52 protein-coding genes and 1 pseudogene (1 of these 53 running past the window's edge) are annotated in these 57,671 nt (G+C 42.0%); 27 read left to right on the forward strand and 26 right to left on the reverse strand.

Annotation, left to right across the window (positions count from 1 at the left end; translation table 11 throughout):
• Window positions 1–99: 99 nt before the first annotated feature.
• Both H6G86_RS18040 and H6G86_RS18045 read right to left on the reverse strand, forming a co-directional pair.
• Window positions 100–756, reverse strand: a pseudogene (locus H6G86_RS18040) (penicillin-binding transpeptidase domain-containing protein); the annotation flags it as partial.
• A 99-nt stretch (window positions 757–855) separates the two neighbouring features.
• Window positions 856–2,088: a glycosyltransferase family 4 protein gene (locus H6G86_RS18045; protein WP_190935474.1), complete on the reverse strand. Its 1,233-nt coding sequence runs from the start codon at window positions 2,086–2,088 to the stop codon at window positions 856–858.
• 885 nt (window positions 2,089–2,973) lie between these two features.
• On the opposite strand from H6G86_RS18045, the gene H6G86_RS18050 reads away from it, so the two are divergent.
• Complete coding sequence (locus tag H6G86_RS18050) at window positions 2,974–3,957, forward strand: DUF1517 domain-containing protein (RefSeq protein WP_190935475.1); 984 nt, start codon at window positions 2,974–2,976, stop codon at window positions 3,955–3,957.
• Between the two features lie 337 nt (window positions 3,958–4,294).
• Window positions 4,295–4,675: a calcium-binding protein gene (locus H6G86_RS18055; protein WP_190935476.1), complete on the forward strand. Its 381-nt coding sequence runs from the start codon at window positions 4,295–4,297 to the stop codon at window positions 4,673–4,675.
• Window positions 4,676–4,678: 3 nt separating this feature from the next.
• Here the strand turns inward: H6G86_RS18055 and H6G86_RS18060 are convergent, their stop codons facing one another.
• The 3 genes from H6G86_RS18060 to folB form a co-directional block, all read right to left on the reverse strand.
• Window positions 4,679–5,239 carry a sugar O-acetyltransferase gene (locus H6G86_RS18060; RefSeq protein WP_185587251.1) on the reverse strand — a complete coding sequence of 187 codons (561 nt, stop codon included), beginning with the start codon at window positions 5,237–5,239 and terminating at the stop codon, window positions 4,679–4,681.
• 300 nt (window positions 5,240–5,539) lie between these two features.
• The gene (locus H6G86_RS18065) at window positions 5,540–6,823 is read right to left on the reverse strand and encodes a GGDEF domain-containing response regulator (protein ID WP_190935477.1); all 1,284 of its coding nucleotides are present in this window, start codon (window positions 6,821–6,823) and stop codon (window positions 5,540–5,542) included.
• A 912-nt stretch (window positions 6,824–7,735) separates the two neighbouring features.
• Window positions 7,736–8,104, reverse strand: coding sequence for a dihydroneopterin aldolase (folB, locus tag H6G86_RS18070; protein WP_163936207.1), 369 nt, complete (start codon window positions 8,102–8,104; stop codon window positions 7,736–7,738).
• 160 nt (window positions 8,105–8,264) lie between these two features.
• Here folB and menD point away from each other — a divergent pair, with 160 nt between their 5' ends.
• Window positions 8,265–10,019, forward strand: a complete 1,755-nt coding sequence (menD, locus tag H6G86_RS18075) for a 2-succinyl-5-enolpyruvyl-6-hydroxy-3-cyclohexene-1-carboxylic-acid synthase (RefSeq protein WP_190935478.1) — start codon at window positions 8,265–8,267, stop codon at window positions 10,017–10,019.
• A gap of 58 nt (window positions 10,020–10,077) precedes the next feature.
• A complete protein-coding gene (locus H6G86_RS18080; protein WP_190935479.1) occupies window positions 10,078–10,260 on the forward strand; it encodes a hypothetical protein in 183 nt (60 codons plus the stop codon).
• Window positions 10,261–10,763: 503 nt separating this feature from the next.
• On the opposite strand, the gene H6G86_RS18085 is transcribed toward H6G86_RS18080, so the two are convergent.
• Window positions 10,764–11,588 carry a DUF2887 domain-containing protein gene (locus H6G86_RS18085; RefSeq protein WP_190935480.1) on the reverse strand — a complete coding sequence of 275 codons (825 nt, stop codon included), beginning with the start codon at window positions 11,586–11,588 and terminating at the stop codon, window positions 10,764–10,766.
• Window positions 11,589–11,728: 140 nt separating this feature from the next.
• On the opposite strand from H6G86_RS18085, the gene menB reads away from it, so the two are divergent.
• Window positions 11,729–12,562: a 1,4-dihydroxy-2-naphthoyl-CoA synthase gene (gene menB / locus H6G86_RS18090; RefSeq protein ID WP_185581727.1), complete on the forward strand. Its 834-nt coding sequence runs from the start codon at window positions 11,729–11,731 to the stop codon at window positions 12,560–12,562.
• 127 nt (window positions 12,563–12,689) lie between these two features.
• On the opposite strand, the gene H6G86_RS18095 is transcribed toward menB, so the two are convergent.
• Both H6G86_RS18095 and H6G86_RS18100 read right to left on the reverse strand, forming a co-directional pair.
• Window positions 12,690–13,007: a hypothetical protein gene (locus H6G86_RS18095; RefSeq protein ID WP_163936222.1), complete on the reverse strand. Its 318-nt coding sequence runs from the start codon at window positions 13,005–13,007 to the stop codon at window positions 12,690–12,692.
• Between the two features lie 472 nt (window positions 13,008–13,479).
• Window positions 13,480–14,019 (reverse strand): DciA family protein, encoded by a 540-nt coding sequence (locus H6G86_RS18100; protein WP_190935558.1) that lies wholly within the window; start codon window positions 14,017–14,019, stop codon window positions 13,480–13,482.
• A gap of 189 nt (window positions 14,020–14,208) precedes the next feature.
• Here H6G86_RS18100 and H6G86_RS18105 point away from each other — a divergent pair, with 189 nt between their 5' ends.
• From H6G86_RS18105 to H6G86_RS18135, 7 genes are all read left to right on the forward strand, one after another.
• Window positions 14,209–15,564 (forward strand): hypothetical protein, encoded by a 1,356-nt coding sequence (locus tag H6G86_RS18105; RefSeq protein ID WP_190935481.1) that lies wholly within the window; start codon window positions 14,209–14,211, stop codon window positions 15,562–15,564.
• Between the two features lie 242 nt (window positions 15,565–15,806).
• Window positions 15,807–16,562 (forward strand): PspA/IM30 family protein, encoded by a 756-nt coding sequence (locus H6G86_RS18110; protein WP_190935482.1) that lies wholly within the window; start codon window positions 15,807–15,809, stop codon window positions 16,560–16,562.
• A gap of 162 nt (window positions 16,563–16,724) precedes the next feature.
• On the forward strand, window positions 16,725–17,501 hold the full coding sequence (locus H6G86_RS18115) for a PspA/IM30 family protein (protein WP_114081937.1): 777 nt from the start codon (window positions 16,725–16,727) through the stop codon (window positions 17,499–17,501).
• A gap of 174 nt (window positions 17,502–17,675) precedes the next feature.
• On the forward strand, window positions 17,676–18,011 hold the full coding sequence (locus tag H6G86_RS18120; protein WP_012410311.1) for a thioredoxin family protein: 336 nt from the start codon (window positions 17,676–17,678) through the stop codon (window positions 18,009–18,011).
• Window positions 18,012–18,072: 61 nt separating this feature from the next.
• Entirely contained in the window at window positions 18,073–19,275 is a 1,203-nt protein-coding gene (locus tag H6G86_RS18125) for an LL-diaminopimelate aminotransferase (RefSeq protein WP_190935559.1), read from the forward strand.
• A gap of 486 nt (window positions 19,276–19,761) precedes the next feature.
• A complete protein-coding gene (locus H6G86_RS18130) occupies window positions 19,762–20,661 on the forward strand; it encodes an NF038130 family PEP-CTERM protein (protein ID WP_190935483.1) in 900 nt (299 codons plus the stop codon).
• 801 nt (window positions 20,662–21,462) lie between these two features.
• Entirely contained in the window at window positions 21,463–21,885 is a 423-nt protein-coding gene (locus tag H6G86_RS18135) for a response regulator (protein WP_190935484.1), read from the forward strand.
• 21 nt (window positions 21,886–21,906) lie between these two features.
• Here the strand turns inward: H6G86_RS18135 and H6G86_RS18140 are convergent, their stop codons facing one another.
• Window positions 21,907–22,086, reverse strand: a complete 180-nt coding sequence (locus tag H6G86_RS18140; RefSeq protein WP_190935485.1) for a hypothetical protein — start codon at window positions 22,084–22,086, stop codon at window positions 21,907–21,909.
• Between the two features lie 320 nt (window positions 22,087–22,406).
• Window positions 22,407–22,568, reverse strand: a complete 162-nt coding sequence (locus H6G86_RS18145; protein ID WP_190935486.1) for a hypothetical protein — start codon at window positions 22,566–22,568, stop codon at window positions 22,407–22,409.
• 139 nt (window positions 22,569–22,707) lie between these two features.
• Between H6G86_RS18145 and uvrC the strand changes: the two genes are divergently transcribed.
• Together uvrC and H6G86_RS18155 are read left to right on the forward strand one after the other, a co-directional pair.
• On the forward strand, window positions 22,708–24,585 hold the full coding sequence (uvrC, locus tag H6G86_RS18150) for an excinuclease ABC subunit UvrC (RefSeq protein WP_190935487.1): 1,878 nt from the start codon (window positions 22,708–22,710) through the stop codon (window positions 24,583–24,585).
• Window positions 24,586–25,288: 703 nt separating this feature from the next.
• A complete protein-coding gene (locus H6G86_RS18155; RefSeq protein WP_012410305.1) occupies window positions 25,289–25,468 on the forward strand; it encodes a hypothetical protein in 180 nt (59 codons plus the stop codon).
• A gap of 77 nt (window positions 25,469–25,545) precedes the next feature.
• Here the strand turns inward: H6G86_RS18155 and H6G86_RS18160 are convergent, their stop codons facing one another.
• From H6G86_RS18160 to lgt, 5 genes are all read right to left on the reverse strand, one after another.
• Window positions 25,546–26,019: a hypothetical protein gene (locus tag H6G86_RS18160; protein WP_190935488.1), complete on the reverse strand. Its 474-nt coding sequence runs from the start codon at window positions 26,017–26,019 to the stop codon at window positions 25,546–25,548.
• Between the two features lie 570 nt (window positions 26,020–26,589).
• The gene (gene rlmN, locus H6G86_RS18165; protein WP_190935489.1) at window positions 26,590–27,684 is read right to left on the reverse strand and encodes a dual-specificity RNA methyltransferase RlmN; all 1,095 of its coding nucleotides are present in this window, start codon (window positions 27,682–27,684) and stop codon (window positions 26,590–26,592) included.
• Between the two features lie 79 nt (window positions 27,685–27,763).
• Window positions 27,764–28,117 carry a phenylpyruvate tautomerase MIF-related protein gene (locus H6G86_RS18170; RefSeq protein ID WP_190935490.1) on the reverse strand — a complete coding sequence of 118 codons (354 nt, stop codon included), beginning with the start codon at window positions 28,115–28,117 and terminating at the stop codon, window positions 27,764–27,766.
• A gap of 143 nt (window positions 28,118–28,260) precedes the next feature.
• Entirely contained in the window at window positions 28,261–29,052 is a 792-nt protein-coding gene (gene cobM, locus H6G86_RS18175; RefSeq protein WP_190935560.1) for a precorrin-4 C(11)-methyltransferase, read from the reverse strand.
• A gap of 250 nt (window positions 29,053–29,302) precedes the next feature.
• Window positions 29,303–30,178, reverse strand: coding sequence for a prolipoprotein diacylglyceryl transferase (lgt, locus tag H6G86_RS18180; RefSeq protein WP_012410300.1), 876 nt, complete (start codon window positions 30,176–30,178; stop codon window positions 29,303–29,305).
• Window positions 30,179–30,441: 263 nt separating this feature from the next.
• On the opposite strand from lgt, the gene coaD reads away from it, so the two are divergent.
• The 3 genes from coaD to H6G86_RS18195 all read left to right on the forward strand — a co-directional run bounded on the left by coaD (window position 30,442) and on the right by H6G86_RS18195 (window position 32,045).
• Window positions 30,442–30,993, forward strand: a complete 552-nt coding sequence (gene coaD / locus H6G86_RS18185) for a pantetheine-phosphate adenylyltransferase (RefSeq protein WP_114081944.1) — start codon at window positions 30,442–30,444, stop codon at window positions 30,991–30,993.
• Window positions 30,903–31,571, forward strand: coding sequence for a F0F1 ATP synthase subunit B family protein (locus H6G86_RS18190; RefSeq protein ID WP_190935491.1), 669 nt, complete (start codon window positions 30,903–30,905; stop codon window positions 31,569–31,571). Before coaD ends, H6G86_RS18190 begins: the two co-directional genes overlap by 91 nt.
• 147 nt (window positions 31,572–31,718) lie before the next feature.
• On the forward strand, window positions 31,719–32,045 hold the full coding sequence (locus tag H6G86_RS18195; RefSeq protein WP_190935492.1) for a Ycf66 family protein: 327 nt from the start codon (window positions 31,719–31,721) through the stop codon (window positions 32,043–32,045).
• A gap of 132 nt (window positions 32,046–32,177) precedes the next feature.
• On the opposite strand, the gene H6G86_RS18200 is transcribed toward H6G86_RS18195, so the two are convergent.
• The 3 genes from H6G86_RS18200 to cysS form a co-directional block, all read right to left on the reverse strand.
• On the reverse strand, window positions 32,178–33,524 hold the full coding sequence (locus H6G86_RS18200; protein WP_190935493.1) for a TldD/PmbA family protein: 1,347 nt from the start codon (window positions 33,522–33,524) through the stop codon (window positions 32,178–32,180).
• A gap of 242 nt (window positions 33,525–33,766) precedes the next feature.
• Window positions 33,767–35,206, reverse strand: a complete 1,440-nt coding sequence (locus tag H6G86_RS18205; RefSeq protein WP_190935494.1) for a TldD/PmbA family protein — start codon at window positions 35,204–35,206, stop codon at window positions 33,767–33,769.
• A gap of 103 nt (window positions 35,207–35,309) precedes the next feature.
• Entirely contained in the window at window positions 35,310–36,815 is a 1,506-nt protein-coding gene (gene cysS / locus H6G86_RS18210) for a cysteine--tRNA ligase (RefSeq protein ID WP_190935495.1), read from the reverse strand.
• 137 nt (window positions 36,816–36,952) lie between these two features.
• Here cysS and H6G86_RS18215 point away from each other — a divergent pair, with 137 nt between their 5' ends.
• On the forward strand, window positions 36,953–38,068 hold the full coding sequence (locus tag H6G86_RS18215) for a CobW family GTP-binding protein (RefSeq protein WP_190935496.1): 1,116 nt from the start codon (window positions 36,953–36,955) through the stop codon (window positions 38,066–38,068).
• A 105-nt stretch (window positions 38,069–38,173) separates the two neighbouring features.
• On the opposite strand, the gene H6G86_RS40180 is transcribed toward H6G86_RS18215, so the two are convergent.
• Together H6G86_RS40180 and H6G86_RS18225 are read right to left on the reverse strand one after the other, a co-directional pair.
• Window positions 38,174–38,383 (reverse strand): hypothetical protein, encoded by a 210-nt coding sequence (locus H6G86_RS40180; RefSeq protein WP_524538510.1) that lies wholly within the window; start codon window positions 38,381–38,383, stop codon window positions 38,174–38,176.
• A gap of 64 nt (window positions 38,384–38,447) precedes the next feature.
• Window positions 38,448–40,100, reverse strand: a complete 1,653-nt coding sequence (locus tag H6G86_RS18225) for a mechanosensitive ion channel (protein WP_190935497.1) — start codon at window positions 40,098–40,100, stop codon at window positions 38,448–38,450.
• 195 nt (window positions 40,101–40,295) lie between these two features.
• On the opposite strand from H6G86_RS18225, the gene H6G86_RS18230 reads away from it, so the two are divergent.
• Complete coding sequence (locus tag H6G86_RS18230) at window positions 40,296–40,736, forward strand: SRPBCC family protein (protein WP_190935498.1); 441 nt, start codon at window positions 40,296–40,298, stop codon at window positions 40,734–40,736.
• A 130-nt stretch (window positions 40,737–40,866) separates the two neighbouring features.
• Here the strand turns inward: H6G86_RS18230 and H6G86_RS18235 are convergent, their stop codons facing one another.
• Complete coding sequence (locus H6G86_RS18235; RefSeq protein ID WP_190935499.1) at window positions 40,867–41,688, reverse strand: SirB1 family protein; 822 nt, start codon at window positions 41,686–41,688, stop codon at window positions 40,867–40,869.
• Window positions 41,689–42,161: 473 nt separating this feature from the next.
• Here H6G86_RS18235 and atpD point away from each other — a divergent pair, with 473 nt between their 5' ends.
• From atpD to H6G86_RS18255, 4 genes are all read left to right on the forward strand, one after another.
• Window positions 42,162–43,610, forward strand: a complete 1,449-nt coding sequence (gene atpD / locus H6G86_RS18240) for a F0F1 ATP synthase subunit beta (RefSeq protein WP_114081954.1) — start codon at window positions 42,162–42,164, stop codon at window positions 43,608–43,610.
• A 124-nt stretch (window positions 43,611–43,734) separates the two neighbouring features.
• The gene (atpC, locus tag H6G86_RS18245) at window positions 43,735–44,148 is read left to right on the forward strand and encodes an ATP synthase F1 subunit epsilon (RefSeq protein ID WP_094327672.1); all 414 of its coding nucleotides are present in this window, start codon (window positions 43,735–43,737) and stop codon (window positions 44,146–44,148) included.
• A 277-nt stretch (window positions 44,149–44,425) separates the two neighbouring features.
• Window positions 44,426–46,531, forward strand: a complete 2,106-nt coding sequence (locus tag H6G86_RS18250; RefSeq protein WP_190935500.1) for an SPFH domain-containing protein — start codon at window positions 44,426–44,428, stop codon at window positions 46,529–46,531.
• A 143-nt stretch (window positions 46,532–46,674) separates the two neighbouring features.
• The gene (locus H6G86_RS18255) at window positions 46,675–48,579 is read left to right on the forward strand and encodes a WD40 repeat domain-containing serine/threonine-protein kinase (protein ID WP_242064856.1); all 1,905 of its coding nucleotides are present in this window, start codon (window positions 46,675–46,677) and stop codon (window positions 48,577–48,579) included.
• 10 nt (window positions 48,580–48,589) lie between these two features.
• On the opposite strand, the gene H6G86_RS18260 is transcribed toward H6G86_RS18255, so the two are convergent.
• The gene (locus tag H6G86_RS18260; RefSeq protein WP_094333099.1) at window positions 48,590–48,889 is read right to left on the reverse strand and encodes a 30S ribosomal protein PSRP-3; all 300 of its coding nucleotides are present in this window, start codon (window positions 48,887–48,889) and stop codon (window positions 48,590–48,592) included.
• Between the two features lie 137 nt (window positions 48,890–49,026).
• Between H6G86_RS18260 and H6G86_RS18265 the strand changes: the two genes are divergently transcribed.
• From H6G86_RS18265 to H6G86_RS18275, 3 genes are all read left to right on the forward strand, one after another.
• The gene (locus H6G86_RS18265) at window positions 49,027–49,497 is read left to right on the forward strand and encodes a DUF29 domain-containing protein (RefSeq protein WP_190935502.1); all 471 of its coding nucleotides are present in this window, start codon (window positions 49,027–49,029) and stop codon (window positions 49,495–49,497) included.
• A gap of 44 nt (window positions 49,498–49,541) precedes the next feature.
• Window positions 49,542–50,345 carry a TIGR01548 family HAD-type hydrolase gene (locus H6G86_RS18270; protein ID WP_190935503.1) on the forward strand — a complete coding sequence of 268 codons (804 nt, stop codon included), beginning with the start codon at window positions 49,542–49,544 and terminating at the stop codon, window positions 50,343–50,345.
• Window positions 50,346–50,431: 86 nt separating this feature from the next.
• Entirely contained in the window at window positions 50,432–51,820 is a 1,389-nt protein-coding gene (locus tag H6G86_RS18275; protein WP_190935504.1) for a cytochrome P450, read from the forward strand.
• A gap of 50 nt (window positions 51,821–51,870) precedes the next feature.
• Here H6G86_RS18275 and H6G86_RS18280 read toward each other — a convergent pair whose 3' ends face one another.
• From H6G86_RS18280 to ruvB, 4 genes are all read right to left on the reverse strand, one after another.
• On the reverse strand, window positions 51,871–53,163 hold the full coding sequence (locus H6G86_RS18280) for a glycosyltransferase (protein ID WP_190935505.1): 1,293 nt from the start codon (window positions 53,161–53,163) through the stop codon (window positions 51,871–51,873).
• A gap of 176 nt (window positions 53,164–53,339) precedes the next feature.
• Window positions 53,340–54,614 (reverse strand): glycosyltransferase, encoded by a 1,275-nt coding sequence (locus H6G86_RS18285; RefSeq protein ID WP_190935506.1) that lies wholly within the window; start codon window positions 54,612–54,614, stop codon window positions 53,340–53,342.
• A gap of 11 nt (window positions 54,615–54,625) precedes the next feature.
• Window positions 54,626–55,429, reverse strand: a complete 804-nt coding sequence (locus H6G86_RS18290) for a tetratricopeptide repeat protein (protein WP_190935507.1) — start codon at window positions 55,427–55,429, stop codon at window positions 54,626–54,628.
• Between the two features lie 226 nt (window positions 55,430–55,655).
• Window positions 55,656–56,756: a Holliday junction branch migration DNA helicase RuvB gene (ruvB, locus tag H6G86_RS18295; protein ID WP_190935508.1), complete on the reverse strand. Its 1,101-nt coding sequence runs from the start codon at window positions 56,754–56,756 to the stop codon at window positions 55,656–55,658.
• Between the two features lie 199 nt (window positions 56,757–56,955).
• On the opposite strand from ruvB, the gene hisF reads away from it, so the two are divergent.
• Window positions 56,956–57,671: the 5' portion of an imidazole glycerol phosphate synthase subunit HisF gene (hisF, locus tag H6G86_RS18300; protein ID WP_114081963.1), read on the forward strand. It continues 58 nt past the right edge of the window; 716 of the gene's 774 nt are visible here — the first part of the coding sequence; its start codon is at window positions 56,956–56,958; its stop codon lies beyond the right edge, outside the window.

The raw sequence follows: 57,671 nt of genomic DNA on the forward strand, positions 1-57,671 counted from the left end.
CAGAGAAGGGAAAATATAGTACACAGCGTATAAGATTTAACTCCAATTCTTCTGCTTAATTTTTTGTTACATACTTATAAATTTTTCCCACGGCTTACTTATTGTCCGTTGGGAGAAAGGTAAATCACCTTGATACAACCGTTGTAAAAACTTAATTTGCTCTTGGGGTGTAATTTGCAATGGCTGTTGTAGCCAAAAACGATCAATGTCTGCGGGGGTTCCAATCTGACGATTTCCGTAACCTACTTTGTTAATAAATTGCTGCATCCGTTCATATCCAGCCCTACGTGCCAGTACTTGATAGAACCAAACAGTTGAATCTTTAAAGGCTTGACGCAAATTCGTATCATGATTCCAAGCATCGATATCTCGATGAATTCCATCCCAAGTGAGAACCGCCACATCATCAGGAACTACACCTGTTTCTAATGCCACCAGCGCGTTAAAAATTTTGAATGTCGAAGCTGGAGGAATCGCAGTTGCATTACGTTTAGGATTGTGTTCATAGGTGCGGTTATTTTTTGAGTCGTAAATCAAGATTGAGCCTTCACGCCCAAATTCTTGAAAGTGTCGCCCAAAATTTGGCGCTTTAATAGCAGGACGTTCAGATGAGGTTGAAGCTGGTTGAGCCAGAATAGGCATTGTTCGGAAGCTAATTACACTCAATACCGCAATACATCCAAGAATTGTAAATATAATAGCTTGCCTTCGGTAATGCCGAAGAGATTGCCACATACCAAACAAGATATTTTTCATTGCATATTTAATAAAATCACAAAGGAGATTTTACAATGCAATCTTGCTCATTTGCGGGGAGATGAACATCTGTGCATCCCTACTCCATCTGCATTTATCTCACAAAATAGCGTTTTTCCCCTCTGATTTGTAAAGCGAGCGATGAAGAGTTCTACGCTTGGCTAATTCTTTACCTTTGCGGCCAAGTTGCTCACGTAGCTGTTGATCTTTGCACAACCGATTGAAAGCTTGAAAAACTTCATAACCAGAATTGGGATTGACCAGTATCCCATTTTCTTCATGCTGAACTGTGTCTAGAACACCACCTAAGCGAGGGGCAATGATAGGCTTACCGAAGTAACTTGCTTCTAAATAAACCATACCAAAACCTTCCATATTATTAGGCTTAGTATCTAATAAAGTCAGCATGGCAAATATGTCGCAAGCTGCATAATAACCTGCTAATTCACGCTCTGGCACATATCCCGCAAAGTGGACGCGCTTATCTACCCGCAAACGATGCACCAGAGATTTCAGTTCCGATTCACTTGGCCCTTCACCGCAGATTATATAGTGGACATCGACCCCAAAAGTTAGCAATAGTGGGATGTTATCAATCACTCGGTCGAAAGCTTTATGTTTTACTAGCCTTCCTATGGAGAGAATAACTATTGCTGAATCGGGAATGTTGTATGCCTGACGCACGCGAACACGCAAATCATCAAGGCTACTGGGACTCCCGACATTGTTACCAAATTTTTCTGGTCTGATTATTGGGTTAATAACGTAAGTAGGAGTATCTAATCGTAAAGCAGTTCTGAGGTAGTCTTGTGTATAAGAACTGTTACAAACAATACCTTCGGCTCTATGAAGTGTTAATTTAAATAGCGATCGCAGTACGGGATTGTGTAATGTACAAAGAAAATCATTACCGTGCAGATAGATAAAAAAGCGAATAGGTAACAAATAGCTCAATAGCAACAGTGAAGGAAAATCATAGCCGTGGCCCCACTCTATATAACGGTAGTGATAGCGAAAATAGAGTTTGATTGCTAGCACAAATGAGCAGACAATATTGACAAAAGGCTTTAGGATATTTCCCACAAAACCACTACGCCAGTATCTAGGATAAAACCAGCGATATACTGGAAATTGTTGACCTTCATCAAATACTTTATCTCCTGAGCAACTAGCTGCCAGCACAATAACTCGTTCTGGATCTTGGAGACAACGATTGTACATATATTCTCCAATTACAGCTTCTTTCGGCAAAAATATCCGGGATATGACTAGGATATCTGGGTATACAGCTTTGTCTCTGATTTCGGCTGTTAGTTGAGAAATATGTTCCATAATCAAGTTGATAAATTTACTTCAAATAATTTTGAATTTATTTACAATTAGGATTACTTTCCAAACCATAATTATTATTTTATTTCTTTTAAAACGAATCTGGTAGACAAAATTGAAGGCTATTTTAGAAGATTAGCCAGCAAGATTGTTTTTTATTGTGTTGATTTTATTTTGGCGGCAAAACTCTCAACATTTGAGAATTTTTGTGCATGATGGACAATAAAATAAAATCTAGCACTTGTAGTCCAATGTAGTCAAATTTCTCACTGAAGAACTGTTGCAAAAATTACGAAATTTACCTACGTTCACTAGACTATCTTGAATAGTCTAGACTGGTGTGCCAAAATGCCAAAATTTTAGATAAGTATTTCATAACTATCTGTGTCTGCTTAGTGCTGTTGATAAGCATCACGTCCATTTTTAACACTACTATGCATACGTAAGAATCAGGTCTATATCCGTCCTTTATATTACTTGAAATAGAGAGATATCCTTTTGGATTCTGACAGAACAAGTAGGGTGAAGTATTAAAAAATTAGTCAAAATAATCATGAGAAAGGAGAAACATCTGTATAATCCAAGACTGTAGCCTGGAAGTGCCCAGTCTAAGACGTAGCCAAAATTGCCCGTAGGCGTAGCCCGTCGTAGACATCACAAATTTCTGTGATGATGAACATATCTTAAGGTACGGTTCCCCAGTCGAGAAATCCCCCCTGCGATCGCTGCCTATGCCAGATAAGACGCGGTAGATTGAATATGTAGCGTTTAAAAGTGAATTGCTACAAAGCTTGCTTGTTACGGACTGGCGTTAGTGACATAACCGCAAAACTCCTACCAGCATGGAGATAAATCATAAAAATTCTGTTTTCCAAGCGATTGTGTATTATGCGTAAAAAACTACAACAAATCAGCAAACCACTGTTAAAAACCTTCTTAGCGCTAGGACTGGTGTTAACTTTGGTTCTTAGCCACGCCGATGGAGCATTAGCGGCCCGCAGTGGGGGTCGAATCGGTGGTGGCTCCTTTAGAGCGCCTTCCAGCCGCACCTATACACCGCGCACTTATGCACCTCCCGGCGGGGGCAGATACTATCCTGGCGGTGGTTTTGGTGGTGGTTTTGGCTTTCCCTTCCTACTTCCTTTCTGGGGTATTGGGGGAGGATTTGGTGGTCTATTTAGCATCTTAATTTTCTTTGCGATCGCTAATTTCTTATTGCAAACTTTCCGCCGTGTCTCTGGCGGTGAAACACCAGAAGCAGATTACAGTAGTAACTCTCCTGTTTCTGTAACTCGTTTGCAAGTTGGTTTGTTAGCTCAAGCGCGTGAATTGCAAAATGAACTCAACCATATTGCTGAAACTGCTGATACTAACACCCCAGAGGGAAGAGCAGAAATTCTGCAAGAAGCCAGCCTAGCTTTACTCCGCCATCCCGAATACTTTGTATATGCAGGTGGTGGCACTCAACAAGCCAGTTTAAATTCAGCTGAAAGTCAGTTTAATCGGCTGTCACTGGCAGAACGCAGCAAGTTTAGCGAAGAAACTCTTTCTAACGTCAACAACCAGCTAAAAGCAGCCCTTGCCAAAGAAGCTTTACCCCAGGCTGGTGAACTAGACAACCCCACCCGCCTATTTACTGAAGGCCCTGGAGAATACATTATCGTCACCTTGCTGGCGGCAACACTAGGCAAGTTTGATATCCCCACAGCAATTAACAGTGCTGATGATTTGCGTCAAGCTTTGCGCCAAATTGGTAGTATCCCTAGCGAAAAACTTCTGGCAATTGAAGTACTTTGGACTCCACAAGCTGAAAATGATACGCTCACATCTGATGATGTACTGGCAAATTATCCTGATTTGAGACTTGTTTAATCTCTAAAAATTTCGCGCTTTACTGCCACTAAAGAACTTGGCATCTTGGCGAAACAAATAAGTTCCACTTTAAGTGCAATAACTAGAAAACCGTTTGTCAATAACAAGCGGTTTTTTGTATAACCTCGATATACTAATAATTACGCACTGAGAACTAAAATCTCGATCCACCCTAACTCCTCTGAAAATGGGAGAAACTCTCAAAGCGCTGTTTAAAAAGGGGTTAGGGGATCTATTATGCGTAAGCCCTATATACTTAACTATCTTTTAGAAAAATTATTCTTAGCCAAGACTTTGGTAATATTATCAAAATGTTATACACGTAAAGCGGTATCTTATGCCTAATGTTGAAGCCGACGAAAACCGAGAGCATCGCATTAAAACAGAGATCATTGTAGATGCTGAAGACAAAGAAGACCGAGCTATGGGTTGGTACTACTACCTCGAAGAGACTCTGAATTTTCCCTTTATGGCTAAATGGACTAAGAAGGGACGCAAATCAGGCTCTACCGAGGAGAAACCAGTGGAAGTGCTGGGAATGGCCCCAGATGATGAGTGCTTAAAAGATATGCTTGTAGAAGTAGCTTACATTGGTGGTAAGGATGATGATGTATATTCTGCAAAGTTATCTGAAATAGCAGCCATTGATGCTGACAGCGAAACTCAAGAAGCGATCGCAGACTGGCTCTATTGGATTGCCAGAGGATACAAGTTTTAAACTCTAGGATAAATATCGAATGACGCGGCAGGGATTACCAGCAGCGACAACATTCTCAGGTATATCTTTGACAACTACACTGCCAGCACCAATGGTTGTGTTATCACCAATAGTGACACCTGGACAAATAATTGCACTGCCACCAATCCAGACATTATTACCAATGTTTATTGGGGCAGCTAATTCTCTACCAGAAAGGCGAATTTCTGGCTCTGTAGGATGATAAGCTGTATAAATTTGTACATAAGGAGCGCATAGGACATTTTCACCAATGTGAACTGGATTACAGTCTAAAATTACACAGCCATAGTTCATATAAAATTTGTCGCCGACAAAAATATTACTACCATAATCACAGTGAAAGGGCGGCACAATTGATACTTTGTCACCTATCTTTCCAAATAACTCTTGCAAAATTTGCTGCCGTTGATCTTGCTGTTCTTCAGTTGTAGAATTGTACCTTCGCAACAGACGACTAGCTCGTTTATTTTCAGCAGCCAATTCTGGATCTTCCGCCAGATATAACTCGCCTGCGAGCATTTTCTGTTTTTCGGTTTTTTCCATGACATTCAGAATAGTTGTGAAAAAAATCAAAGGATTTTGATTTTAATGGCAGCATAAAGGACTAAGTAAGCTAGCACAATACAATCAAAATCAAAGTATGTAAATAAAAAGGAACTAGGCTAAAACCCTTATACCTATTGCCTTATCCCAACGAAAACTATTTAAGCCCACTTAAGTAAGTTGGCGTGAAAAAAACTAAATATATTGAGAAACGTAAATAGGCTTAAACCCTTACTAATGACCATGACAAAGGACAGCCTTAGCCAGTTAGTTTTAATTTCGCAGACCTACTTACTTAGATTAACTAAATATGGCATAAGTCGCTTTTCCCTGCCGTTTAGCTCGGTACATCGCAATATCAGCATCCCGTAGCAGAGTTGCAGGTTCCTCATAACTACTAAAATTCCAAGCAATACCAATACTAGCTGTAGTAGATAATTCATATCCATTCAGATGCAGTGGCGATCGCAACGATTCTTGAATCCGTTTGGCAACATTGGTAGCATCGGTAATGTCTTTAATATCCTCTAAAAGAACTGTAAACTCATCACCACCAAATCGGGCTACAGTATCACCACCACGTAAGCACGACTCTAAACGTCTAGCGATCGCTACTAAAAAATCATCCCCTATTCCATGTCCAAAGCGATCGTTAATCTCTTTGAAGCCATCTAAATCCAAAAATAAAACTGCAAAATAATAATCGCTTCTGCGTTTGCTGCGCTCAATTGTTTGTCTGAGCCTGTCTAGAAATAAAACACGATTTGGTAATGCTGTCAGCCCATCATAAAACGCATTACGGATCAATTGTGCCTCTGTCTGCTTGCGTTTGGTGATATCTTGAAACACTAAAACTGCACCAGTGATATTACCATTGCGATCACGGATGGGTGCAACTTTATCCCCAATCGCTATCTCTCTACCATCTTTGGTAATCAGTATACAGTTTTCTGGAAAATCCAAAATTTCACCTGTTTTGATTACATCTGCGGCTAAATTTTCAATTTTTTCTCCTACATCTTTGTCAACTAAGTTAACTACTTCTACTAAATCTTTACCGAACGCTTCACTTTCCTTCCAGCCCGTGATTATTTCTGCTATGGGATTCATCATTTGAATACAACCATCAGCATAAGTCACAATCACTGCACTGCTCATACTATTAATAATTGCTGCCAGCCTTTGTTTTTCTTCGTATAATATTTTTTTGCTTTGATGTTTGTATAGAGCCATTTCAATCGCAAAATGTAAATCACTTTCAATAAATGGTTTGACTATGTAACTAAAAGGCTCACTTAGCTGGTTTTCATATAATGTTTTATATTCTGAATACTCTGTTAAATATACTACAGGCACATGAAAGTGATTTTGGATGATGTCTGCTACGTTCACACCGTCAATTTCACCAGCTAGGCAGATATCAATTAATACTAAATGTGGATGAGTTTCGGCTACCTTTTTTATTGCTTCTTCACCAGACTTAGTAGTTTCTGATACGGAATAACCTAATTTTTGTAAACTGTTTCTAATATTTGAGGCTATGATTTTTTCATCCTCAACAACTAGGATTTTGCGGGCGAACATGGTAAAACAACCTGTTTGCTAGGGTTCAAATTTTTGTTGTCAGTGTCAACTCAATTGAAAAGTCATTATTTTATCATAAACAATCTTTTACGACTCTGTAGTATTGCTTGATATAAATACTTAACTAATGAGCAAATAGCTCGTATTATTAACCTCCAATAATTTCTGTGTTTGTCAAAGCTAATTGTGATTAATGTATGCGGCTAATATCATGTCAGTAGCATAAGAATGTAAATTACCATATAATTAGCAGTAATCAAAAATTTATTTTCAACAATATACAAGCAATCATCGTCTTAAATAAAACAAATATTAAGTATAGTATTTATGTCAAAATTAATCAAGAATAAAAGTTCATAAAATCACAGTCTACCACTTTCAAATAATTTGAAAAAATTAATATAGTATCTTGTATGTAATATGATAATATCCATTGATTATAATACTACTAAAAATTAATCGTTATCTGGAATTAAAGAGTTTAATAAAACTTTGTCTACAAATAGTGTTTGTCTCAGTCGGGATGCAAATTATCGTCTGAAACTGTCTGATTACCAATTCTCTAAAGTTGTTCCAAAACAAGGAGATTTTGCGCCTAGTTTTACCAAGTAATCTAGCTTCTGTGCAGTTTCACAAAGAATTGGTATGAAATTTTGAATTGTGAATTCAAGAGTATAAATTAAAATTATTTATTGGTTTTAGTTAATACTAAATCACAAATTGTTTTAACTGAAAATATGCATGTTAAATGCTCATCAGCAAATAACATGATTTTTTAGTGTTTTTTGATAACGAGCAAGTGCTGGGGGCAATGGCAGGAAAGATTCTCTTTGTGAGATACTTCCGCGCTCCATAAAAACCCCCTGTTTTTGCTAGTTTATAGATATTGACAAAAAAAACACGTTTTGTGCTTTAGAGATTGGACTTACTTTTAGTAAGTTCAATGCTAATTTTGCCACCAAAATCTGGAATAGGTGCAGCAGGTTTGCTCAGAATTACTTGGACTTGTGTTACACGATCGCACTCTTGGAGAATAGAATCTGCGATCGTTGCTACCAATTTCTCCACCAAAGCAAACTTAGACGTTTTGACCAGATGTTGTATCAAGCTAATGACGCTGCGATAATCTAAAGTGTCTTCGATCGCGTCAGTCTTGGCCGCTGTGGAGATATCCAACCATAACCTCACATCCACCTCAAACCATTGTCCTAGCACTTGTTCTTCTGGTAAATACCCAGTGTAGCCATAGCAGCGAATTCCCGTTAAATGAATGCAGTCCATAAAAGTTTGAGAGCAAATTGGGCATTTTGTAGAAAGTGGAACAAGAAAGTGTCGAGGATCGGCTTCCCTCCCTTAGACTTCTTTTCACCAAACTTTCCCAGATGGATTTTAAATTAAATTTCCCTAAACAAAATCTAAAATTTCAGATTGTTTTATAGCTATGTTTGATTTAATGCCGATCGCCTTTAGGAATGTTAATCAACTTTGGGCTTACATTTTAACAGAGACCCTAAAGCGGTTGGGATTGACTTGTGCCATCATTTGTCCTGGCTCACGCTCCACACCCTTAGCAATAGCCTTTGCTCAACAAGCACCTGAGATTGAAGCGATTTCCATTCTCGATGAACGTTCAGCCGCCTTTTTCGCCTTGGGACAAGCTCAAGCAACCGATCGCCCTGTAGTACTAGTTTGTACCTCTGGTACAGCAGGAGCAAATTTTTATTCAGCAGTCATTGAAGCTTCATATAGTCGCGTACCACTATTGATACTAACTACCGATAGACCGCCAGAATTGCGAGATTGTCACTCTGGGCAAACCGTAGACCAGTTGAGATTATATGGAAACTACCCAAATTGGCAAACAGAGTTAGCCTTACCCTCCGCCGATCTGGGAATGCTAGCTTATCTGCGACAAACAGTAATTCATAGCTGGGAAAGAGCGCAAACTCCTACAAAGGGGCCAGTACATTTGAATATTCCCTTTCGCGATCCTTTAGCGCCTGTTCCTGATGGAACCGACTTGAGTTATTTGCAATCACTGTTTGAATCAGAAGACTTCTTTGTAGGAATAGCAAACTCATCTCCCATTCCCCATTCCTCATTCCCCATTCCCCAACTATGGAAAGAATGCGATCGCGGTATCATTATTGCAGGTGTTGCCCAACCGTCACAACCAGAAGAGTATTGTAGAGCGATCGCACAACTTTCCCAAACTCTCAAATGGCCTGTGTTAGCTGAGGGACTTTCCCCAGTCAGAAATTATGCCGAACTCAACCCTTATTTGATTTCCACTTATGACTTGATTTTGCGAAATCAGCAACTAGCAAAGCAGCTAGCGCCCGAAATGGTGATTCAGGTGGGTGAAATGCCTACGAGTAAAGAACTGCGTGCTTGGATAGATGCAACGCAACCCCGACGCTGGGTAATTGACAACAGTGACCAAAACCTCGATCCTTTGCATGGAAGGACGACGCATTTACGGATATCTGTAGAAGAAATCAAGGTAGAAGAGAGAAATTTATCTTTCTCCTCAGACTATTTGCAGCAATGGTGTGATGCGGAAACTAAGGTTAGGTTAGCTGTTGATGAGACGATGGGGAAGATAGATGAAATAATTGAGAGTAAAGCAGCTTGGTTAATTTCTCAGATTTTACCGCCTGGAACGCCTCTATTCATTGGCAACAGTATGCCTGTACGGGATGTAGAATATTTCTGGAAACCGAATAATTTAGGAGTGCGATCGCACTTTAACCGGGGTGCAAATGGCATCGATGGCACATTATCCACAGCTTTAGGAATTGCCCATCGCCAGCAAAGTAGTGTCATGTTAACGGGAGATTTAGCTTTGTTGCATGACACCAATGGTTTTTTAATACGCAATAAGTTTGTCGGACATTTGACGATTATATTAATCAATAACAATGGCGGTGGCATTTTTGAAATGTTACCTATTGCCAAGTTTGATCCACCATTTGAAGAATTTTTTGGCACTCCCCAGGATATTGATTTTGCTCAGTTGTGCGCTACTTATAATGTGCAGCATGAATTGATTACTTCTTGGCAGAAGTTGCAGCAAAAATTAAACCCGCTCCCAACTACAGGAATTAGAGTTTTGGAGTTGCAGACAAATCGTAAAGCAGATGCCAAGTGGCGACAGGATAATTTACGTAAGTTTGCCGCGAATATTAGAATTTAACTATATTGGAAGTTAAGATAATAACTCAAAGTTTGTACATGACAATAATAAAAAAATCATGATAAATGAAATAATTCTGATTGGAAAGACAGTTGAAGAAGCTACTGAATATGTAAAAATTAACGGTTATGAATTGTTTATAGTGCAAGACAACTGGATGGTGCAAAATCCACTTACTAGAGGAGTGTATGTAGTTGTAGTGGATAATAAAATAGCTAAGCTTAAAGATGTTCGTCATTAAGGTTGAGGCAAAATAGCTAGTACAGCACGGCAGAAATCCAGCCACCATCTCAATTAACCAGACAAGGGGCTTAAGCCTCTTGTTAAAGGTAGGGAAACTTCCGCCACAGTGTACTAAACATTTTGAAGTTACATCTGATCTCCCCAATCGAACCCTAACTGAGCAATCAGTGTAGACAATCACACGTTCAAGATATTAAAAAAGCGAGAAAGTTAACTCAGCAATCTATTGATTGACTTTGTAACCACCCTTCCAAGTCAGCGATCGCAATCTCAATTCCAACAGCAAAAAAGCTAAGGCTTCCAACGTTCCTCAGCGATTTCACCAAATAGTCGTTTTAACAGTCAGAGAATGAGCGATCGCACTTTTGCTTCCACTGCTTCTGATATACCCGCGTGTCTGCAAATGCTTCTTCACTTCGGGAAACTTTATTTGTAGCCATAATTATTTTACGGAGTGCGATCGCCCTTCTTATTTGTGTGAAACTTACCTGCTTATGAAACTTACCTGCTTAGTTGACGTTGTAACCATCCTTCCAAATCAGCAAGAGTAGAGAAATCCAACAAAGCATCACTTAAAGCTTCCAACTGTTCCACCGATAACCCTTGAATCTGAGACAGAAGCGTATCAGGAATTGTACCCACAAGTCGGTTTAACTGTCGTAAAACGACCTTTCTTTCTCCTTCTTCCTTTGCTTCCCTAATAGCCCGTGGTTCTTCCAAATTCAGTCCCAACATCGCTGCAATCTCCTCTCGACTAAGATTAGAAAATTTATAGACAATAATCGTCGTCACTAAATCAATTATCGCTTGCTCCGATTGTTGCCGTGCTTGTTGTAGCAAAAACCGCGCCCCTTCCACTGCTTCGGTTTCAGAAGTAACATTTGTCAGCAACATCAAACCCAATCCCAAAGGTTGTTGTCGTAAATCTCCCAACTCATCCAGATAAACCCGCCTGACTTGACCACTTTCCAACAAAGCACGGTGAATCGAAGAGGAAGAAGGTTCCAGGCTACGAGAACCAAAAATTATGACTCCAAACCAGTCATCGTAACGGATAGAGTGGCGGTAGAGAAACAAAAACAACTCACTAAAGAAGCGGTGATATAAGTCTTCGTCCTTCTGAAACTGGACTTCTGCAAAAAAGACGGTTTTGGAAACTGCATTCGCGGGAGGTAAAAATACTCCATCAATTCGAAACGCGGTTTCTTTCACCTCAACTGATTCAAACTGGTAGTTCTCCGCTTCTGGGGGTGGTTCATCTACTAATTCAAACAGCAAACCAGGAAATTGCTTAAATAATTTATAGAAGATGGTGTCACGTCGCATTTTTATTCCTCAACACCCAGACAATTACAAGATTGTAAAAGCTTGAGACAACAATTTAGCCTAGGCGTAGCCCACCGCAGGTATCGCATGTCCCTACGTCCGCGATAAAATTCTCAAGCACAACAGCGCACTTCATACCAATGCAAATTAACTGGCAAACTGCCAAAACCTACGAAGATATCCTATATCAAAAAACTGATGGTATTGCAAAAATCACTATCAACCGTCCCCATAAACGCAATGCTTTCCGTCCTGAAACAGTCTTTGAACTGTACGACGCTTTCTGTAATGCTCGTGAAGATACTACCATTGGTGTTGTCCTATTTACTGGCTATGGCCCACATACTGATGGCAAATATGCCTTCTGTTCTGGTGGCGATCAAAGCGTGCGTGGACATGCGGGTTATGTAGACGATACTGGTATCCCTCGCTTAAATGTGCTGGACTTACAACGCCTGATTCGTTCCATGCCGAAAGTAGTGATTGCTTTAGTCGCTGGATATGCGATCGGTGGCGGACACGTTCTACACTTAATTTGTGACCTTACCATTGCTGCCGATAACGCCATTTTCGGGCAGACAGGCCCAAAAGTTGGCAGTTTCGACGGTGGTTTTGGAGCCAGCTATCTCGCCCGCATTGTGGGACAAAAAAAAGCTAGAGAAATTTGGTTTCTTTGCCGCCAGTATAATGCACAACAAGCTCTAGAAATGGGTTTAATTAATTGCGTCGTCCCAGTCGAACAACTAGAAGCGGAAGGTATTCAATGGGCGCAGGAGATTTTAGAAAAAAGTCCGATCGCAATTCGGTGTCTCAAAGCTGCCTTCAATGCTGATTGTGACGGACAAGCTGGTTTACAAGAACTCGCTGGCAACGCTACTCTACTCTATTACATGACAGAAGAAGGGTCTGAAGGCAAACAAGCTTTTCTCGAAAAGCGTCCACCAGATTTTCGCTCTTTTCCTTGGCTACCTTAAAATTGCAAAAATCGCACCCTTTATTGAGGTGCGATTTTTGCAAATGTCAACGTTTATGGCACTAAATATCTTAAAAACAAATCTTATCTTAAGCAAACTACAAAATTGGTTCAGTAATAATGGATAACTAAATAAACACTGCTTCAGTCTTGGCCTCTTCAGAATATATAGAGGCAGTTATTTCTTCTACAGGAGCAGGAGCAGCATGATCTAAATCTGAAGCCGGGGAATGAGAACAAGCTAAAACTGGCCTTGCATCTGGCAAAGTCCAAGCATCTTCCAAGGTTTCCCAAGAAGGTGCAAAAGGTGGGAGCGCCAAGGAGCAAGCCTTCCAAGTTGCTTGGACTGGCGCTCCCAACTGCTGGCACGTTCCACCACGGCGACCTTCTGGCTGGTAATGACGGCAATATTTACAGGCAGATGCTAAAAATTTAATAGGTTTCATTCGGATTCATCTTTAGTGCCGTTTTCGGCTGAATTTCATCTTTATATTTTGCTTCTATATATAAAGACGGATAAAAGCCAAAAAACCATTATTTTCTATAGCTTTCAGCGATCCCGACGAAAAAATAAACTTTAGGATATTTTTATAATCTTGTTATATTTTTAAATAATCTGGAGAGTGATTACCTATTGATTTTGGCTAAAACTTATTAGGGATCAAGAGTAAAACTAAAGCTTTTGATTTATTTAGCCTTTTAACTTCCTCCTTAAGGATGCCTTAAGACATATAATTTCAGATAAATAGTCTGGTTTTAGTACCACGTTTGGTATATTTTAGCTGTAAAACATCTTTTTTCTCAAGAATTAGAACGAACTTATCTAGATGGCAGCAGCAAATTACTTTGAGATAAATTCTGCCCAAGGAATAATCGCTAAAATATTTTGCGTTCAATTTAGGCCAAGACTGACTTACTTTAAAACTTTTTAGCAGCACAGACAGAACAGACTGCCCAGCGCTGGAGTTCGCCGGGTGGGGTGGGAGATTCACATTGAGGACAAAGGGGTAAGCCATGCGATCGCGATCGCATAATCTTCGTCCAATGCCCAAAAGCAGCATTTACATCCTTGGTGGGTGTAACATCAGGGCGGCTAATCTCATCACCAATGTAACTGGGATGCTCGTGGGGCAAAACCGTTTGTTGCTGTTTTCTCTCCACAGATGGATTCTGCCAGCTAGCAGTAGAGAAGCGAATATCAACCAAAGGCGTTGGCAGTGTTTTATTCAACTTTAAAAGCAGAGACGTGCGACCAAAAGTCAGGTTTTGCGCCCAAGCAGCACTAGAAGTTGCTACCGACAAAACATCGCGTTGAATCAACAATGGTCGAGTATTGGCGGCAACCACTGGCCCAACAACAGTTGCCCAACACTTGAGCAACTGTTGAAATGGTTGCTCCTGCCATTTAGACTGCTTTTCCAGAACGCCTAAAATATCATTAATTGATTTCAACGACATCATTCAAAGTGGGGAGTGAAGAAGGGAATAGGATAGGGTACAGGTTACAGGTTACATGCAGATTATTCACTATCACCTGTCACCTGTCACCTCTTCCCCAATCCCCAATCTATTTAAATAATTTTCGCTAATATTGTCAGAAATATATCTATAGTTATTCCAGAAATCTACGTTTGAGGCACACAGGCAATGACTCAAAACCCCCTAAACGATTCCGGTACTCAATCGTCTAAAACGCCTGGGTTGAAACCAGCGCTAACAGCAGCACTAGCAAGTTTAGAAGTACCGCTAGATCAAGAGTTAGCTCGATACCGACGCACGCGAAATGGTTTAGTGTCATCGAACCAGCGCCGTGTTGCAAGTTACATGAGCAGTCAAACCCAGTCTTTGACTGCCATTCCTACAACATTGGGAACAACTCAGTCATCAGTAACGGAAATTAAAACTAATGTGCCGCCTGCTGTACCTGTGAATCATCAGGGAACCCCAGCGCCAGCTACGGAAATTGACGTACCACCAGCATCTTCTGTAGTTATGAATCATGAGGTGAAACGAGCGCCAGTTACGGCAAATACCGAAGAAGCAAATAATCTCAATGTGCCCTCTACCCCAGATTCTGCTAAAACACAAACTCAACTTCCACCGCCACCGCCCAATTTTAGTAGCAGCATCGTGCCAGTAATTGTTAAAGATATTAAGAGCGAAAATCTTTTGCAGACAGATAACAGCCCTAAACATCCAGATGACTACTTAGAATCTAGTGAAGCACTACTGCGAAGTCTGACAGAAGAACAACCAGAAAGCCAAAAACCAAGCAATTCTAGTGACAGTCTACTATCACCTTTAGGTATCGGCTCGATGTTGCTGCTATTGTTAGCAAGTCTTACCTTGGGTTATGTAGTATTCAATCCCAAAGGCTTGCCTCAATGGAATTTAGGTAAGTTGTTTAACGGAAACTCGTCTCCCGCACCAGGAAATACTGAAGAAGTTGGGAGTAATGTCCAACCTCAAATCCAGCCACCAAGCACATCATCTATGTATCCCAATCTTGCGGCCCAAGAGTTTCCTGATGTGAGAGATCCTAACGATCTCGTTGGTTTACAACCTAAAGTCCAACCAACCGCCGCAGTAGTGCCTAATCCAGGCGTTCCTCAAAACCGTGTAAATCCTCAAGCACCATTGTCTAGCCCCAATACAGCCCTAAAACCGACAAATCCGATCGCTTTAGCGCCAGTACCAACTGTACAATCCTTACCTCCCCTAAATTTACCTCCCATTTCAACGGCAAAAACCTCGCCCCAGCCAATCGCAGCCTCACCAAAGCCTAATGCAGAAATCAAACCAGGAACAGATGGGTTCTACCATGTCGTGATAGATAATAAAGGTGCAGCTTATGCTTCAGCACGGCAAGTAATTCCTGATGCTTATTTATCACCCAACAAAGAATTGATTTATCTCGGTGCTTTTAAGACTAAAGAGCAAGTACAAAAACAGATGCAATTATTACAGACAAAGGGAATTCAGGCACGAGTTCAGCAACCATAAGTTGCAAAAATCTACGATACCATGAGATAACAGTCCTGACTTATGAGTGCTGTTAGCGGATAGCTAAGTTTAGCCCGTGCTGAGTAGTAGAGACAAAATCTGACTTGTTTACAACACTACGACAAAAAATTTTATACTCAATACTTTTACTGAGTATTCAGCACTCCATAACTACTCTACTACAAAATTTTTATACTCAGCACTCATTACTCAGCATTGAGTTTCGTGAATGGAGAGCCGACATGGAATTAATCAAGCGTATTCTGCGGGTGATTCGCGCTAATCTCAATAGTTTGATCGGTGGTGCAGAAGATCCAGAAAAGATTTTAGAGCAAACTGTCCTAGAGATGCAGGAAAATCTGGTGCAGTTGCGTTCGGGTGTAGCACAAGCGATCGCTACCCAAAAACGCACCCAACGACAGGCGGCGGCTGCCAACTCTCAAACAGAAGAATGGTATCGCCGCGCCCAATTGGCATTACAACAAGGCAATGAACCTCTAGCACGTGAAGCTTTGACTAAGCGCCAAGCTTATAAAGAAACCAGTACAGCCCTCTTTTCTCAGATAGAGCAGCAAAACGATATAGTCGCTAGGCTAAAAAAGGATATGCGATCGCTAGAGTTAAAAATTTCCGAGGCGAAAACAAAAAAAGATATGTATATTGCTCGCGCTCGTTCTGCTGAAGCCTCTTCTCGCCTCCAGGAAATGCTTGGGGGAGTTTCTACTACTAGTAGTCTGAGCGCCTTTGAGCGTATGGAAGAAAAAGTTTTACAAATAGAAGCTCATTCAGAAGCGATCGCTCAACTCGGTAGCGACGACTTGGAAACACAATTTACTTCCTTGGAATCTACTAATAATGTGGATACTGAATTAGCCGCGATGAAGGTGCAGGTTTTAAATCAGGCAGAAAACACACAGCACAACAATCTGCTTACCGAGGAGAAGCAGAACACGGTACAGCCTCCTCAACAGCAGTTACCTAAAACTCAAGACTCTTGAAGTTCGGCTAATTACCCCAGTTTGGAGATATCTTAAGAATTAAGAGTTGTTATAACGTACTGATTCCAACCGGAAAGATTACATTGAAATAGGTAGCTATTAAAAAGTAAAAAAGCTAACTGTCCAGCAAAAAGCGTAAACCAAACAAGGAAAAACAAAGTTATGGGATTATTCGATCGCATTAAGCGAGTAGTTAGTTCTAACCTCAACGACCTGGTTAACAAAGCCGAAGACCCCGAAAAAATGCTAGAACAAGCCATCCTGGAAATGCAGGAAGACTTGGTGCAGCTGCGTCAGGGAGTAGCCCAAGCGATCGCCGCCCAAAAACGCAGTGAGAAACAGTACAATGATGCCCAAAATGAAATCAATAAGTGGCAACGCAATGCCCAACTAGCACTGCAAAAAGGTGATGAGAATTTAGCACGACAAGCTCTAGAGCGCAAAAAAACTTATACTGACACCAGCGCCGCCCTCAAAGCTAGTTTAGATACCCAAAGCACTCAAGTTGAAACCCTCAAGCGCAACTTAATCCAGCTGGAAAGCAAAATTTCTGAAGCTAAAACCAAGAAAGAAATGCTCAAAGCTCGGATAACCACTGCCAAAGCCCAAGAGCAGCTCCAAGGCATGGTGCGTGGGATGAATACCAGCAGTGCAATGTCTGCCTTTGAGCGGATGGAAGAAAAAGTCTTGATGCAAGAAGCCCGGGCCCAGGCACAAGGAGAGTTAGCAGGTGCAGATTTAGAAACCCAATTTGCCCGGTTGGAAGGTAGTAGCGATGTTGATGATGAATTGGCAGCTTTGAAAGCGCAAATGCTACCACCCGCTACTCCAGTAACTCAAGCACAACTTCCACCCCAACAAGAAACCACTCCTGCTAAGTCTAATGAAGTGGTTGATGCCGAGTTGGATTCCCTACGCAAGCAATTGGATCAACTATAAAATTGCCAGAAAACTTATTTGAGCTAGTCCCACGCCTGTTGGTTGTGGGATTTTATATCATTAGTCAATAGTTAACAGTCAAAATAACTATGAATTATTGATTATGGACTATTGACTACTTTGGGATAAAGTATTGTGTGTGCCAACTTTGATCGCCACCGGATGGAGACTGCAATGAGTAAGGCTGTAATCACCATAACTGATGCTGAGTTTGAAACAGAAGTGTTAAAAGCTGAACAGCCTGTATTAGTTTACTTTTGGGCTTCCTGGTGTGGGCCTTGTCAATTGATGTCGCCCATGATTAACTCAGCTGCTAGCAAATATAGTGATCGCCTCAAAGTCGTGAAAATGGAAATTGACCCCAACCCACTCACTGTTAAGCAGTACCAAGTGGAGGGTGTTCCGGCTCTGAGACTATTTCAGGGACAGGAAGTTTTAATTTCGACTGAGGGAGTCATCGGTAAAGATAAGTTACTCGAACTCTTAGATACGCACTTAAATAGTAATTAGTCAATAGTTCATAGTCCATAACTAATGACTAATGACCAATGACAAATGACTAATGACTAATATGCAATTTGCAAAGCGTTTACAACCCCTGCAATCTAATGTATTTGCTGATATGGACAGAGCCAAGGCAATCGCTTTGGCGACTGGACAAGAAGTAATTGATTTGTCGTTGGGGTCTTCTGATTTACCAGTCGAGGCGCACGTCATTGAGGCGATCGCCCAATCTCTCCACGATCGCAGTACCCACGGCTATTTGTTGTTTAACGGTACTCTTGGGTTTCGTGAAGCCGCAGCCAACTGGTATGAACAAAAATTTGGCATCAAAGTAGATCCCCAAACTGAAGTATTACCTCTGATTGGTTCTCAAGAGGGTACAGCCCATTTACCTCTAGCATTGCTCAATCCAGGAGATTTTGCCCTGTTGCTCGATCCAGGTTATCCCTCTCATGCCGGGGGAGTCCACCTAGCCAGTGGTCAAATCTACCCGATGCCATTACGGGCAGAAAACGCTTTTTTACCAGTGTTTGCGGATATTCCCGCCCCAGTTTTGGCCCAGTCTCGGATGATGGTATTAAGTTATCCTCACAATCCCACCTCAGCGATCGCTCCTTTATCTTTCTTCCAAGAAGCTGTCGCCTTCTGTCAACAACACAATCTTGCCTTGGTTCACGATTTCCCCTACGTAGATTTAGTATTTCAGGAAACTGGGGAATGGGCAGATTCTTCTCCCAATCCAAAATCCTTAGTCCCTTCAATTCTGCAAGCCGATCCAGAGAAAAGCGTCTCGATTGAATTTTTCACCCTTTCCAAGTCCTACAATATGGGCGGCTTCCGCATTGGCTACGCCATTGGTAATGCCGAGTTAATTAACGCCTTACGTCAAGTAAAAGCTGCCGTTGATTTTAATCAGTATCGGGGAATTTTAAATGGTGCGATCGCAGCCCTAACTGGCCCTCAAGCTGGGGTAAAATCTGCTGTCGCTATCTTCCAGCAACGCCGTGATGCCTTCATCACTGCTTTACACTCCATTGGCTGGAATGTTCCTACTCCCAAAGCCACAATGTACATCTGGGCAAAATTACCCTCAGCTTGGAGTCAAAACTCCATAGAATTTTGTACCCAGTTAGTTAAACAAACTGGTGTAGCTGCTTCGCCTGGTGCTGGCTTTGGCAAATCTGGGGAAGGGTATGTCCGTTTTGCCTTAGTACATGAGCCACCTTTATTAGAAACTGCTGTGGAAAGAATTGCCCAGTTCCTTTATTAAATTTGTTCTCAAGCTGAACGCCAAAGATTTTTTGCGGCAAAGTCTATGAATACAAGATGCAGCAAAGGCGCACAGCCGTGCGCCTCTATAAATCACGGTTCAGTTAAGAAATTTATCCGTTGAGGCAGGGGCAGAGAAAAAGCTTATCTGAACCCTATTGCCCTATGAATAACCGTATGCTACTGAATTTCAAATATTTTGTCTGTAATTTTTAATATTAGCAATATTTAGAAACCTAAGTAATTAAACGTATAAAAATCTAGAAATATTCTTCATATTTTTATTGATAATCCGAAGTAACTTTACCCAATCAGGTCTTCCCGTCTCTTAAAGTGGGTTTGTACGTTCAGCTACCAAAGATGGCTAACAATGCAGGTGGCGTTTTCAAGCTGCCGTATTGCCAAAAGCCTGTAGTCAAGACAGCCCAAGCCTATAAACGGCAATAGTTTAAAACTTAATTTCCAAACTGACAGAGACTTGAAAACAATGAAAATGACTTTTCAGAAACTTGTAATTGGCGCTTCAATGGCTATTGGTGTGAGCGCGATCGCTACCGTACCAGCACAAGCTGGAACCCTCACCGGCGCTACTATTGCAGGCACAGCAGCAAGTGATTACTTAGTATATGATGTGTCAGGTAACAGCACGGTACTGGTGTCAAATACCCCGATAAACGTCCAAAAAGTCCTAGATGGCAATGCTGCAAACCCCACTGGAAACGTAGAGTTACGAGCTAGTAGTGAGGCGGCAGGTTTTGATTTCAACAAAAACACTACCTTAACGGGGCAAATTGGTGGCCAAAGTATTACCTTAAGCAGCCTGACAGCAACAGATTGGTTTAGTACTGGGTCAGGATTGAGTACAAGCTATGGGGCAAATAACTTTGCAAATACTTGGTTCAACCAATTTTATGATGCAGCTGGTCTAGGAGCAAGTTTTATCCCTCGTAGTCAAGCTTTTACTGCATTTTTAGGCATCAATGGTTTCCAACGCTCTAGCGATCCTAATATCTCTTACGTTAATCAAAATGACACCACTGGCGATATTAAAATTGGGTTAGCAGGTCACTACAATTTAAAAGATTACTATGCGCCTCTGTTAGGAAGCTTGGGTAATCTTCTCAAAAATGGATTTCAAGCTAGTGAAGTTGTTAAAGTTACCTACAACGGCAAGACTAATTTACTTTACAGCTTTTCTGCTACAGAAAGCGGACTAAGCAACAATTCGGGGCCGGGTGCTGATGGCAAGTCTCACAGTGGTAATTATGAAGTCACCATCCAAGGTGTACCTCCCGCAGCAGTCCCAGAACCATCAGTCATGCTGGGTCTGTTGGGTGTAGCTGGTGTCTTTGCTACACAACGCAAATTGAAAAAAGCATCTATTTAAGAAGATTGCAAGTTCAAAATTACAAATAAAAAAGGGAGCTAACAGCTCCTTTTTTTATGAATACTTTTTTCCAGCGATAAGATAATTTGATTTTCTAAGTTATATATCAATACGCTTGGGTTAAGAAAAATTGTAGGTTGGGTGAAGCAAAGCGCAACCCAACAAAGCTATGAAAATGTTGGGTTTCGTTCCTCAAACACCACTTGCTACCCTGCGGGAACGCTAAGAGCTTAGCTTGCTTCTCCGTAGGGGTACAAGTCGGGAAACCGCAAGGGTGCAGTGGCTCCCCAACCTACACAAATTAAGGTTTTTGGCACTAACTGAACTATATTGAGTTATATATTTTTAATAAAATTTACAAAAAATAAATCGTTTATAAGAGCCTATATATTTATGCCCTTACCAACGTATTTATAACAGCAATTTCGTACAGTTGTATTATTTTACCCTCAAATCCACATAAAAACTTTTCTATGAATGGCAAGTAGCCTATTATTGATCCTAGTATTACTTAAGTAATTTTACTCATAAGAATTAGTAACTTGACTTTTTAAAATCAGTCTTTTATTTAATACTATAAATTGTAAAAAGCTCGTAAAGAAAAGCTTAATAATTGATTAATATTGTATTGAATCGTACTATTATTAAGTATTGGAGTACAGTTAAATTTGATTTATTAATATCTTTGACTACATTACATAAGTCAATTTTCTATTAATTTTACAGTTTAAATGTACTACCGTTTTAGTTTATGGTAATAATTGTTGGTTTTTACTTAAGATAATCAGATAATAGGTAGCAATGACAGCACAATTCTTCAATATAGATCAGCCATTGCGCTCACGCAAAGTTAGACGAATTTTGCTAGTTGAAGACCATTATCTTAATAGGTTGTTACTGAGTGACTATCTAAGTTACTGTGGGTACGATGTCCAAAGCTTATCTGAAGGCTCTACTTTTTTCTCTACTATAGATAAATTTAAACCAGATTTAATGTTATTAGATTTAAAGCTACCAGATATTGACGGTTATTCGCTCTTAAAACAAGTCCAGCAAAAACCTGATTTGTCAAAAATACCTATCATTGTGGTTTCCGCTTTTGCTTTTAAAGCAGATCAAGAATTAGCTATGAGTTTAGGCGCACGACGATATTTTGTCAAACCTCTAAAACTCAAGGATCTTATACTTACAATTGAAAAAGAGTTGACTTGTTGCCATAGATAGAGTTTTTTAATTGGCATACCTTTATTCGGCTTTTTGCTCTTCAATGAACTCTTCAACTTGCTGACTAATATGTTGTACAGAAGTGCCAATTGTGAAAATTTTATTTTGTACTTGTGCTAACAGCAAAACTGCGGTTTGCAGCTCATTGAGCGTTTCAGCCATAGCTTCACGGTACTGAGCTTCAAAGTCTTGTAGGTTCATAATTTAACTTTTACCTTAATTATTATCATAGCTATATTTATAATCATATTCGTAAATATAACTTCCTAAATCCGTTAAATCGCTTAATGTTATAAGTTGAATTAATAATCAAAATTGCTGTTTATTGTTAATTAATCTCGCTGCATTTATATAAGCAGATATTTGAATTTTCATTAATTTTAACTAAGAATATATAAAGTTAATAACTCAACAAAATAAAGTTTTGAATAATAAAATTTTATCTCTATTCAAATATTAATTATAGATTCAAAAAGCCAAGTTTTGATTCTGGCAGTAACAGATGGCAACTAAGGTAATAGCTACATAAACTCTTGTCTGCTCCAAAATTGTGATATGTGCAGCAAGGCATCTAGTAAACTGTGATGGAAATTACTTACCTTGATTTCCAAGGGGATTTTACCCCAGGTCTTGTTGGTGGCAGGATTTACACTAGCTCGTAAACCAACCTGGGGGTACTCCATTGGATAACTCGTAGGTAGCCGCAGAAGTATCTATAGACTAAAAATATCTTTACTTTATATTTAATTGATAATTACTCTATGAAATCGGCACGAAAAAAGAATTTTTCTTAAAATAGAGAAAGATTACCTAATTTTGGTTGTGACAATATCTACTCAAATACTACCACTGGTTAAAGAGCCGGAACGACTGGAAAATCGTCTAGCCGAAATTCCACCGGAACCGGGGGTTTATTTCATGCGGGACAACAGCGATCGCATTATATATATAGGTAAGTCACGTAAATTGCGATCGCGTGTTCGTTCCTATTTCCGCGATGGCTACAACAAGACTGAACGCATCGCCACGATGGTTAAGTTGGTGACAGAAATTGAATTCATCGTCACTGATACTGAAGCCGAAGCTTTAGCGCTAGAAGCCAACTTGATTAAGCAGCACCAGCCATACTTTAACGTGCTGCTCAAAGATGATAAAAAATATCCTTATCTCTGCATTACTTGGTCAGAAGATTATCCGCGAATTTTTATTACCCGTAAACGTCAATTCGGCAAAGAAAAAGATAAATTTTACGGGCCTTATACTGATGCTGGTTTATTACGAGAGATTGTCCGTATCTGCAAGCGCATCTTTCCACAGCGACAACGACCTCAACCACTTTTCAAAGACCGTCCGTGCTTAAATTATGATTTAGGGCGTTGTCCGGGTGTGTGCCAAAAGCTGACTTCACCAGAAGAATATCGCAAAATTGTGCAAAAGATCGCGATGGTCTTCCAAGGGCGAACTCAGGAATTGATTGATATTTTGACTCAACAGATGAATACAGCAGCTGAAGACTTGAACTTTGAGTCAGCAGCACGGATTCGCGATCAAATTTCTGGGTTAAAGTCGCTGACTGCTGACCAAAAGGTATCCTTACCAGATGATACAGTTTCACGGGATGCGATCGCACTGGCAGCTAACGAAGAACACGCTTGCATTCAACTATTCCAGATTCGCGCTGGTCAATTGGTAGGGCGTTTGGCTTTTGTGGCTGATGCTCATGCAGAACCAGGAGCTATTTTACAACGAGCTTTAGAGGAACATTACCAAACTGCTGACTCGGTGGAAATACCCTTAGAAATTCTGGTACAGCATGATTTACCAGATAGCGACATATTGGCGGATGTCTTAACTCAACGCAAAGGAAAAAAAGTCACGATTTTGACTCCTTTGCGACAAACTAAGGCAGAATTAATTGAGATGGTAGAGCGAAATGCTCAGTATGAATTGCAAAGAATGCAGAAATTTGGCGATCGCAATCACCAAGCAATGCAAGATTTAGCTACCATTCTCGATTTACCAGATGTACCCCATCGCATCGAAGGTTATGACATTTCCCACATTCAAGGGTCAAATGCTGTAGCTTCCCAAGTTGTGTTTATCGACGGTTTACCCGCTAAACAGCATTATCGCCACTACAAAATTAAAAATCCCACTGTGACGGCGGGACATTCAGATGATTTTGCTAGTCTTGCTGAAGTTATTGGGCGACGCTTCCGTAAGTATGCGGAAGATCCACAGTTGTCACGTTTGGGTAATCCAGATTGGCCTGATTTAATCATGATTGATGGTGGTAAAGGTCAGTTATCTTCAGTTATTGCCGTTTTGCAAGAGATGAATTTATTAGAAGACTTGCGAGTTGTGAGTTTAGCAAAGCAGCGAGAAGAGATTTTTTTACCGGGAGAATCTAAACCTTTGGTAACTGATGCAGAACAACCGGGGGTGCAATTGTTGCGACGGTTACGAGATGAAGCGCATCGGTTTGCAGTGAGTTTCCATCGTCAGCAACGCAGTGATAAATTGAAGCGATCGCGTTTAGATGAAATTCCTGGCTTAGGACATCATCGACAAAAGCAGCTACTAGGGCATTTTCGCTCAGTTGATTATATTCGCCAAGCAACAACCCCACAACTCGCCGAGGTTCCAGGAATTGGGCCGCGTTTAGCTCAAGAAATTTACGATTATTTTCATCCTGCTTGAGGAGACTAATAGCCTGTCAAATTTCAATTTATAGGTAAAAAATTTTGTAGTAAATAATTGAGTGCTTAGACAATAAAATCGCAAAGACGCGATAAATCGCCGTCTCTACAAAGGACTGATTATTGTAAAGACGGCGATTTATCGCTTCTCTTCCCTTAACCGAACTGTATTGGTTCCACTCTCACAGAGGATTCAATTAAGGTTGTCTGCAATAATTCAAGATGTGTAAATACCGTAAATTTACGGTATCTGATAAGTATGCTAATTTTGATTAAATTATTTCACTAGAATTTAACCTCATAAATATTGCTATCAAATATTAACTAAATCTTAAGATAGAATTTTTGTGACTAAAGATACAGTAAATTATTGGTTTTAATTTTTGAATACAAGAACGGCTTTTTTTGTATAAGTCTGAAATCACTATAAATAGGGATCTCTCAAGGTATTCGTCATAGGGATCAGTAAATCACTAAGTGGGATTTAATTAAAAAATAATTTATGTATCTAAAGTAGGAGGGTAAGATCACTTAAATTCTAGGATAATATACAAAGATATCGAGAATTTTTCAAACCTGAAATTTTGTTTAAAATAATCAGCCAATATTAAGGTCGTTTGTTAACTTGGGTCAAACCAAAATTATTGCTACTTTAACTGGCAGTCTTCTCAAATAAAAAATAAATTACAACCAGGGGTTTTAAAATGCAGACAGTACAAAAGATTTACTGCCCAAATTGTGGCTGCCAAGCAGAACGTTATTATATTTCTGATAGTCAATTAACTCGAACACAATGCTCTAGTTGTGACTACTTGATGATTAGTTGTACTCGTACTGGCAAAGTCATTGAGGCTTATGCACCAGGAATTTATGCACAACGCTAGATAATAAAAATTAAAAATTGGAGAATGTTTTCTCTAATTTTTAATAATAAAGTCACTTATGATAAATTCTGAAGACTTTACAAGTTCTTATTCTGTTGTCTAAGTTGTTGCTGTCGGATCTGTTCTTGTAATCTAAATTCTTGCTGTTGTCTAATTTGTTGATCTTGTCTGAGTTGTTGATCTTGTATTCTCAGTTGTTGCTGTCGAGAAAATTCTTGCTGTTGTATTCTCAGTTGGTCTTGTTGTAGTCTAAACTGTTGCTGGCGGAGCATTTCTTGCCGTTGTCGTGTAAATTCTTGCTGTTGTATTGTCTGTTGCTGTTGTAGTAGTTGTGGTTGTTGAAGGTTTAGCCATAGCCATGTTTCCTTCATTCGTTCTTGTGTTTGCTGATTTTGCTCTTCTTGTTGTTGTCTGATTCTTTCTTGCAATGAATCTTGCATCTGGGGATTCGTCTGAATTATTTGGGCATTAGCAGGAAAACTAATCGATAAAGCTTTTGCAAGCACAATCAATAGTAGCCATGCTTTAAATAGCGACAAGTGATTTAACATATAGTTATTTCCTCATTGTTATAGGTTGGATTTAGCGATCGCTAAATCCTTAAAATTTCAACACAATTACCCTATACAAGATAAATACAGGGGCTTGGAATAGTTCACTAAAGCTAATGTTTTATTTACCGTTATGGGTTTGTGCGATACTTACATCTGACTACGCCAACGTACTCAATATTCTTCAGTCCATAACGTTTTCTAAATATCAATGCATTGAGAATAACTTGCTAAATCAAGGTTATATCTAGTGCATTATGTTGATTTTGCATAAAACTCTCGCTTTTCAGATATTCATCACTAATTAAATTATACATTCAAATTTTTTACATGGGTTGTCGGATTTCCGTAATCTATCTACCTGGTACAGTTATAGTTACGAAGCTTTTCAAGTAATTGAACTACACAATTTCCTGTTCTCTATCGCCCGTCGTAGTCTAAATATTTGAAAACTTCTCTAAAAAAAGATTTCAAGCGATTTTACACCATAGATAAACAGAGATAACATCTTAGATATATCTGTGTTTATCTGCGGTTTCATATTCATCCATAGAATTGACTGCAACAAGTTTAATTTTTACTTGCTCTCAATTGTCCGCAAGCAGCATCGGCTTCTAAACCACGAGAATAACGCACACTAACAGCAGTATTTTGTTGCTTAAGGACGTTGACAAATGCTTCAATGCGATCGCGGTTGGGGCGTTTATAGTCTACTTCTTGGATAGGGTTGTAAGGAATCAAATTCACATGACATTGAAATCCTCGCATACATTTTGAAAGTTCTAATGCGTGTTCTGGTAAATCGTTGACACCAGCAAGAAGAACATATTCAAAGGTAACGCGCCGTCCAGTGATTTCTACATATTCTCGACATTCAGCCAGCAAATCTTCTAGAGGATAGGCGCGGGCGCTGGGGATGAGTTTTTCTCGCAGGGATTGGTTGGGTGCGTGTAGACTAACCGCGAGAGTGATTTGCAAATTATTTTGCGCGAACTCACGGATGCGACCGCGAATCCCAACTGTCGATACTGTAAGCGATCGCTGTCCGATACCAATATCTTGATTTAGAGATTTCAAAGCAGCTAGCACATTCTCAGTATTCAACAAGGGTTCACCCAATCCCATGAACACGACATTGCTAACCCGTTGCTGAAAATCTTCTTGCACAGTTAACACCTGATCGATAATTTCATGCCGTGCTAGATTGCGCTTGTAGCCTCCCTTACCAGTAGCGCAGAAATCACACGCCATTGGGCAACCCACCTGAGTAGAGACGCAAACAGTCAGACGGGCTTTTGGGCCTTCTCCCCTTTCTGCAAAGGTGGGGATACCAACAGTTTCAATAATTTGGCCGTCTGTTAATCGTAAAAGATATTTGACTGTGCCATCAGGAGCCACAGAGCGGTAGTGTAAAGTTGAGCGCCCAATGGGGACTTCGGCTACTTCGGCACGCCATTGCTTAGAGAAGACAGAAATATCAGCTAGCGATCGCACTCCCTTATCGTAGATCCATTCATGCAGTTGCTTTCCTCTGTAAGCAGGTTGTCCTTGTTGCTGCACCCAAGTGCTTAACTCCGCCAGAGAAGCACCGAGAAGGGGAGGGATTAATTCTGATTTTTCTGGGTTGTGTGAGTCAACCTGAGATACAAGAGGCGTAGCAGACATAAAAAAATCAAGAGTTGATGTAGGATCTCTATCCTACACCTGCTAGATCGAGTTAGTCTTGACCAAAGAAAACAGGGAATTAACCAAAGGTTGTGCCGTTCCAGCCCCACATTGCACCTTTAGCGTCTGCAAACTCGATGTAAATCCGATTTTTCGGCACACCTAGAGTTTGGTTAATCTGCTGGCAAAAGTCTTGACTCATCGCTGCGGTTTGATCTGGCTTCATCGCGCCAATGCTCTTAATTTCAATGTAGCAAACCGGTTCTGTATTTCCTGCAAAAGTCATAGGGATTTCTGGCTCAAAAGCAGTCATTACATAAGATTCTGGTTTTCCCAAATGTTTCGCTAACTTGGCAGATAGATTTAAAAGCATTGACTCAATTTCAGCTTTTTGAGGAGCAGATGCAGAAGTTTGCACTTTAATTAATGGCATAGTACTGAATTGGGATTTTGGATTTTATTCACACTGTTAAGTTTACCGAACCGTGACCAGATAAGGGGAACAAGAGAAACAAGGGGCAGTTTTTCCAATTCCCAATGCCCAATGCCCAATTCCCAATTCCCAATTCCCAACATTTAGTTATGAGATGAGCGAAACAGGTGATTATGTTCGGGATGATATAAACGCGATCGCCCTTTTGCTGTTGAGAGGGCTGGACTGATTATATAAAGCGTAGTACGAATTAATTCTTCTTTATGAGTACATTCCGCCATTTCATTCAGGGGGACAACCTTAATTTTTTCGTCCGGCCATCCGATACGAAAGCAGATTGCAATGGGGGTTTCGGCTGGATAATGTTCGAGTAGTTTGGCTTGGGCATTTTCGACGTGACGCGCACTCAGATATAGGCAGAGGCTAGCCTGATGTGCTGCGAGAGTAGCTAATTCCTCATTGGCTGGGACTTGTGTACGTCCACTAATACGGGTCAAAATGATGGTCTGGACTAAACCGGGCACAGTTAGTTCTACTTTGAGTTTGGCAGCAGCGGCTTGAAAAGCGCTAATACCAGGTATGACTTCAAAAGGAATATTTGCCTCTGCGAGGAGGTGCATTTGCTCGTGGATGGCGCTGTAGAGACTAGGATCACCAGAATGGAGACGGACTAAAGATTTTTGCTGCGATCGCACCCTATCGATCATAATCGGCAAAATCTCTTCTAAAGTCTGATTCGCAGTTCTAATTATCTCCGCATCTTTTCGGCAAAGTTCTAAAATCTGTTCGGGTATTAGAGAATCAGCAAATAAAATCACATCAGCAACAGCCAGTAGTTTCTGCGCCTTCACCGTCAATAAATCAGGATCTCCAGGGCCTGCTCCGACAATATAAACAGATGGTTCTATAGCATATAGTGTTTTTTTATAACTCAGGTTTTCTGTATATTCACTTTTAAAAGAACCCACGGCAATCCCTCAAAAAACTTTTTTGATATTTATCTCAGTATCTTTCCGGATTCACCCTCTTTCCTTAGTAGAGAGTAATGGTAGATGCACCCTGGTTAAGCCCTAGAAAATATTCTGGGGCATTTTTTATTTTTGGATATCGGGAATTGGGCATTGGGCATTAGTTATTATTCTTTCTTCCTCTGCTTCCCCTGCCCCCTCTGCCTCCCCTGCTCCCTCATCCCCTCATCTCTCCATTCCCCTTGGGAGTAGGCACTACATCGGGTAAAGGGCGTTTGAGTAAGTAAAGCCAAGCTAATCCAACTAATCCAAATAAAATTCCTAGACTGCTGACTACTTGTGCCATTCGTAATGGCCCCAGCATCAAGCTATCAGTACGGAAACCTTCAATCCACAAGCGTCCTAAGCTGTAGGCTGGCCAGTAAACTAAAAACAGAGTGCCTACCTTTAAACGTGGCTTACCGGATAAAGACCGGAAAAACAACGTTATGAGTAGCGTAAACACCATTAAATCCCACAGAGATTCATACAAAAAGGTGGGATGGAAGTAATCGAAACTAGCATATTCTAAAGGACGATGGTCTGGTGGAATATACAGCTTCCAGGGTAAATCAGTAGGATCGCCAAAAGCTTCAGAATTAAAGAAATTGCCCCAACGTCCGATCGCCTGTCCTAAAATCAGCGAAGGTGCTACTAAATCTGCCAGCTGCCAGAAAGAAACCTGCTTGATTTTGGCAAAGATTAACGCAGCCAAAACGCCACCAATAATTGCTCCATGAATGGCAATACCTCCTTCCCAGATAGCAAATATTTTTCCTGGAGTTGGGGCATATTTTGACCATTCAAAGAAAACATAATATAGCCGTGCGCCGGGAATTGCCCCAATCAACAACCAAAAAAACAAATCGCCTAGCAACTCAGGATTAACATTACGGCGCTTTGCCAATTCTTGAGAAAGGATTACGCCAATTAAAACTGCTGTGGCAATCAATAAGCCATACCATCGGATACTTAGTGGCCCTAATTTCACCAGAATAGGTCCTGGAGAAGTAAATTGAAACGCCAAGGGCAAGGTGGAAAAATCCAGTGCCATGAGAAATTACCTAGAAAAGTTTGTTAACTACCCGCGCACTTTGTTAAGTACGGAGTTTTTTACATCTCGAATACTGAAACTACACTTAAAATCCAGCATCCATATTTAGGAGTCTAATTCCTAACGCCTAGTTGAGCATAACTTGTGTCACAAAAACAATTGAGTTTACCATTCTTGCTCAGAGCGCAAGATGGTAGATTTGAATAAGTTACACAAAAGAGTTTCGATATAATCACCTAAACAACTTTGATATATCTAAAATTGTGATTGCTATTTATCCTGGTAGCTTCGACCCCATCACCCTGGGACACCTTGACCTCATTCAGCGCGGTAGTCGCCTGTTTGAGCGGGTAATTGTCGCTGTACTGCGGAACCCAAACAAAACGCCACTTTTTAGCGTGCAGCAACGGTTAGAGCAGATCCGTCTTTCTACACAACATCTACCTAATGTAGAAGTAGACAGTTTTGATGGTCTTACCGTAAACTATGCCCAAATGCGACACGCACAAGTTTTGCTTCGGGGTTTACGGGCTGTGTCAGATTTTGAAGTGGAACTGCAAATGGCTCACACCAATAAAACTCTTTCTACCCAAATAGAAACAGTTTTTCTAGCAACCTCAAATGAGTATAGTTTTTTAAGTAGTAGTGTGGTAAGAGAGATTGCAAGGTTTGGCGGCTCTATCGATCATCTCGTTCCCCCACACATTGCCCTAGATATATACCAATGCTACAATCACAACTCTCCAATGTTGAACCCAATCTCAACGGAAGCAATCCCCCCCCTGAAGAATATGTCGGTGGAGAGGGAAGCATAGATATTCAGCAGGAACTCAACCGCCTAGAGGAAATAGTTCTCTCTAGTCTCAGGATTCCTCTGACGGGACGCACTCTCATTGATGAAGAAAAGCTGCTGGAACAGCTTGATTACATCCGGCTTTCTTTACCATCGCTTTTTCAAGAAGCAGCAGCCATCCTTGAGCAAAAGGATGAAATTCTGCTAGAAGCGGAAGAGTATGGACAGCAGGTTGTTGAGGCCGCACAAGCAAAAAGAGCGCAAATTTTAGCTGAAAGCGATATTATTCACCAGGCTGAACAAGAAGCTGAACAACTGCGGCGACAAGTGCAACAAGAGTGTGAGGGAATAATGCAAGAAACCCTCACCGAGATTGAGCGCAAGCGGTATGCTTGTCAGCAAGAGTTAGAGCTTATGAGACAAACTGCGATCGCTCAGGCTCAAGATATTGAAGATGGTGCCGATCAATATGCTGATGGCATTTTGGGCAATATCGAACAGGATCTCAAAGATATGTTGCGAATTGTCACCAATGGACGACAACAATTGCAAATTGATAACCTCACGCAGCGTAATTCACCTCCTAGCAAAAAAAGATAAAGGCTCTAATAAGAGATGATGAAAAATTCTAAGTTGGGTTTCGCTATTGCTTAACCCAACTATTTTTACTAAGAGATATTTGTTTGGATAACCTACCGAGTAATAGATTTAAAATTTCGGTTTGTAATTAAGCAGGATTTTTAATAAATGCTTACTCTCGCTCAAGTTAATTTTGGATTAAATCTAGCTGGCTTAATTGGAATTATTTATTTTCTTTTGGCAATTGTTTACTTTATTTTAACAGTAGCTTGGCTAGCCCAACGTGGCACTAGGCTTACAAGTTGGGCTTTAGCCCTTTACGTTATTCAAGTGATATTTACACCAATTATAATGTTAATGTGCGGGATGATTTTGTTTTTTCAAGGTTGGCGCTTAGATCCAATTCTTCAGATTGAGCAATTTTTATCTTTGCTATTAATTATTTATTTTGCTATTAAAGATATTCTAATTAATGCAGTTTACAGAAATAGATGATTCTAGCATTGGTAGAATTTTATTACTAATATAATAATCCTAAAATATTCTTGTTCAACCAGATCCCCTACTTCTTTGATAAATTGGGGATCTGGGTGTTGCAAATTGATCAAAAATGCAATTAATACCTGATTACAGGGTGTAAGTAAAATCTTCTACCAGCATACCGGGAACTAAACTACCTCCTAGTTGGCGACTATCATAAGTGCCTACTTCGGGAATAAATTCTTGAAAATCGGTCAAATCTACTAGGTTTTCTCCCCAGAAGCGATAGAGACTTTCATCAAAACGTAGGTTTTCAATGGGAGCAATAATTTCTCCGTTTTCCACCCAAAAACAAGCATAACGGGTCATACCTGTGATTCTACCAGTTTGGCGATCACTCCAATTTAAGTAATGCAAATTTGATAGATACAATCCTGTATCCAATATCGGAAGAATCTGCTCAAATACTAAATTTCCTGAACTGATTTCTGGCGCACGGAGAGTTTCGGAACCATTAGCACCATTGGCAGTTTTTTGATATTCCTTAGCAGTGCGAGAATTAACCAGAGTGTTTACCAAAAGTCCTTTTTCTATTACAGGTAACTCCGGTGCTGCCATTTCTCCCAATTCATTAAATCGGGGTACTAATCCGCGCTGAAAGTTTTCTTTCAAACTAAATGCTGGCGAAAGTTGTTTTTCTTGACGCGATAAAGCGGCTAAAGCACTATTTCCTTGTTGAATATCAGCCTCGCTGATAGCTCCCCAAGAAAGCATTACTAATAAATCTGCAACAGCAGCAGGTGCAAAATAAGTTTTGTATTGTCCTCGTGGCAGTTCTTTACATGGACGAGCAAGCAATTCGAGTTGTTTTTTAGCTTCGCTAATTTTGGCTATATAAGCAGATTTATTCCAATCACTTCCTGCAAATGTGCCCTTAACTGCTTGCCCAGAAGCGGAAAATAGAGAATAATCTAAGGTAAAAGAATCAGTAGCAAACCAGTGTTTTTGACCACTAGAATCACCATAACCTTTAATTACTATTCCTCCAGCATATATACCAGTAAAATCTAATTCGTTAACTTGTTCTAATACACTTGATACTACTGCTTCTTCTACCAATAAATTTCCAGAATGTATTTCACGACTGGTATTAGTTCCTGATGGTAAAACTAGATATGGATCTATGGGTAATAGAATCAGTTCGTCGCGTAGTTCCTGCAAAGCAGAATATGCTAATTGCCAGTCTAGCTCCCAATTTCCAGTAAAGGGAAACTGCCTAACACTACTGCGTTGATCTGCCATCAGAGTCAGTTCAATCCACCCATCAGCGACACAACCAGTTTGTCGCACTTTCGCATGATTAAAACGAGTGAATTGACTCCTTTCACTACTGAGTTTGACAGTGAATTGTTCATTTTCTGCTTTTTTTATAAGCAGAGTTTCAATCAGTTGATTAAAGCTGACTTCTAACGCAGATAATTCCTCAATTTTCATGGATATTAAATATTAGTAGGGAATAAGCAAGGGGAAAGTTAGGAGTTAAGATTTGAATAGTTTTTGAACTCAAAACTCCTAAATAGCTAGGCGTAAATAAATTAAAGATTGTAGTAAGGACTTTAGTCCTTATCATAATTGTTCTGAGCGATAAATCGCTCACTACGAACTAGAATTTTATTTTATATTTAATTATGCCTAACTACTTAAGTACCAACTATTCACTCCTAACTCTTAACTTTTCAACTTCCTCCACCAAAAACTTCGACATTAGCAAATACACAAACAGGGGAACCATGTCCTACCCAAATGGCCTGATTTGGTTCTCCTTTACCACAATAAGGAGTACCATACATTTGCCAGTTTTCAGCATTTCCTACTTGGATTAAGCTATGCCAAAATTCTGGTGTTGTGGCGCGATAGTTGGGATTGCGGAGGGTTTTAGTGAGTTTACCATTTTCAATTAATTTAGCGTACTCACAACCAAATTGGAATTTGTAACGGCGATCGTCAATTGACCAAGATCGGTTAGATTCCATGTAAACGCCGTGTTCTATGCCGCTAATAATGTCTTCAAAGCTAGCGTTTAGAGGCTCTAAATTCAAGTTACCCATGCGATCAATCGCTGGTCGATTCCATGAAGAAGCACGCGCACAGGCTACTCCTGATACACCTGCTCTGGCTTGACTCTCTAGACTGCCCAAACCCCGTTGAAGTACTCCTTCTTTGACCAAATATTCCCGCGTTGCTACAGCACCAGTATCATCAAAGCCATAGCTAGCAAATTCACCAGCCACGGTGGGATCAAAGGTAATATTCATCAGTGGCGAACCATATACTAGGTTGCCAAAATCACTTTTATTAACGAAGCTGCCCCCAGCATAGTTACGCTCATCTCCCAAAATTCGGTCAATTTCTAGGGGATGCCCGACACTTTCATGGATTTGCAGCATCATTTGATCTGGAGCTAAAACTAAATTGGTACGGGTGGTTGGGCATTCTTCTGCTGTCAAGAGTTCTACTGCTTGTTCGCCAATTTGCCGTACCCGATGCCATAAGTTTTCTTGTTTTAATAGTTCGAGTCCGCCTTGGTAACAGTTTGCTTGGGAGCCGTTGTTGCTGCGCTGTTGTACAATTGAGCCATCTTGGGCGGTGGCTCCGTAATGAGTCGCTATAGATAGAATTTTTTGATAAACTTCTGAGCCATTGCTGCTAACAAACCAAGACTCTCTCTCAATGGTGCTAGCACCGGCTATGGTTTGCACAATCTTGTCGTCAACTTTCAGCGTTTGGCAAATACGAACCAGTAAATCGTTGATTTCTCCCGGACTCAAAGCATCAAAAGGTTCAAGGAATGGAGATTTATATTCACCAACGACTTTAGGGCGCTCACTTTCACGAAAGGGATGTATCCACCATTCACTGGCTGCTACTGCCTGTTTATAGGCTGTTTGGGCAGCAGCTTGTAGTGAAGACAGTCCCAGAGAGTTAGTTGCTGCATAACCCAGACAGCCATTGACCAAAACTTCCAGCATGGCTCCAATCGTGAAGGATTTGCCATTTGCCTGGGGTAAGCCGTCACGGACTGAACGGCTTGTAGAAGTCTCCTTTACAGCTCTTATACCGATCCAATCAGCAGGAATGTCGAAACTAGCGATCGCTTTTTTAAGTTCAGACCACATAATTTAAGGAATTGGGAATTGGGAATGGGGAATTGGGAATTGGGAATTGGGAATTGGGAATGGGGAATGGGGAACTTCCCCCCTACTCCCTACTCTCTACTCCTTAATTCCGGTGCCAGCGCGTGCCATCACGGCTATCAATTAGCGTAATACCTTCTGCTTGGAGTTCGTCACGAATGCGATCGCTTTCGGCAAAATTTTTGGCTTTACGCGCTTCTTGCCTTTGCTGAATTTTCGCTTCAATTTCCGCATCGCTTAAACCATTATTTTTGTCAGGTTCTGCTTCTATCTCGGCTTCTAAACCCAAAACTCTAGCCAATGTGACAAGAGTTTGCCATTGATGCTTTAACTTATCTGGAGATGTTTCGGTTTTCCCTTCATGCACAAGAATATGCCCCTCACGGCGCAGTTCTTTAGCTAATTCAAAGAGTACTGTTAATCCTCCAGGAAAATTAAAGTCGTTATTCACAATTTCTTGGAAGCGTTCAATATAGGGATTGGGTACTGGGTATTGGGGATTGGGGATTGGGGATTGGGAAAACTCTTCCTCAGTCCCTAGTCCCCAGTCCCCAGTCCCTAAATCCCAGCCTAGTTTTTTGCCGTATTGGTAGCCAAAGAGTAAACCTTCTTTAATGGTGTGCCAACCGTTGGTTGCTGCGGCGATCGCTTCGTCGGTAAAATCTATGGGTGTGCGATATTGAGCGGTCAGTACGAATAAGCGCACTGCCATCGGGTCAACTCCTCGAGCTAGCAATTCTCTTATAGTGATAAAGTTGCCCAAAGATTTGGACATTTTTTCACCATCTACCTTCACCATGCCGTTATGTAACCAGTAACGCGCTAAGGGTTTTCCTGTCACAGCCTCAGATTGGGCAATTTCATTTTCATGGTGGGGAAAAATTAAGTCAGCACCACCAGTATGAATATCTATCGTATCACCCAGGCGATCGCGCACCATTGCCGAGCATTCTATATGCCATCCCGGACGGCCTGCGCCCCAAGGCGATTCCCAAGCGGGTTCTCCGGGTTTTGCTGCTTTCCACAAGGCAAAATCGAAGGGGTCTTTCTTTTTCTGATATTCTGGATCTTCTATGTTGACGCGATCGCTTTTCCCCGCTTGCATATCTTCTAACTTGCGTCCAGAAAGCTTGCCATACTCAGCAAACTGCCGGACTGCATAATACACATCGCCGTCAGAGGGGTAAGCAAAACCCTTATTTTCCAACTCATGAATTAACCGTTGAATGCCATTCATCGTGTGGGTAGCACGGGGATATTCATCGGCTTCCTTGATTCCTAACCGCGCCATATCCTCAAAATATGCTTTGATAAAGCGATCGGCCACAGCTTCCATTGATGAATTTTCAACACGGGCTCGATTGAGAATCTTGTCATCAATATCAGTAAAATTTTGGATATATCGGACTTCATAACCGATAAACTGGAGGTATCGGCGGATTACATCCCAAACAATGCAAGCTCTAGCATGACCCAAATGGCAGTAGTCGTACACCGTCACGCCGCAGTAATACATCTTAACCTTGCCTGGTTCGACTGTTTCAAACGGTTCTTGACGACGGGTGAGGGTATTGTAGAGTGTTAGGGTCATAACAGAGTAATGCTGAAATAAGGAGATACGTAATAATAGGGTAAAGCAGCTGGGATGACAGTCCAGCATCCCTATGCTAGTGTTTTCTGGACTATCTGCGCTACATTACTATTTTTTGACTATTTGATAACAGCGCTATGCAATCAGCAGTTACACCCGAATCTTCGGCAATGGATACGCCCAAACAAGGAATGCCAGTAACAATTATTACGGGTTTCCTCGGTAGTGGGAAGACGACTTTACTCAATCATATCCTCAACAACCAACAGGGTTTAAAAACCGCTGTTCTTGTGAATGAATTTGGTGAAATTGGCATCGACAACGAGCTAATTGTTTCCACTGGTGAGAACATGGTGGAACTAAATAATGGTTGTATTTGCTGCACTATTAATAATGATTTAGTGGATGCAGTTTACAAAGTTTTAGAACGCCAAGAAAATCTAGATTATCTAGTAGTGGAAACAACTGGATTGGCAGATCCGCTACCAGTAGCTTTAACATTTCTGGGCACAGAATTACGAGATTTAACCCGCTTAGATTCGATTATTACCGTGGTAGACGCGGCGAATTACAGCCTAGATTTATTTAACTCTGAAGCCGCATACAGTCAGATTGCATACGGCGATGTCATTGTGCTGAACAAGGCTGATTTGGTTGATGAAGCCACTTTGAATGAGTTAGAAAAAAAAATTAACGAAGTTAAGGAAGGAGCAAGAATTATTCGCGCTACGCGATCGCAAGTGCCACTTCCTTTAATTTTGAGTGTTGGTCTGTTTGAGTCGGATAAATATTTTGACACAGTGGTGGGTGAACACGATCATCACGATCATCATGAACATCACGATCATCATGACGATCATGAACACTCAACATGCGGTCACGATCATCACGACCATGACCACGATCACCACGATCATCATTCTGACCATTTAGAAAATGATGGTTTTACTTCCATCTCTTTCCAAAGTGACAAGCCTTTTTCTATTAGGAAGTTTCAGTATTTCTTAGATAACCAGCTCCCCTCAAATATCTTCCGAGCCAAGGGGATTATGTGGTTTGATGAAAGTCCGAAGCGTCATATTTTCCACCTTTGCGGTAAACGCTTCACCTTGGATGATGATGAATGGCAAGGTCAATTGAAAAACCAACTAGTGCTGATTGGTCAAAATTTGGATCGTGAGGCTTTAATTAGTCAACTCGAAAACTGTATTTGTCTACCTTCAACCTCTCGCGGTAAAGGGTTTGGGAAATAAAAGTTAGGAGTTAAAAGTTTACTACTCATTCCCAGGTTACACCTGGGAATGAATTCCCAATTACTTTGCCATCTATTAACTTACTATTGCGTTCGCTCCAGTAAGTTAAATCTCTGTCGTAATATTAAACAGAATTTTCTGGGCATCATTTGCCGAACATCCTGGTCTAAAACCGTAGTTTCTAGCATGAAATGTTGCTTCATGTGCTGGTTCTAAAGCAGATTTTGCGATTGCTTGCCAAAGTTGTAAAAAATTTTCCCCCCAGCTAATGCCGTCCCCCCGATGTCTTGGGGGGACTAAGAAGGGTAGCAACAATTTCAAATTCTCACGAATGATTTAGGATTGCTATATACAGATGAAATTGCGCCTTCATCAACTTTTAGTTTCTACCTTTGAAAGAGTTTAGCCATTCTTGAACTTGTTCGCGGGCAATATCGCGCCCTCCAAGACCAAAGGCTAGGGCAATAGCAACTGCGATCGCACCGAGTAAAAGTCCAAAGGCTAAATTCACAATATCACTGGCAACTCCAATCTGTTGCAGTGCCATTGCAGAGACTAAAGCAATAATGGCAATCCGCGCTACTTGTCCCAAAATCTCTGCCTGACGTTCGCCGGAACTGGTAATGATGTTAAAAGCTAGATTTGCTAGGAATAAGCCAATGGCAAATATCACCAATCCCGCCAAAATTCGCCCAAATATAATCACAATACCAGACACTAATGCTGTCAGGGCTGGAATATTCAAGATATTCACCGCCGCCACCGTTGCAAACAGCATGATACCCACTAAGGCAACAATACCTGCAATTTCCGATGGAGTGCGGTTTGGGATATGGGCAGTTGTTGGTTCAGTTGAAATTTCGATGCGTCTAGTGGGTGTTGTCAGACCCAAAATAGTAAAAATGTTGTTAAAGCCTAAATTAGTGAGGATACTTGTAACTAAATCCGCGATAAATCGCCCCACAAAATAGGCAACAATTAAAATTGCCACGGCTGTAAAGATGGCAGGGAGAGCGTTGAGAACCTGTTGCAGCATGGCGATCGCCGGCACTGATATCGCATCAATTCGCAAGGCATTAAGCGCTGCGATCGCTACAGGAATCAAAATCAAAACATAGACAATTGTGCCGAGAATACTCGATAAAGGTTGCACCCCCGCAGCCGCAGATAATCCTAAGCGACTACCTAAATGGTCGATACCAGTTGTCGCCAATAAGTTCGTTACAATCCGCCGTACTACATTAGCGATGAACCAGCCAACTACAGCAATTAAGATCGCCGCTAAAATGTTCGGTAGAATTAGCAGAACTTCTGTAATGAGAGCTTGTACTGGTTGTAAAGCCTGCCTTAGTCCAAGACTATCTAAAACTGGGGCAAGAAACAGTAAAAATATAAACCAATACAGAGCATTAGCAATCGTCTCACTCAGAGACAACTGATTTAGACTGGGTGCGCTGTCTTCTGGTTCTGGATTCAAACGCTCATCCAGATTAAATGCCTGTAATGAGCGCACAGTGATAATCTTCACAATGGTCGCCAAAAACCAGGCGGTTGCCAAAAGGATTCCCGCACCAACCAAATTTGGCAAAAAGCCAATAAGTTGATTGAGAAAATTATTGAGGGGTCGAGAGGCTACTTCCAGATCCAACGTCTGTAAAACAGCTACCGCCGTCAATAGAATAATGCTCCAAAAGACTAAGCTAGAGATTAATTTCTCCACTTGGGGAACATCTTGACGACCCGTTATACCTGCGGCAATGCGATTATCTATGTTTGTGCGCTTGAGGATTCCTTGCGTTACTGCTGCTGCGATCGCAGCAATTAGCCAACCTACTAACAAAATTGCTACTGCCCCCAAGAGACGGGGCGTAAACAGAATTATCTGTTGAACAATACCTTTTACATCAGCGATTCCTTGATTCACTGCTGGTTGTATCGGTTGCAGGCTAGGCGATTGTGCCAAAAATTGCTGCACCCTCATGGGCAAACCAACTTCTATCACCTGAGTTATTCCTTGCCAAGTTGTATTCATGGTTTTCGGGAATTAAGCTTAAGTATTCGCCGCAAACACTGAGTAAGTGTTTTGCCTATCAATTTACCAGTAAACACATACATATATTGATATCAAGAGTAATTTTTGACTGTGTTACCAAATATTTGATTTAATCTACCGGCAATGGCGAATTTTGCGTTACTCTAATTGCAGCAACAGCATCGAAGATGTGGAATGCCTCAAGTTTTAGAACAATCGATTCAAATTAATGCGACAGCTACGGTGGTAGAGCGCTGTATTAGCGATTTAGCTCTCATGCAACGCTGGCTCAACCCCGTCCTCCGTTGCGAACCTGTGGGTGAATTTTGGAGTACTGATGTCGGCAGTAAAAGCCGTTTTATCATTCAAATTCCTCTACTGAAACCTACGTTAAATAGCGTAGTTGTGGAACGACAACCGGGTTTGGTAGTCTGGGAATTTCAGGGATTTTTTCAAGGGCGCGATCGCTGGGAATGTCAACCCACAGAAAAGGGAACGCTTCTATTGAACCGTTTTGAGTTCGATATCCCTAATCCCTTAGTGAGTTGGGGTTTCAACACCTTCGCCGCATCTTGGACAAAAGAAGATATGCAAGCCCAACTCCGCCGCCTAAAACGAGTCGCAGAAAATTTGTAATTGGGCATTGGGCATTGGGCATTGGGCATTGGGGCAGGGAGTAGGGAGTAGGGGGCAAGGGGGAGAATTCAATAATTACCCTCTTTTCCCATTCCCCATTCCCCATTCCCCATTCCCCATTCCCCATTCCCTAATCCCTCCCCAATTCCGTAAGTAGCCGCCGAATTACGGATGCATCCTGGGCATCAGGAACTTTTGCTAAATAATGTTGTAAATCGTCTACGGCTTGGGGGTAGTTACCAAGTTGATAGGAGATTAAGCCGCGATCGCGCAATTCTAAAGTTACATTAGGAAACAGCAACAAAATTCGTTCAATTGCTGCCAGCGTTTTTTCTAACTCTTGTTGTTTTAGGTAAATAAATTTTATATTTGTCAGCATCCGTGCCAAAAATTGCCGATTACTGACCACGGCTAAAAATTCTGGTTGTAGCGTCACAGGTTGCTGATAAATTTGAGACAGCCGTTCCTCGCAATCTTGAGCAAATATTATTTCACCGCCATTAAAGGCATCCACAAAAATTTCTATATCTGGAATATCTGGGCGGATCAAGAAATGCCCTGGCATCCCCACACCCACCATCGGGAAATCAATTCGTCTGGCAACCTCTAGGTAAACTAACGCTAAGGTAATAGGAATTCCTAGTCGGCGGTCAATTACATCATTGAAAAAACTGTTACGCGGGTCGTAATAGTCAATCTTATTACCAGAAAACTTTAAATCATCGTAGAGATACTGGTTAATACTTTGAACTATCCGCAAAGGATATCGTGAGTCTGGTAGGCGTTCTTGAAGCTCCCATGCCATTGTATCAAGGGCGTTGAGATATTCCTCTGGATCTAGCTTGGGATATTCTTCTTGGGCAATATACAAAGCTGCCTTTGCTAGGTCAATATGCTCGTCAGCCTGCTGAATCTCTTGGTAAAAATATTGTCGCGCTGACGAGAAATTCATAACCTGTTGCCCGGTGGAAGTATGAGGATGAAGCTGCACCTACGCCTAACCTAAGCATTGTGCCTTGGCTAAACTGAAAACATTTTTCTGTAACTATTTTTTATATTAAGGATATTCAGAAGATTTGGAAATGTAAGTTCTACCCTAGGCTTATAGCTGTCAGCGTTCTCAGTATCGATTCTGTCTGAGCAGTGCAAATAACAACCCAAAGCCCCAGCTAAAGCATAAATTTCTAACTAACTCACTTTTAACACTGCCGCGTCTGCACAATCTTGACGCTCCAGTTTTAATTTTGAGTCTTCTCCGGTCCCCATGCAAAAACTTACCTTAATTTTGATCCCCAAGCCCCAGTCTTAAGGATCAATTTATGGCGTAGAGTAGGGTCGTTCAGTGCTAATCTGAAAGGTGACATTGCTTAATTTTATGTCTTCTCCGACCTTATCTGAAATATAGCTTCACTCATTAGGCGCAGCATGGTCACAACCGCAGAAAAAACAAACATTGGCTACATTACCCAAATCATTGGCCCAGTTGTAGACGTTAAATTTCCCGGCGGGAAATTGCCACAAATCTACAACGCTTTGAAAATCAAAGGCACCAACGAAGCTGGGCAGGAAATCAACATCACCGTTGAAGTACAGCAACTGCTGGGCGACAACCAGGTGCGGACTGTTGCGATGAGTTCCACCGAAGGCTTAGTGCGCGGTTTTGAAGTCAGCGATACAGGCGCTCCCATTACCGTGCCAGTTGGTAAAGCCACTTTGGGCCGGATTTTCAACGTCCTTGGTGAACCTGTGGATAACAGGGGCCCAGTAAATGCTGAGGCAAGTTTACCCATCCACCGCTCTGCTCCCAAATTCACCGACCTAGAAACCAAACCTTCGGTGTTTGAGACTGGGATTAAAGTTGTTGACCTTCTGACTCCCTATCGACGCGGCGGTAAGATTGGTCTATTCGGCGGTGCTGGTGTTGGTAAGACCGTAATCATGATGGAGTTGATTAACAACATCGCTACCCAGCATGGTGGAGTATCCGTATTTGCTGGCGTGGGTGAACGCACCCGTGAAGGTAATGACCTCTACAATGAAATGATTGAGTCTGGGGTTATCAATAACGAGAACCTCAACGAATCAAAAATTGCTCTAGTCTACGGTCAAATGAACGAACCACCCGGAGCTAGAATGCGGGTTGGTCTTTCGGGATTGACAGTAGCAGAGTACTTCCGGGATGTGAACAAGCAGGACGTGCTGCTGTTTATTGATAATATCTTCCGGTTTGTACAAGCAGGTTCGGAAGTATCCGCGCTATTGGGTCGGATGCCTTCTGCGGTAGGATATCAGCCCACATTGGGAACCGACGTAGGTGAACTGCAAGAGCGGATTACCTCGACTACAGAGGGTTCCATTACCTCCATTCAAGCGGTATACGTACCTGCGGATGACCTCACAGACCCCGCACCTGCTACTACCTTCGCCCACTTGGACGGAACCACAGTACTGTCTCGCGGTTTAGCTGCTAAGGGAATTTATCCCGCAGTTGACCCCCTTGGTTCAACTTCCACAATGCTCCAACCAAACATTGTCGGTGAAGAACACTACAATACTGCTCGTGCGGTGCAATCAACTCTGCAACGTTACAAAGAACTCCAAGACATTATCGCCATTCTCGGTTTAGATGAATTGTCAGAAGAAGACCGTCTAATCGTGGCACGGGCGCGGAAAGTTGAGCGCTTCTTGTCTCAGCCATTCTTTGTAGCAGAAGTATTTACCGGTTCTCCTGGTAAGTATGTGAAGTTGGAAGATACCATCAAAGGGTTCCAAAAGATTCTGTCTGGTGAGTTGGATGCTCTGCCAGAACAGGCTTTCTACTTGGTTGGCGATATCAACGAAGCGATCGCTAAAGCTGAAAAAATCAAAGGTTAGTCATTAGTCATTGGTCATTAGTCATTAGTCGTTAGTCATTAGTTCAACTGCTAATGACTAATGGCAATTACGAAAGACATAAATGACAAAGGACGAAGGACGAAGGACGAAGGACAAAAGACAAATGACATTAACCGTTCGGGTAATTTCCCCAGATAAAACAGTCTGGGATGCTCCAGCTGAAGAAGTAGTTTTGCCTAGCACAACTGGTCAACTAGGTATCCTCACCGGACACGCACCACTTTTAACCGCCCTGGATACTGGTGTAATGCGAGTCCGTGCCGCGAAAAATCAGAATTGGGAAGCGATCGCTCTTTTGGGCGGCTTTGCCGAAGTCGAAGAAAATGAAGTGACAATTCTGGTTAATGGCGCTGAACGTGGCGACAAAATTAACCTAGAAGAAGCTCGTGCTGCTTACAACAAAGCAGAAGCGGGACTCACTCAAGTTTCAGCAGACGATCGCCAAGCCCAAATCAAGGCAAATCAAGCTTTCAAACGCGCCCGCGCTCGGTTTCAAGCTGCTGGCGGTTTGGTCTAATTTAATTTTCTATTTCAACTTTGTAGGTTGGGCAATGTCCAACCTACAAATTATTTATTAAGAAGAACTCAGGAATCAGGAGCCAGAATTCAGTATAAATTCTGTACGAGTGCTAAAATTCCATCCCTTTACGGATAGAGTATTCTGAATTCTGAATCCTGAATTCTGAATCCTTATTTATTAATTTTTCAAAAAAATTACGTCAAGTTTAAGAAATCGAGGCAAGCCGTGCTGAAGTGTTAACTTAGCTAATTAGTTGCCCAAATGGGCACAAATTATGAAAAGCTTTTCATCTTTGCTTGGTACTCGTAAACAAAATAAGGTAGCTCGTTTTGCTGCCTCTATCGTAGCAACGTTAGCGATCGCTGGTGGTATTCATTCTGCCAATGCTAATTCTGTTAAAACAACTACTGCAAAAGAAATAACTTCGGCATTAGTCCAGCGAAATCAGACTACACCAAATATTGCTCAGTTACCAATCAGCAGGACTCAATATCAAACTGCTGGAATTGATCCTGTTGTACTAGTTCCCATCCTACTTGTCGGCGGTTTCGTCATATTCGTCCCCCTATTCTTTGGGGGACTTGTAGTCATTGGCGAACGTGAAGTCGGTATTGTAGTGAGGAAATTTACCCTTTCTGGGCGTGGACTCCCCGCCGGCAGTTTGATCGCCCTCAACGGCGAAGCTGGCTTGCAGGCAGATACTTTAGCTCCTGGTTGGCATTGGGGCTATTGGCCTTGGCAATATTCTGTAAAGAAAGAATCGGTAATTGTCGTCCCCCAAGGGGAAATCGCTTTGATTGTGGCAGCAGATGGCGCATCCAACCCACCAGAGCGGATTTTGGGGAAAATCGTGGGTTGTGACAACTTCCAAGATGCTCGAAAATTCCTCACCGAAGGTGGTGAAAAAGGGCGGCAAATGGGTTTTCTCACCGCAGGTACATACAGGATTAACACTGCTCTGTTTAAAGTCATCATGGCATCAAATGCCAGCGCTCATGGCATGGCTCCAGAACAGTTGCGGGTGTACAGTCTGGCATCTGACAAAGTTGGCATCGTCACGACCTTAGATGGTGTGCCAATTTCTGCCGGTGAACTCGCAGGCCCCATAATTGACGGACACGACAACTTCCAAAATGGTCAGAAATTTATTAATGGGGGTGGGCGGCGAGGCTTACAAGAACAGACTTTGCTTTCTGGCTCTTGGAACTTGAATCCTTGGTTTGTCCAGGTTGAACAAGTGCCGATGACCGAAATTCCCATTGGGTATGTGGGTGTAGTAATTTCTTTCGTGGGTAAGGCACATCAAGATGTCAGTGGTGCAGCCTTCACCCACGGTAATTTGGTGAATCAGGGACACAAAGGTGTATGGGTCGAACCGCTATATCCTGGTAAGCATCCGATTAATTCCCGAATTATGAAGATGGAACTAGTGCCAACGACCAACATTGTCTTAAACTGGTCAGGTCGGACTGAACGCCACAGCTATGATGCTCAACTAGCTTCCTTGACAGTGCGATCGCGTGATGGGTTTGCTTTTGATTTGGAAGTAGCACAAATTATCCATGTCGGTGCTTTAGATGCTCCGAAGGTAATTTCCCGCGTTGGTGCAATGCAAAATTTGGTAGACCATGTATTAGAACCAACTATCGGCAATTATTTCCGCAACTCAGCCCAAGACTATACTGTACTAGACTTTCTCACTGCTCGGAGCGAACGACAATCTGAGGCTGCTGAGTATATTAAAACAGCATTACGGGCTTATGATGTGCAAGCGATCGACACCCTGATTGGTGATATTCTGCCACCAGCTTCATTAATGCAGACACAGACAGACCGGAAAATTGCCGAAGAAGAACGCAAGACTTATGAAGTCCAGCAGATGGCACAAACCCAACGACAGCAGCTTGTCCGGGAAACAGCGCTGGCTGATATTCAGCAAGAAATGGTGAAATCAGAGCAGAGTGTACATATTGCTGACTTAAAAGCCCAAGCCCAAATTAAACAGGCGAACGGTGAAGCTGAGGGGACAAAACTCCGGGCAATTGCTGAGGCTGAAGGTATTCGGGCCACAGGTAACGCCAAAGCTGAAACTTATCGCGCTGGTGTGGAAGCTTTGGGTTCCCAAGGTTATACAGCAATGCAACTCATGCAGATTATAGGCGATCGCCATGTCCGCTTGATTCCAGATGTCTTAGTTGGTAGTAATGGCAGCAATAACGGCTTAGTGGATGGTTTACTGTCCATGATTTTATGGAATCAAACCGGTAAGGGTGAATTGAAACCAACACCTTTGCATCCGCAACCAGTAGTTACCCAAACACAACCAACCGGAGAAAACGGTTATCCACCGATAGTTGTGAATTTTCCGGGGGATAAGTAACATCCGGTAGGGGGCGCATAGCTAGGTGTGCGCCTTTACGAGAAACGCAATTTAAAACGGTTATATTTTACTTTGGGTAGGCATCTTGCCTACCCTGTAATTTTGGCAAGGAAATTTTGCTTTTACAAGAACGTTATCGTTTAATGAAGCAGACTAGTAAAGGGGGATTCTGTAAAACCTTCCTCGCTGTAGATGAGGGTCAGTTTCCGCCAATTCCTTGCGTTGTTCAAGAATTATCGCTGGAAGATGAAACATCTCAAACTTTTCAGCAAAAGGCGCAAAAGCTAGAGGAATTAGGAAAGCATCCACAAATTCCCGCTTTATTAAATTATTTTCAGGATAACGGGCATTTTTATTTAGTGCAGGAGTTTATTGTAGGCACTAATTTAGCTCAGGTAGTTGAAGAAGAAGGTGCTTTTAATGAAACTCAGATTTGGCAACTGTTAGAAGATGTTTTGCCAGTTTTGCAGTTTATTAGCGATCGCAACATCATCCACCGCGATATTAAACCCCAAAATATCATCCGTAGATCCCCAATTACTAAGAAGGGGGATTTCGTCATAGTAGATTTTACCACTGCTAAAATCGTCACAGAAATTGATCCGTTAACATCTGAAACCATTGTCGGCAGTCCAGAATACGCTGCACCAGAACAAGCGAAGGGAAAAGCAGTTTTTGCTAGTGACTTATATAGCTTGGGTGTAACTTGTATTTACTTACTTACCCAGATTGCTCCCTTTGATTTATTTGATATTGCTAACGATTGTTGGGTTTGGCAACAATATCTTACTAACAAGGTTAGCAATGTCTGGCGACAAGACTCAAAAAGTCTACGCTTGGCACAAATTCTCGACAAGCTGCTGCAAAATTCTGTTAACCACCGCTTTCAATTAGCTAATGAAGTTATGCAAGCAATGGGTATGGAATGTAAAATTCAAAATTTTAAATTACCAAACCCTCCTTGGCAATGCTTGCATACCTTAACTGGGCATTCTGGGACATTGAGTAGTGTGAATGCCCTTGCCATCAGTCCTGACAGTCACACTTTAGCCAGTGGTGGTGATGACAAAAACATCAAGTTGTGGGATTTAAATACCAAAAAAGTCCTAGCTAGCTTATCAGGACATTCCCAAGCGGTAAAATCAGTCGCCTTCAGTCCAGATGGGAAAATTTTGGCAACTGCTAGCGATGATAAAACTATCAAATTGTGGCAGGTTGAGACATTAAAAGAAATCTGCACTTTATTGGGACACTCACACGCCGTAAAATCAGTTGCTTTCAGTCCAGATGGGCAGATTCTCGCTAGTGGTAGCTGGGATAAGACAATCAAACTCTGGGATGTCAATACTGGCAGAGAAATTTGCACCATAACCGGACATCAATTACAAGTAAATTCAGTAGCATTTAGTCCCCAAGGACAGCTTTTAGCTAGCGCAAGTTATGACAGAACAATTCGCCTGTGGCAGATACCAACAAGAGGCAGGGGAGCAGGGAGCAGGGAGCAGAGGGATATGAATAGTGCTGAGTTAAAAGACTATCCACAAGGGGCGGAAGATATTTCCCCTTTCCCCCTACTCCCTGCCCCCTGCCCCTTTCCCCCTGCCCCCTTCCCCCTTATTCAAAACCGCCCATGCTATAGCTTGTTAAGCACCCTTTCGGGTCATGCATGGGCGGTTTTGACAGTCGCTTTTAGTCCTGATGGTCAAATTTTGGCGACGGGTAGTGATGATAACACTATTAAATTGTGGGAGGTAAACACAGGTCAGCTAATTTGCACACTGGTAGGCCATTCTTGGTCTGTGGTGGCTGTGGCTTTTACTGCCGATGGCGAAACACTCCTAAGTGCAAGTTGCGACAAAACAGTTAAACTTTGGAGAGTAAGCACAGCAGAAGAGATTGTTACTCTCTCTGGTCATATAGACTCAGTATCTGCTGTTGCTGTGAGCAAAGTTAGACAATTAATTGCAAGTGGCAGCAGAGACAAGACTATCAAACTGTGGCAGCTTGTAGAACAGCGCGTAGGCGTAGCCCGTCGTAGACATCGCTAATATTGTAATATCAGGCGCTACCTGTGAAGGCAACTTCTGGAAATTTCAACTGAGCTTCTGCCATTGGACGGTTTCTACCTTCCTCTTGCCAGTAGTTAATCACTTCTGTTGCTTTATTAAGCAACTCGACACGATCTAGGTCAGTAATCCAATGTTTGGATTCTAATTCCTTTTTTAATTCTTCCCAGGCATCATTTCTGGGCCAAAAAAAGTACTTAGTCAAAGGGCTGGTGCCTTTGCCTACAACTTGATCCACTGCGAGAGCAACGTTTTCATCTAACCACAGAATTTTCAAAATAAACTTGGTCAATCACACCTCCGGGAATTTCCGGGCATTACTTAACTAGGATAGCGATCGCTTATTTTAACGCAATACCCTATCAAATGACCAAACAGTCATTGGATTGGGCTAGCATAAGGTGTAGTCGGCGTTAACAAAAGATGCTTATGACTGCTCAACTGCCCCAATCTCAAACAAAATCTGATTCAGATTTGTATGAGCAAGACTTTTACCTGTGGATTCAAACCACAGCAGAACTACTCAAGCAAGGTCGGCTCACAGAACTGGATTTAGAGAATTTGATTGAAGAAATTGAAACAATGGGCAGGAGTGAAAAGAAAGCACTGAGAAGCAATTTGGAAGTGGTGCTGATGCACCTCTTGAAGTATAAATATCAAGCCGAGAAGCGCTCTGGTAGTTGGCGAGCAACAATTCGGGAGCATCGCAAACGCCTTAGAGAAGCTCTAGAAGAAAGTCCTAGCCTCAAACCCTATTTCTATGAGGTATTTGGGCTGTGTTATGACGATGCTAGACTCTTGGCTACTGATGAAACTGAATTGCCTCTAGCTACCTTCCCCGAACAATCTCCCTTCACGCCAGAGCAAGCCCTCGACCCCGATTTTTTACCTGAGTCATGATCTCACGTTTTATGATGAGGTAAAACTCTTTTGCTTCCTACCCTATGACTCAACAAACTTCTGCAAAAGCGATCGTTATTTTCGATATAGATGGCGTTGTGCGCGATGTTGGTGGTTCCTATCGCCGAGCGATCGCAGATACCGTAGAATATTTTACGACCCAAGCATATCGTCCAACCCCACTGGATATTGACCAGTTGAAGTCTGAAGGCGTGTGGAATAACGATTGGGAAGCATCGCAGGAATTAATTTACCGCTACTTTGAAACCCAAAAACAGAGCCGCGAACAACTGCAACTAGATTACAATGCGATCATTGCTTTTTTTCAATCCCGTTACCGAGGCCCAGACCCAAATAATTTTACTGGGTATATCTGTAATGAACCTTTATTATTACAACCTAGCTATTTAGAACAACTTACCCAAGCCGGGATTGCGTGGGGATTTTTTAGCGGTGCAACTCGTGCTTCCGCTAACTACGTATTAGAAAAACGCCTGGGTTTGGAATCTCCAGTGTTGATTGCGATGGAAGATGCGCCAGGAAAACCCGACCCCACTGGACTTTTCGCTACAGTTCGTGAATTAGATAATGGAATTGAGCAAAAATTAGCGATCGTGTATGTAGGGGATACGGTAGCAGATATGTATACCATCGAGAAAGCGCGGCGTTTAGATTCTTCTCGCCCTTGGATTGGTGTAGGGGTTTTACCGCCCCATGTACAGGAAACAGCAGCGCGTAGTGATGCTTATGGTGAGACACTGCTAGCAGCAGGAGCAGCAGTAGTTTTGCGTAATGTGCAGGAATTGACCCCAAGGCAGATTCAAGAATTGGTAAGTTCATCTGCCTGATCCGTGTTCTAAGATTAATCAAGCTGCGGGTGCATGAATAACTAACTGATCACAATCTTGCTCCAATCATTGGGAAATTCATAAAAATGTCTTTACTTAAACTGCCTAACGGCCCTCAAACTCACCCTTGGATACAGATGTATCAGTGGCTTACTAATCCCTTAGAATACATGGAAGCCTGCACTAAACGTTATGGTGATATCTTCACTCTCAAACTCGGACAAAATTTTGCTCATCAAGTCTTCATTAGCAATCCCCAGGCAATTCAGCAGATTTTTACTACAGATCCAAAACAGTTAGACTCTGGTGCATCAGCAGGGATTAAAGCGCCTTTATTAGGACAGCAATCATTACTGTCGCTAGATGGAAAGCCTCATCAGCGACAACGAAAGCTGTTGACACCCCCTTTGCACGGAGAACGAATGCTGGCTTATGGTGAGTTAATCCGTGAAATCACAGAGCAAGTGAGTAGCCAGTGGCAGGTTGGAGAAACCTTTACAGTTCTGTCGTCTATGCAAGAAATCTCTTTCCAAGTGATTTTGAAGGCTGTATTTGGTCTTGAAGATGGGCCACGTTACAAGAAACTCAGCAAACTCCTAATTGAAATCCTGAATCCCAAAATCCCTCTACTAAGAACACTTCTGCTTATTTTCACATCACTGCGGCAGGATTTAGGAGCGTGGAGTCCCTGGGGGAAATACTTGCGTTTACGGCAGCAAATTGATACACTCATCTACGCCCAGATTCAAGAACGCAAAGCACAACCCGATCTATCTGGGACTGATATTCTATCTTTGATGATGGCTGCTCGTGATGAAGCGGGAGAGCCGATGACAGACTTGGAATTACGTGATGAACTCATGACCCTATTAGTGGCGGGTCACGAAACTACTGCAACTTCGTTATCATGGGCGCTGTACTGGATTCATCATCAGCCGCAGGTGCGGGAAAAACTGTTGCAAGAATTAGATAATTTAGGTGAAAAACCAGATGCAAACGCTATTTTCCGATTGCCTTATTTGAATGCTGTCTGTTCTGAAACGCTACGCCTTTACCCAGTGGCAACGTCGGCACTAAATCGATTGGTTAAATCACCGCTACAAATTGGGGGATACAACTTTGAGCCTGGGACTATACTAATTCCCTCTATTTATTTGACCCATCATCGAGAAGATTTATATCCTGAGTCGAAGCAATTTAAGCCAGAGCGTTTTCTGGAACGGCAATTTTCTCCTTATGAGTATTTACCCTTTGGTGGCGGCAACCGTCGCTGTATTGGAATGGCATTTGCCTTATTTGAGATGAAACTGGTGTTGGCAAAAGTGCTATCTCACTGGGAGATGGAACTAGCTGATAGCAAACCAGTGCAGCCAGTACGTAAGGGTTTGCTATTTAGCCCAGCAGGTGGCGTGAAAATGGTGGTGAAGGGGAGACGCCAGCAAAATCAGGTAGTTCGAGAGACTAGTTTTGTTTAGAAAGTTTGAGAATGATATGAGATAGGATGGGAGCAATCGCACATAGCCTCTTAGGGTCGACTAGATAAAACAGGTTTACCGCTAGACACGATCTGTTCAATAATATCAGCCGCTCGGCTCACTCCACCGGCTCGCTGAATCGCTTCTTTTAGTCTCAAGGCATTCTTTTTGTAAGAATCTTCTGTTATTACCCGCTTAATAGTGTCTCGCAACCTGTGTACATTCAAACCAGACAGTGGCACAAATTCTCCTGCTCCGGTGTAAGCTATACGAGCAGCGATTCCTGGCTGTTCATTAGTAATAGGAATAGCTACCAGGGGGACTCCGCTGCTTAAAGCACCTAGCACTGCATTCATTCCAGCATGGGTAATAGTTAGAATCGATCTTGAGATTAATTGCTGTTGGGGTGCGTAAGCTACTACCAAAGGCGAACCAGGTAGATTAGGGACTGATTCCTTTCTTTCAGGCTGACCCAAAGAAATTACTAGTTGCATATCTAAACCTATACAAGCTTCAGCAATAGTCTCAAAAATTTCTTCTTTGCGATTTTGTAAGGTTCCCAATGCAGCGAAAATCAATGGTTGATCGTTTAACTTTTCAAAGGGGAAAGATGTAGACGAAGAGATGGGTTCTAGCCCTGATGGATCTTGCAAAGGCCCAGTGTAATGAAAAAACTTAGCTAACCGTTCTCGTGGAAAGTCAAACTCAGCAGGTAGCTGACAGATATGAGCTAGTTTCCCCGCAGCATCTTCACGCTTGACATAAGGTGGTAAATTCCATCGACGACGTTGATTGACTATCAAATCCCAGATTTTTAGTGATAAACGGTTAAGCAAAAAGTTACCCACTTGGTTTCGCTTGCGAGACCACCAAGCTTGGTTGTTAGGCCAAGGTGTAAAGTAGGGAGGAACTGCCTCTTCTCTATTAGTTAGCAGAGCATTACATACAGTGACGAAGGGTATATTTACAAAGTCGGCAATAGTTCCACCAGCAGACGTTACCTGGTCTACTAATAGGGCTTCTATACCTACCTTAGAGAGTGCTTCTGGTACTTCACGGAAAAGCATAACTGTTTCTTTTTCCAGCCAACTGATCGTAAAACGCAACGCTGGTAATCCACTCATCTCACCCAAGTGTTTATACATTGGTTCCAGACTTCCAAGGGGGAATTCAGCCTCTCCAATCGTGTAAAATTCTAAGCCAGCTTTCTGTACCTTAGTTTGAACATCGGGTATATGAAATAAGGTGACGCGATGACCGCGCCGTTGCAATTCTCTACCTAAAGCACACATCGGGTTGAGATGACCGATCGCAGCAGGACAAAGAATCCCAAAATGAGTCATAGCGAAACCTTTAAAAAATGCAAGGCAAATACAAGTATTATCTGCTATTTGGTGCAAAATTTATGGACATAATTTTAGTATCAAACAATCCACAAGGGTATGATGTTTCACAGATGTTACTGGATTTTTAAGAACTATCCAAAGCTGTAACTAGACTGGGATCCTCATTATTGTATTTAAGCTAAGACAGGTTTACCTGTAGAAACAGCCTGCTCAATAATATCAGCCGCTCGACTTACCCCCCCAGCCGCGAGAGTAGCTGCTTGTAATCTGAGCGCATTCTGTTTATAAGATTCTTCTGTCAACACCCGCTTGATAGCATTCTTCAATCTGGGAACATTCAGTTTTTTGAGAGTGACAAGCTCACCTGCCCCTGTCCAAGCGATACGCGCTGCTACTCCTGGCTGGTCATTAGCAACTGGAATCGCCACCATTGGCACTCCTTTTTTCAAACATTCCATTGTTGTATTCATTCCTGCATGAGTAATCATGAGAGTAGCTTTTTCCAGCACTTCTAATTGAGGTGCATACTCAACTACTAAAGGATTTCCTGCCAAGTCTGGTAGTGATTCTGGTTTAGCAGAACCTCCCAGAGAAATCACTAACTGAGCATCCAAATCTTCACAAGCTAAAGCAATAGTCTCAAAAACCCAAATCAGACGATTTTGCAATGTTCCCATCGAAGCGTAAATTAACGGTTTCCCCGTTAATTTTTCATAAGGGAAAGAAACAGCTGCTCGACTAGCTGAAGTATGGAAGCTTCCGGTGAAATGGAACCAAGGAGCTAATTCTTTCCTGGGAAATTCAAATTCAGCAGGTGCATTACTTATTTGAGCCAGTGGAGAGTTACTATCTTTAAGATTAGAGTACAGGGGTAATTTCCACTCTCGACGATATTCATTGATCAAATCTTCAAATGGTTTGATGACGTTATTAAATAACGTGTAACCTATTTCGTTGCGTAAGCGTGCCCACACATCTGGACTATACTTCCATGTTGTGAAAAAAGGAGGAATGCTAGGTTCTCGATTCAGCACCACAGCGCTGCACACAGTAATAAAAGGGATTTTCAGAAACTCGGCGATTGTCCCTCCCTCTGATGAACTTTGGTTTACTAGCAAAGCTTCTACACCTGCTGCTTTTATTGCTGCTGGAGCCTCTTGAAGTGTCACAGATGAAACTAGCTTCAGCAGGTCAATAGTGTATCGAAGCGCAGCCAATCCACGCAGTTGACCTAATTTGGCAAAGGTTTCTGCTGTTGAGCCAGGAATAAAATCTTTTTCACCAATTGCTTGGAATTCTATTCCTGCTGCCAGTACCTTAGATTGAGTATCGAGTGAGCCAAAGAAGGTGACGCGATGCCCACGCCGTTGAAGTTCCTGTCCCAAGGGAAGCATTGTATTGAGGGGGCCAGTTGCTGCACCAGGACAGATGATACCAAAATGAGTCACGATCAATGCCTCTACTGAATTTTCAAGAACTTATCCAAAGCTGTAACTAGGCTGGGAGGCCAACGGCGGATATTTTTTACCCAGTCGATATCTTTGTAGCGGCTATCAAGTCCATAAGCTGCTACCCAGTTGCTTTCAGCTTCACCTTGTTCTCCATTTACCCAATATGCAGCGGTGAGGGCGGCACGCACATCAGCAAATTTGGAGTATTTACGGGCGATATTTCGCATCTCACGGATTGCTTGCTCTTTTTTACCAGTTTCATAGAGAGCGAGGGCGTAGTTAGCACGGGCGAAGGCAAAATTTGGGGCTATCTCATTAGATTTTTTGTAGTCTGCGATCGCATCTTCCCATTTTCCTAAACCTGTTTTGGCATTACCGCGATTGTTATATGCCATCGCATCGTTAGGATCGAGTTCTAAGACATGATTATAATCTGCGATCGCATCGTCCCATTTTCCCATCCCTTCCAACGCCGCGCCCCGATTCAAATAAGGATCGGTGACATTTGGTGCTAGTTCTATGGCTTTGTTATAATCTGCGATCGCCTCTTGTAACTTATTCTGACTCACCCGCGAATTTCCCCTGTTACTCCACGCCCCCGCATTAGTAGGAAATTGCTCAATAATCTTTGTCCAGTAAGTTTCAGCCGTCGCAAAATCACCTTGATTCGTCGCTGCAAAGGCTTGATTTGCCCACTCATCACCTTGTTTTAACTGTTCTTGAGTAATGGGTGGTTGAGATTGTGCCATGACTGGAGTAGCCCAGCCAAACAGAATTAACAAACTGAGAAAAATACTAATCAACTTAATCATCTAGGTTTACCTAATTTGTCATTTGTCATTTGTCATACCCTGCGGGAAGGCGAAGCGCCTATATCATTTGTCATTGAGCAGAGGAATGGAGTTCAAAGGCTCATTTACAAGTATCAATGCCCAATGCCCACTTGCCCTGAGCGTATCGCTAAAGCGAAAGCTCCGCTAACGCGTAGAGCGTCTCGCAGAGAAGGGGTGCCCCATGCCCAATGCCCAATGCCAATAATTACAATAATGACAACTGTTCATTAGGCGGCGTAAATCCCAAATGCTTGTATGCTGCCTTTGTCGCCATCCTGCCGCGATGAGTTCGAGTTAAATACCCAATTTGCATGAGGTAAGGTTCGTACACCTCTTCAATTGTTTGGGTATCTTCACCTGTGGCTGCTGCCATTGTTTCTAACCCCACTGGCCCGCCATTAAATTGTTCAATTATCACACTAAGCATCTGGCGATCTGTCCAATCTAAACCGCAGGGATCTACTTGGAATAGTTGCAATGCTTCAGATGCGATGCTTTCATTAATCTCCCCAGATATTTTTACTTCCGCATAATCACGCACTCGCTTTAGTAGCCTATTTGCAATCCGTGGCGTTCCGCGTGAACGACGGGCAATTTCTGTGGCACCATCTTCTGTAACAGGGGTTTTGAGTAATTGAGCGGTTCGCAGTACAATCTTAGTCAGTTCGTCAACTTCGTAAAATCGGAGTTTTTGAATCAAACCGAAGCGATCGCGCAGTGGTGAAGTTAAAGCACCGACACGAGTTGTAGCACCCACTAAGGTAAACTTTGACAGAGGCAAACTTCTGATCCGAGCGCTGGAACCTTTACCAATAGTAATATCTAAGCGATAATCTTCCATCGCTGGATAGAGAATTTCTTCCGTCATCCGCGAGAGGCGATGAATTTCATCCACAAATAAGATATCCCCCGGCTTCATGTTCACCAGTAGCCCAACAATATCTCGTGGACGTTCTAGGGCTGGCGCACTGGTAATTTTGTAATTTACCCCCATTTCCGATGCTAAAATCATTGCCATTGTGGTTTTGCCCAATCCTGGCGGCCCATACAGCAGCAAGTGATCCAGCACCTCACCACGAGACTTGGCTGCTTTGATGGCAATATCTAGCACATCCTTTAAATCTTTTTGTCCAATGTAATCGGCAAATCGGTGCGGTCGAATACCTTCTTCCTGTTGTTCTTGTTCATCAATAGCAGCTTCAGGCTTCAAAATATTTTCTGTGGATGGTGCTTTCGCCGACTCCCGACGCTGCTTTGGTTCTCCGTTGGGTTCTGGAGGCTGTTTTTTCGAGGAGATTATCGCCATAATTCAGCTATTCAATAAAGGGACTGGGGACTGGGGACTAGGGACTGGGGGAGCAGGGGAGGCAGTGAGGGACAAGAATGAATTAATAACCAATGCCCAATGCCCCATACCCCATTCCCATGAAAATTTTCGTTTGGAAATACCCGCGCCAATTTAAAATTTAAATTCCGGTCAATTACCCAGAAGTACAAAAGTTATTATGTTATCTAAAAGAATCTTACCGTGCTTAGATGTGAAGGCGGGACGGGTTGTAAAAGGAGTTAACTTTGTTAATCTCCAAGATGCAGGCGATCCGGTAGAGTTGGCCAAGGTTTACAACGAAGCCGGTGCTGATGAGTTAGTATTTCTGGATATTACAGCTACTCATGAAGACCGAGCTACAATTTTAGATGTGGTCTACCGGACTGCCGAACAGGTCTTTATTCCATTGACTGTGGGTGGTGGCATTCAATCCTTAGAAAATGTTAAAGCTTTGTTACGAGCCGGCGCAGATAAGGTTAGTATTAATTCTGCGGCGGTACGTGATCCCGACTTGATTAATCGGGCAAGCGATCGCTTTGGTAATCAGTGCATAGTTGTTGCAATTGATGCCAGACGCAGAAATAACCCGGAAAATCCAGGTTGGGATGTGTATGTGCGGGGTGGCAGGGAAAATACAGGCTTAGATGCCCTATTGTGGGCACAGGAAGTTGAGAAACGCGGTGCTGGAGAACTTCTAGTAACAAGTATGGATGCTGATGGAACCCAAGCCGGATATGACATCGAGATCACACGGGCTATTGCAAACGCTGTAGAAATTCCAGTAATTGCTTCTGGTGGTGCAGGTAATTGTGAACATATTTACACAGCCCTAACTGAAGGCAAAGCGGAAGCAGCACTACTGGCATCGCTATTACATTACGGACAATTAAGCGT

It is taken from the genome of Nostoc sp. FACHB-133 (assembly GCF_014698055.1).
Classification (GTDB): Bacteria; Cyanobacteriota; Cyanobacteriia; order Cyanobacteriales; family Nostocaceae; genus Nostoc.

Coding starts and splice junctions, on each gene's coding strand:
- H6G86_RS18095 (WP_163936222.1), bottom strand. CDS start 13,007: ATGAAACCTATTAAATTTTTAGCATCTGCCTGTAAATATTGCCGTCAT.
- H6G86_RS18080 (WP_190935479.1), top strand. CDS start 10,078: ATGATAAATGAAATAATTCTGATTGGAAAGACAGTTGAAGAAGCTACT.
- H6G86_RS18235 (WP_190935499.1), bottom strand. CDS start 41,688: ATGAATTTCTCGTCAGCGCGACAATATTTTTACCAAGAGATTCAGCAG.
- H6G86_RS18290 (WP_190935507.1), bottom strand. CDS start 55,429: ATGATTAAGTTGATTAGTATTTTTCTCAGTTTGTTAATTCTGTTTGGC.
- H6G86_RS18140 (WP_190935485.1), bottom strand. CDS start 22,086: ATGAACCTACAAGACTTTGAAGCTCAGTACCGTGAAGCTATGGCTGAA.
- H6G86_RS18280 (WP_190935505.1), bottom strand. CDS start 53,163: ATGACTCATTTTGGGATTCTTTGTCCTGCTGCGATCGGTCATCTCAAC.
- H6G86_RS18145 (WP_190935486.1), bottom strand. CDS start 22,568: ATGGAGTACCCCCAGGTTGGTTTACGAGCTAGTGTAAATCCTGCCACC.
- H6G86_RS18055 (WP_190935476.1), top strand. CDS start 4,295: ATGCCTAATGTTGAAGCCGACGAAAACCGAGAGCATCGCATTAAAACA.
- H6G86_RS18200 (WP_190935493.1), bottom strand. CDS start 33,524: ATGAAAATTGAGGAATTATCTGCGTTAGAAGTCAGCTTTAATCAACTG.
- H6G86_RS18270 (WP_190935503.1), top strand. CDS start 49,542: ATGACTCAACAAACTTCTGCAAAAGCGATCGTTATTTTCGATATAGAT.
- ruvB (WP_190935508.1), bottom strand. CDS start 56,756: ATGGCGATAATCTCCTCGAAAAAACAGCCTCCAGAACCCAACGGAGAA.
- H6G86_RS18205 (WP_190935494.1), bottom strand. CDS start 35,206: ATGTGGTCTGAACTTAAAAAAGCGATCGCTAGTTTCGACATTCCTGCT.
- H6G86_RS18255 (WP_242064856.1), top strand. CDS start 46,675: ATGAAGCAGACTAGTAAAGGGGGATTCTGTAAAACCTTCCTCGCTGTA.
- H6G86_RS18110 (WP_190935482.1), top strand. CDS start 15,807: ATGGAATTAATCAAGCGTATTCTGCGGGTGATTCGCGCTAATCTCAAT.
- menB (WP_185581727.1), top strand. CDS start 11,729: ATGCAAATTAACTGGCAAACTGCCAAAACCTACGAAGATATCCTATAT.
- H6G86_RS18085 (WP_190935480.1), bottom strand. CDS start 11,588: ATGCGACGTGACACCATCTTCTATAAATTATTTAAGCAATTTCCTGGT.
- folB (WP_163936207.1), bottom strand. CDS start 8,104: ATGGACTGCATTCATTTAACGGGAATTCGCTGCTATGGCTACACTGGG.
- H6G86_RS18275 (WP_190935504.1), top strand. CDS start 50,432: ATGTCTTTACTTAAACTGCCTAACGGCCCTCAAACTCACCCTTGGATA.
- H6G86_RS18120 (WP_012410311.1), top strand. CDS start 17,676: ATGAGTAAGGCTGTAATCACCATAACTGATGCTGAGTTTGAAACAGAA.
- H6G86_RS18100 (WP_190935558.1), bottom strand. CDS start 14,019: ATGTCGTTGAAATCAATTAATGATATTTTAGGCGTTCTGGAAAAGCAG.
- H6G86_RS18125 (WP_190935559.1), top strand. CDS start 18,073: ATGCAATTTGCAAAGCGTTTACAACCCCTGCAATCTAATGTATTTGCT.
- cysS (WP_190935495.1), bottom strand. CDS start 36,815: ATGACCCTAACACTCTACAATACCCTCACCCGTCGTCAAGAACCGTTT.
- H6G86_RS18170 (WP_190935490.1), bottom strand. CDS start 28,117: ATGCCATTAATTAAAGTGCAAACTTCTGCATCTGCTCCTCAAAAAGCT.
- lgt (WP_012410300.1), bottom strand. CDS start 30,178: ATGGCACTGGATTTTTCCACCTTGCCCTTGGCGTTTCAATTTACTTCT.
- H6G86_RS18155 (WP_012410305.1), top strand. CDS start 25,289: ATGCAGACAGTACAAAAGATTTACTGCCCAAATTGTGGCTGCCAAGCA.
- H6G86_RS18060 (WP_185587251.1), bottom strand. CDS start 5,239: ATGGAAAAAACCGAAAAACAGAAAATGCTCGCAGGCGAGTTATATCTG.
- menD (WP_190935478.1), top strand. CDS start 8,265: ATGTTTGATTTAATGCCGATCGCCTTTAGGAATGTTAATCAACTTTGG.
- H6G86_RS18045 (WP_190935474.1), bottom strand. CDS start 2,088: ATGGAACATATTTCTCAACTAACAGCCGAAATCAGAGACAAAGCTGTA.
- H6G86_RS18230 (WP_190935498.1), top strand. CDS start 40,296: ATGCCTCAAGTTTTAGAACAATCGATTCAAATTAATGCGACAGCTACG.
- H6G86_RS18135 (WP_190935484.1), top strand. CDS start 21,463: ATGACAGCACAATTCTTCAATATAGATCAGCCATTGCGCTCACGCAAA.
- H6G86_RS18250 (WP_190935500.1), top strand. CDS start 44,426: ATGAAAAGCTTTTCATCTTTGCTTGGTACTCGTAAACAAAATAAGGTA.
- H6G86_RS18215 (WP_190935496.1), top strand. CDS start 36,953: ATGCAATCAGCAGTTACACCCGAATCTTCGGCAATGGATACGCCCAAA.
- atpC (WP_094327672.1), top strand. CDS start 43,735: ATGACATTAACCGTTCGGGTAATTTCCCCAGATAAAACAGTCTGGGAT.
- H6G86_RS18115 (WP_114081937.1), top strand. CDS start 16,725: ATGGGATTATTCGATCGCATTAAGCGAGTAGTTAGTTCTAACCTCAAC.
- H6G86_RS18160 (WP_190935488.1), bottom strand. CDS start 26,019: ATGTTAAATCACTTGTCGCTATTTAAAGCATGGCTACTATTGATTGTG.
- H6G86_RS18050 (WP_190935475.1), top strand. CDS start 2,974: ATGCGTAAAAAACTACAACAAATCAGCAAACCACTGTTAAAAACCTTC.
- H6G86_RS18130 (WP_190935483.1), top strand. CDS start 19,762: ATGAAAATGACTTTTCAGAAACTTGTAATTGGCGCTTCAATGGCTATT.
- H6G86_RS18105 (WP_190935481.1), top strand. CDS start 14,209: ATGACTCAAAACCCCCTAAACGATTCCGGTACTCAATCGTCTAAAACG.
- rlmN (WP_190935489.1), bottom strand. CDS start 27,684: ATGTCTGCTACGCCTCTTGTATCTCAGGTTGACTCACACAACCCAGAA.
- H6G86_RS18065 (WP_190935477.1), bottom strand. CDS start 6,823: ATGTTCGCCCGCAAAATCCTAGTTGTTGAGGATGAAAAAATCATAGCC.
- H6G86_RS18190 (WP_190935491.1), top strand. CDS start 30,903: ATGCTACAATCACAACTCTCCAATGTTGAACCCAATCTCAACGGAAGC.
- atpD (WP_114081954.1), top strand. CDS start 42,162: ATGGTCACAACCGCAGAAAAAACAAACATTGGCTACATTACCCAAATC.
- H6G86_RS18265 (WP_190935502.1), top strand. CDS start 49,027: ATGACTGCTCAACTGCCCCAATCTCAAACAAAATCTGATTCAGATTTG.
- H6G86_RS18195 (WP_190935492.1), top strand. CDS start 31,719: ATGCTTACTCTCGCTCAAGTTAATTTTGGATTAAATCTAGCTGGCTTA.
- H6G86_RS18225 (WP_190935497.1), bottom strand. CDS start 40,100: ATGAATACAACTTGGCAAGGAATAACTCAGGTGATAGAAGTTGGTTTG.